Source organism: Desulfosarcina widdelii (assembly GCF_009688965.1).
GTDB lineage: Bacteria > Desulfobacterota > Desulfobacteria > Desulfobacterales > Desulfosarcinaceae > Desulfosarcina > Desulfosarcina widdelii.
Genome location: NZ_AP021875.1, coordinates 6,925,001 through 6,982,671 on the forward strand (window position 1 = coordinate 6,925,001; position 57,671 = coordinate 6,982,671).

Sequence of the window (57,671 nt, forward strand, 5' to 3'; positions counted from 1 at the left end):
GGAACAGAAGCGGATTTTTCTGCAGATCGCCTGTGAAAACTTAATTCATTCCGGGGATTTCGAACAAGCCATTGAGGCGAAGCGGGGCAGCAGCGCGTTTAAAAAGGAAGAGCGTTTTCTTTTTATTCTGGCAGAGGCATCGCGAACAGAGAAAAACGATTTTGTATCCGATGATCAAGAGCTGAGAACTGCGGTCCTTTCAACGCTCAAGTCCGGCCAACCGGTTACGCAAAAGACCGGCAAAACTTTCGGTTTGCTTTTTTTGCGACATGAGTCGGTTATTGCTACCTTTGCCGTCAAAGAAAATGGCCGAATCCTGGCTGCCGGTGGCCTAGAAAGTCCGCTTACGGTCATCTACCAGGATTTCCGAAGGGTCCAGAAGATCGCCTTTGTTTTCGTGGTGATTAGCAGTTGCTTTTTTGCGCTGATCGGAAATCGACAGTTGTCACGCGTTTATTTCAGACCGTTGCAACGCCTGGCTAAGCGTGCAGAAACCTATACCGATGAAGACCCGCTTTTTTTCGCCGTTCGTAAGGAGGATAATGAATTTTCAATCCTCTCCACTTCCTTGAACAAGATGCTGCAACGGATTTCTAAAGACAAGGGCGTTTTGAAAGAAACCATTGGCTCTCTGAAGATGGCCAATCTGGAGCTTCAAAAAGCTCAAAGCGATGTCATCCGTGCAGAGAAACTGGCAACGGTGGGGCGTTTGACGTCAGGCATTGCCCACGAGATTGGAAATCCCATCGGAATTGTCCTGGGGTACCTGGATTTGATGAAACAGACGGATCTGACCCGGGACGAACAAAACGACTTTATTCGCCGATCGGAAGATGAGATTACGCGCATCAACCATATCATCCGGCAGCTATTGGACATGACCCGGACTTCCTCCAACGAATCCAAACAAATTGCGATCCACCCGTTGCTGGAGGAACTCGTTTCGGTGTTTTCCTACCAGCCATCCGCCAACGGGATCGTTTTTGAAACCCGATTCGACGCTGGCGAAGATCGTGTCGTTGCCGATCCGGAACGTTTGCGGCAGGTGTTTTTGAATATTCTGCTCAACGCTGTGGATGCGATCAATTCTAAGCAGCCTTCCGCACCGCGGATCCAACTGGTCACCCATTGTCCCATGGATGAAAACGGATCTTGCGGAAAGGATAGCAAAAAGATGATCGAAATCCAGATTCAGGACAACGGCCCCGGCATCAAACCTTCCGACCTGAACCATATTTTCGATCCTTTTTTTACTACGAAGCAGCCGGGGGATGGCACGGGCTTGGGACTCAGCGTCTCTTTCATGATTATCGAGAAACTGGGTGGAACGATCTCCGCATCCAGTGGCGAAAAAGAGGGGACGCTCTTTCGGGTGAGATTACCCCTTGTCGATCCAAAAGATCGCGCTTGCGGGCCAATCGGCAGGTGAATATGAAAGAAAAGCAAAAAAAAATATTGATCGTCGATGACGAAGAGAACATGCGGCATATGCTGCAAACAATGCTCAAGCGTTATGGATATGCGGTCAGTACCGCCAGCGATGGTGCTCGGGGGCTTGCCGAAATCGATCGCAATTCCTTCGATTTCATCCTTTGTGATGTGAAAATGCCGCAAATGAACGGCATGGAATTTTTGAAGGCCGCCGGTGATCGACTTTTGTCCAGCACGGTCATTATGATGTCCGCATACGGAAGTATCGACATAGCCATCGAAGCCATGAAACTGGGCGCCTATGATTTTATCTCCAAACCGTTCAAAAATGAGGAGATCCGTCTGACGATCAAGAAGGCGGAGGAGCGCGAGCGTCTAAAAAGAGAGAACCTGGAGCTCAAAAAACGAATACGGAGAATCGGCGGCGACCTCACTTTCGGCAATATGGTGGGGAAAAGTACGGCCATGCAGGGTGTTTTTTCCATGGCGTTGAAAGTGGCCCGTTTCGACAGTACCGTGTTGATTACCGGTGAGAGTGGCACAGGCAAGGAACTGGTGGCTCAGGGCATTCATCGCCAAAGCGAGCGGCAATCCAGCCCCATGGTTCCGGTCAACTGCGCATCCATTCCGGAAAGTCTGATTGAGAGCGAGCTGTTCGGTCATGTGAAGGGTGCATTCACCGGTGCCGACAAGGATAAAAAAGGGCTGTTCGAGATTGCCGAAGGCGGAACCCTGTTTCTCGATGAAATTGGCGATATACCCGTCTCCCTTCAGCCCAAGCTGCTTCGGGTGCTTCAGGAAAGCGAAGTCCGCCCGGTCGGAGGCAATAAGTCCACGACCGTAAATGTCCGGGTCATCGCGGCGACATCGAAGGATCTGGAATCGGAGATCGCCAACGGAAATTTCAGGGAAGACCTCTTTTACCGGCTCAATGTCGTCCCCATTGAATTGCCGCCCCTGCGCAATCGTGTAGACGATATTCCACTGCTGTGCCGGTTTTTTATTACCCGGTTGAACGATTCTTTGGGCAGCGGCATTAAAAATATTTCCGCTGCGGCCATGGCCATTTTGATGAAACACAACTGGCCCGGAAATGTGCGCGAACTGGAAAATGCCATCGAACGGGCCATGGTGCTCGCCGACAGCGCGACGCTCGAACCCCATAACTTCTCATTGGGATCTTCCGGATCGGAAGACCCGGATTCTCAAGTAGATTACGATGAGGGATTTTCACTGAAAGTCGCCCGGGCGAAACTGGAAGATCGGTTGATTCGCAAGGCGCTGGCCGCCACGGACGGCAATCGAACCCATGCGGCCAACATGTTGGAGATCAGCCACCCTTCGCTATTGAGCAAGATGAAGCTTTACGGGATCGAGTGACGCTTACAGCTTGGCCTGGGCGAACAGGCGTTCGATATTCAGGCGGTTGATCATTTCGGTGAAGATCTCGCCGATCACCTTTTCCGCACCCCCGCTGCCCATGATTTTCACCCGTTCAGCGCTTCCGGAAACCACCTCGCGGGCGATCAGAAGGGAATCCTTGGTCAAGCTGGCCTCATAACTCACGTCCGCCATCCATTTCTGGCCGACTAATTTGATGTGAAACCGATCGATTTTTATCTGGAATACGGGGACATCGCGGGCTGGCTCGCCAGCCGTTTCCACGCCCAGTTTCTGCAGCCGCTGCTTAAGGGCCGTTTCGAAAAGCAGGGGCAATTCATAGGCCCCCAACATTTTTTGCTGGTCGTCCGGAAGCATTAGCGCCAGGGCAAACAGCCCGGTAAAGTATTTGAATTTTTCCTGGGCCCGCGCATTGAAAATTTGGGTGTCCGTTCTGGTGTCGCGGGTTTCGACGAAAACCGTCCGGCCGGCAAGCGTATCCTCAACTGCAGGCAACTGGTAATCTACATCAATATAGGATTTTTTGGCACATGAGAAAAAACTCAAGGATACCAGGAGCAAAACGGCTATCCTCAAGCCTGGTTTGAAATGCTGTGCGACCATGGTTCCCCCTTGTGGTGTGAAGAGAAAGAGTCCGTTCTTATGTTGCCTACCCGACAGCAACTTCTTTGTCAATGCTGCGAAGGATCAACGTCCATATCCGACGGCGGACCTTTTGAATTTGAGTCCACTCCGTCTGTGAATGCACTTGCCAAAACTAAAGTTTCCGTGGTATCGCTTTACGATTGACGATTCCTGCCTTTGGCAATGAAAAACAGCAGTGTTTCCATGGACCGCTACCGGTCCGCAGTTATACTAACCGATTGATGGAGGAGGATGTGATGAAACGATTTTGTATTGTTTTTGCCATTTTTGCCGTATTCGCACTGATCGGTTCCGCCTCGGCCGGTACCTTGGACGATGTCAAGGCCAAGGGGTTCGTACAGGTTGGGGTCAACGGAGATCTTTTCGGTTTTGGTAAGCCGGACGAAAAGGGCGTCTGGAAGGGCTTGGATGTGGATACCGGCCGGGCCATCGCCGCTGCCGTGTTCGGCGATGCCAACAAAGTCAAATATACGCCCTTGACGGCCGTTACCCGCTTTACGGCTTTGCAGTCCGGCGAAATCGACGTGCTGTGCCGCAACGCCACCCGGACGCTGAGTCGTGAAACGGCGCTGGGACTCAATTTTGCACAGGTCAACTACTACGACGGGCAGGGATTTCTGGTGCCCAAGTCTTTGGGTGTCAAAAGCGCCAAGGAACTGGACGGCGCGGCGGTCTGCGTGCTGCCAGGCACCACCACGGAACTCAACGTGGCCGACTACTTCCGTGCCAACGGGATGAAGATGAAACCCGTGGTGATTGAAAACACGGCCGAACTGGCCAAGACCTTCTTTGCCGGGCGTTGCGACTGCCTAACTTCGGATGCCTCCCAACTGGCCGGCACCCGGGCAGTCGCCCCCAATCCGGACGACTACATCATCCTGCCCGAAATCATCTCCAAAGAGCCCCTTGCCCCGGCGGTGCGCCATGGCGACGACCAGTGGTACGATATCGTCAACTTTTCCGTGTTGGCCATGATCAATGCCGAGGAACTGGGGATCACCTCTAAAAACGTTGACGAGATGCTCAACAGCAAGGACCCCAAGGTTCAGCGCTTCCTGGGGGTCAGCCCCGGAAATGGCAAAGCCCTTGGTCTGGACGAGAAATTTGCCTACAACATCATCAAACAGGTGGGCAACTACGGCGAAGTGTTCGAACGCAACGTGGGTAAAAATACCCCTCTCAAGATCGAACGCGGTCTCAATGCGCTTTGGACCGACGGTGGTCTGATGTATTCTCCCCCGTTTAAGTAATCCGCAAGGTTACCGCGCAGGCCTGCAGCACCGGGGTGCGGTCGATGTTGATACCCACCTTTGGCAAACTGCTGTGCGCCGGCGCGACTTCCTATAATTTGCAGCCGGGTGCGCCTTTGCTTATCGGCGCGCCCGGCGGCACGCAACCTCGAGCCATAACAGGATGCAGACTGTCCCCCCCGGAGATGAAAAAATACCCCTGCTCAACGATCCCGCCAAGCGATCCCTGATCTACCAGGTGGGGGTGGTGCTTATGGTAGCCGCACTGGGCTACTACCTGATGTATAATACCCTGAACAATTTAGAACGCCAATCCATCGCCACCGGTTTCGGCTTTCTCGAAAAAGAGAGTTCGTTTGAAATCGGCGAATCCCTCATTTCCTATTCGGCGGCGGACAATTACGCACGCGCTTTGATTGTCGGCGTGCTCAACACCCTCAAAGTATCCTTTATCGGCATTGTTCTGACAGTACTTTTAGGAACCCTGGTCGGTATTGCCCGGCTTTCATCCAACTGGCTGGTTTCTCGACTGGCGGGCATCTACATAGAGGTTCTTCAGGATATTCCCGTGCTGCTGCAGCTATTTTTCTGGTATGCCTTCTTCTACGAGATGCTGCCGTCGCCGCGCCAGGCCCTTAATCCTTTCAGCGGCCTGTTTTTGTGCAATCGCGGGATGATCTTCGCGGTGCCCGCAGACCACCCAGTCTGGGGGTGGATGGGGTGGGCCTTTATCGTTGCCTGCATCGCGGTTTACCTGATGCGCAGGTGGGCCCTGCAGCGCTTGTATAAAACCGGCAAGCCTTTTCCGATTTTCTGGTGTTCGCTGGGTCTGCTGCTGGGTTTGCCGCTGATCGTCTGGATGCTGGGCGGTGCACCGGTAGCCATGGATGTTCCCCAGCTGCGCGGGTTCAATTTCCAGGGGGGGATGAGTGTCAGCCCGGAGTTTGCCGCTCTGCTTTTTGGACTGGTGCTTTATACGGCGGCCTTTGTGGCCGAGATCGTGCGGGCCGGCATCCAGTCGGTGAACAGAGGCCAGACCGAGGCGGCCAGATCCCTGGGACTCAGGCAAGGACGCGTGCTGAGTCTGGTGATTCTTCCCCAGGCCCTTCGGGTGATCATTCCTCCCCTTACCAGTCAGATGCTCAATCTGACCAAAAACAGTTCGTTGGCGGTCGCCATCGGTTATCCCGACTTCGTTTCGGTGGCCAATACCACCATCAATCAGACGGGCCAGGCCATTGAGGGCGTTGCTCTGATCATGGCGGTTTATCTGTGTTTCAGCCTGCTCACTTCGGCCTTCATGAACTGGTACAACAAGAAAATGGCATTGGTTGAGAGATGACCGTTCATACCTACGACGAAAGTATCGATCAGATCAAACCGCCGGTGTCATCGGTTGGTGTGGTGGGGTGGTGCAAGCGCAACCTTTTCAACGGATGGTTCAATTCGGTCCTCACGATCATCATTCTGGGTTTGATGTTCCAGATCGTTCCTCCCTTTGTCAGATGGGCCTTGGTTAATGCCCATTGGCTGCCTTCGGGTGCCGGCTGCCAGGATGGGCAGGGGGCCTGCTGGTCGGTGATATCCGCCAATTTCAGGTTTATCATTTTCGGTTTTTATCCCCACGATCTGCAATGGCGGCCGCTTCTGGCCATGGTGATTCTGGTTGCGTTGCTCTTTTACAGCCGCGATCGCAACCGCTGGAACAAGGCATTGGGATGGGGGTGGCTGGCCGCCCTGGCGGTGATGGGACTTTTGCTGCGCGGCGGCCTTTTTGGCATGCCAGTGGTGGAAAGCACCCAGTGGGGCGGACTTCCCCTGACGCTGCTGTTGTCGGTTTTCGGCCTGACGGCGGCCTATCCGCTGGGGGTGGTGTTGGCATTGGGTCGGGCTTCAAGAATGAAGGCGGTAAAAAGCCTGTGTATTGTCTATATCGAAATGATCCGCGGCGTTCCCCTGATCAGCCTGCTTTTCATGTCTTCGGTGATTTTCCCCTTGTTTCTTCCCGAGGGGGTCACGGTGAACAAAATTCTGCGGGCTCAAGTCGCCATCATCTTGTTCACGGCGGCTTACATCGCCGAAGTCGTCCGCGGCGGATTGCAGGCCATACCCAAGGGCCAGTACGAAGCGGCCGAGTCTTTGGGGCTGAACTACGTTCAGACCATGCGCCTGATTGTTTTGCCCCAGGCCCTGAAAATCGTCATTCCACCCTCGGTCAGTATTCTCATTTCGGCCTTCAAGGACACTTCCCTGGTGGTGATCATCGCCCTCTACGATTTGCTGAAAACCACCAAATCGGTCCTTTCCGATCCCAAATGGATGGGATTTTCGGCCGAAGCGTATATTTTTCTGGCGATTATCTATTTCTTCTGCTGCTATTTTATGTCCAACTATAGTCGCAGATTGGAAAAAGAGTTGGATACGGGGTTATAAACAACAATCAGGTTTTTGACATGACTGAAACAACCGAAGCCATCGACAACGGTATCAAAGCAAACGACACCATCATCCAAATCGTCAACATGCACAAGTGGTTCGGCGATTTCCATGTCCTTCAGGAAGTGAACCTGGAGGTTGCCCGCGGAGAGCGGATTGTTATCTGCGGTCCTTCCGGATCGGGGAAATCCACGCTGATCCGATGCATCAACCGTCTGGAGGAGCACCAGCGGGGAAAGATCATCGTCGATGGCACCGAACTGACCAACGACCTGAAAAACATCGAAAAGATTCGGGCGGAAGTGGGCATGGTGTTTCAGCATTTCAATCTGTTTCCCCACCTCACCATCCTGGACAACCTTACCCTGGGACCGATCTGGGTGAGAAAAACCCCGAAGAAAGAGGCCGAAGAGACGGCCATGTACTACCTGGAGAAAGTGCACATCGCCGAACAGGCCAAAAAGTTCCCCGGCCAACTCTCGGGCGGACAGCAGCAGCGGGTGGCCATCGCCCGGAGTCTGTGTATGAAGCCCAACGTAATGCTTTTCGACGAGCCCACTTCTGCCCTGGATCCGGAGATGGTCAAGGAGGTCCTCGACGTCATGATCAGCCTGGCCCAGGAGGGGATGACCATGCTGGTGGTCACCCACGAAATGGGGTTTGCCAAAAGCGTCGCCCACCGGGTGCTGTTCATGGACTACGGCCGCATCGTCGAGGAGAACAGCCCCCAGGAGTTTTTCGACAATCCCCAGCATGATCGCACCAAGTTATTTTTGAGTCAGATTCTGCACTGAGGTGTTGCCCTTAAAAGCCCTGGAACCCTTCGATTCGGAAAACGATCATGACTTTTCCCGCCTGCGCCCGTATCCATTTGAATCGACTTCGATGCAACTATCGTGAAATTTGCAAGAAGATTGCCCCGGCCCGCCTGATTCCCGTGGTAAAGGCCGATGCTTACGGACACGGCGCTATCCCGGTTTCCCGGTGCCTGGTCGACGAAGGCGCCGATTTCCTGGCCGTGGCCCAATATCGAGAGGCTATGGAACTTCGGGAAAGCGGCATTGGTATCCCGATCCTCATTTTTGGCCGCATCATGGCCGACGAGTTGTCGGAAGCCATCCGGGCGGGCTTTCGAATCACCCTTTTCGGCGAAGAAGACATCGACTGGATCGAAAAAACTTCCGGAAGCCAACAGGCAGTTGTTCATGTCAACTTCGAGACCGGCATGGGGCGCGTCGGTGTGATGCCGGACCGGGTACCACAATTTCTTGACCGCCTGGCACGCTCTCGGCGCTGCATTTGGGAGGGGATGTACAGCCATTTTGCAACGGCCGACGAGACCGATAAAACCTACGCCAGGCAGCAGTTGTTTCATTTTACCGCCTTGATATCGCAACTGGAAGCCAAGAAAGTGTTGCCGCCTGTTGTGCACATGGCCAACAGCGGGGCCGTTCTGGATATGCCGCAAAGCTATTTCAATGCCTGTCGATGCGGGATCATCCTGTACGGCCACTATCCGTCCAAAGAAACCTCGCGGTCCATCCCTTTAAAGCAAGTCATGAACCTGGAGACCCTGGTCGCCCATACGAGACGTCTGCCCCCCGGACACAATGTGAGCTACGGCTGTCGGTGGAAGACCGACAGGGAAACCACCATCGCCGTGCTTCCCATCGGGTATGCCGACGGCGTGCGGCGCCATTTGACAGAACGCCTTCAGGTCGGCATCGCCGGCCGACGCTACCCGGTGGTGGGAACCATTACCATGGACCAGATCATGGTGGATGTGGGAGACGACCCAATTTCCGTGGGCGACCCGGTTTTGATCTGGGGCGAATCGGAAAACGCCCGAATACAGGCCCTCGATGTTGCCGAAGCCATGGGATCGATTCCCTACGAGCTGACCTGTGGGGTTTCCAGGCGGGTTCCGCGCGTGTTTGTGGACGACTAAAGCCTGGCTGGCGGTAGCCCGATCCCTTCCGAGAAAACGGCTTTCAACCTAACCCGATTGCAGGCGCCCGTTATGAAGTGTCCCGAATGCCTAAATCCTATTGAAACCGGCGCTTTCACCTGCAAGGCTTGCGGCTTTGTGCTGGGCGCTGTGTGCGGGCACTGCAAAACGGTCAATCGTCCTGCCAGCAAATTCTGCTGCGCTTGCGGCCAACCACTGGATTCTTCTCCCGAATCGTCCTCTTTTTCCACCCAAGCCTTCGATAAGGCCCGGCCGCCGATGCCGGTTCCTGCCGACAGCCCGCCTGACCATGCGGGCTTCGGTCAACGCAAATGGGTAACCGTTCTTTTCTCCGATCTTTCCGGGTACTCCAATCTTTGTGAGCGCATGGACCCGGAGGATGTCCGCGAGATGATGAACCTCGTGTTCAAAGAGATCGTGAGCATCATTGTCCGATACGAAGGATACATCGACCGGATTATCGGAGATGAGGTGCTGGCGGTTTTCGGCATCCCGCAGACCCATGAAGACGATCCCGTTCGGGCGATTCGGGCGGCCATGGAGATCCACCACACGGTGCCTAAAATGACCGGCCGCTTCAAAAGAAATCTGGAAAAACCCCTGGCCATGCATTCCGGCATCGCAACAGGCCTGGTGGTCACCGGAAAAGCCGATTTGAAGTCCGGGCGGCACGGCCTGACCGGCGATACGGTGAATCGGGCATCGATGTTGACGGATCTGGCGGCAACCGGTGAGATTCTCGTGGGATCCGGCACCATGTCCGCGACGTCTGGATTTTATGAATTCGAAACACGCGAATGCAGGGCCGGCGGCAAAACCTTCGAGCCCATTAAGGCCCATCGCGTTGTCAAATCTTTGGAACGGCCCGACAAGATCAGGCGCGTGCGGGGGTTGAATGCCCGACTCGTGGGGCGCAGCGGTCCGATGGAAAGCCTTCGCCGGCAACTGGCCATGGTGATGCGAGGCGACGGGGGCTGCGTGCTGCTGGAAGGCGAGGCCGGGACCGGGAAAAGCCGTTTGATCTGGGAATTTAAAAAGACGTTGCACGGAAAATCGATTCGATGGCTCCAGGGCAACGCCTACGCTTTTTCCCGGAACGTGCCCTACCTGCCGATCATCGATTTGCTGAAAAGAGCGATCGATGTCCGTGACGAAGATTCCCAGGATGAAGTACGCAGAAAATTAACCGACGAACTGGCCACTATTGGGGATACGACCGGGGCACGTTTTCAAATTGTCGAGCAGTTGTTCACCCTTTCTGGTGACAATGCTCCCTACATCCCTCCCGAATCCTGGAAAATACAACTGAGACAAACCCTGGTCCGCATGATCGAAAGGCAGGCCGGAATCGGAACGACCATCATTTGTATCGAAGATCTGCATTGGGCCGATCCGTCTACGGTTGAGCTGCTCAAAAACGTGATTAACGAGGCGTATCTGCCCGTATTTTTCCTGATCAGCTATCGCCCCGAAGCTACGGATTTCGGTCCCGGCCAGTTGTCCTGTGAATATTATCACAGACAGCTCATTCGTCTCGAAGACCTGCCGCCCGAAAAGAGCGAAGAGATGGCACGATCTCTTTTGCGATCCGAGCAGGTCCCTTCCCGGTTGCTGGGGTTCATATCCGATCAGCTCAGTGGAAACCCGTTTTTCCTGGAAGAGGCGATCAACTCGCTTGTCGATGCAGGCACGCTGGTTAAAAAGGGGGGTCACTGGGAAATCAGCGGGGAGATCGGCGATACCGCTTTTTCTTCCGGAATTTCCGCTGTAATCGCGGCCAGGCTGGATCGGCTGGGGGAATCCACCCGGCAGATCCTCCAAGAGGCCTCGGTCATTGGCCGAGAGTTCTCATCGGTCATCCTGAAACAGGTTTCCGCCGAACCGACGCATGTTGATCGAAGCCTGGTTCTTCTCAAATCGCTGGGGTTGATTCGAAAGGATGCGGTGGGTGAAAATCGATACCGTTTCAAGCATGCATTGATTCAGGAGGTGGCCTACAAAAGCCTGTTGAAACGGCAGCGAAGAGATTTGCACGAGAAGATTGCCCACGTTTTGGAAATCGTCAGCCCCGATCGGATCGAGGCCCTTTGCGAAACGCTGGCATACCACTTCAGCAACGGCCATTCCATGCACAAGGCCATTGCCTATCTGCAGCAGTCCGGACGAAAGGGATTCAAAAAGTCCGCGGTTATCGAGTCTCACAACTATTACGAAAAAGCCTACCGGATGCTGATGGACAGGGATCGCCTGCTTGAAGACGCATCCCGACGCACTGTGGAACTGCTCCTGGAGTGGTTTTTCGTTTTCAACATGCGCGGGCGCTACACCGATGCGCTGGCTTTGATGAAACGGCACGAATCCGAAGCCATGGAGAATGTCGATCCGCGTCTCAAGGGGATGTATCTTGCGTGCCTGGGATGGGCGCATCAGCGGCGCGAGCAACTCAATCGTTCCCGCCAATGCCTTATGGAAGCTCTGATGATCGGAGAACGGATTCATAATTACGAGGTCATCGCTTATTCCTGCGCTTGTCTCATATGGACCTGTACCGACCTGGGACGGCTTGACGAGGCCCTGGTTTTTGCCGCCAGGGCCGAAAAGGCATCACGCTTTTTTGAAACCGAAGATCCAAAATGGTCGTTCGAATTGGATCAGGATCTGGTGCGATTCGTTCTAACGGGGACGGCCATTGCCCAATGGTTTAAAGGGGATTGCCGGCAATGCCGCCATCTGGCTGAGCGCCTTGTGGCCTATGGAGAAAACGCAGGCGATATGAACAGCATCTCCGAAGGCTATCTGGCCCACGGCATGGGGCGTTTCGCTGCCGGCGATTATCACGGCGCCATCGAATTCTGTCTGAAAGCCATCGACTGTTCGACCGACCCCTTGTACACGTTCAACGCCCGTTTTTTGATGTCTTACGCCTATCTTTCTCTGGACGACGTTTCACGGGCGAAGGAAAATTTAGACGAGATTACACGTTTTTGCGATTCGTCCGGCTATGAATACATCGGTACTTCAGCGACGGCGCTTTCCAGCGTTGTCGAGGTAGCCAGGGGGCATCTCTGGTTCGGCGTCCGCGCCATCCGGAAGCATATCAAACGATCGCTTGCCGAAGGAAAGGTTTACCATGCCCAGACGTTTCATTTCATTCTGGGCAGTATTTACTTGAAGCTGGCCTTGCGCCAGGGGAAAATGGCCGGGTGGGCAATGCTGAGAAATCTGCCTTTTCTCATCTTGCACCTCCCGATGGCATCCGGGAAAGCGGAATACCATTTCAAAACAGCCATCCGGTTGGCTGACCGGATCGAGGCCCTGGGCGTGAAAGCCCAGGCATGTCTGGATTTGGGACGGCTTTACAAATATAGGCGGCAGTACGACCTGGCCGAGCCATTGATCAGACAGAGTGTGGCTTTGTTCGACAAGCTTGGTGCGGATCATCATTTCCAGCAGGCCACGGCGGAATTGAATTCTTTTCGCCAAATTTGACGGTCTCGTAAAAAGTGGCAGGGTCGTCATGCCGGGCTTGATCCGGCATCCAGAAGCCATTGAAATGAATGGATTCCGGCCTGCGCCGGAATGACGAAAAGATGAGGGAAATGACTTTTTACGATCTCATCAACTTTTGTAGAACCAAAATAGCAAACCTTACGCGGGCGTATCCGCAAGCGCCTTTTCCCGTAAAAGAGCATACAGACGGCGGGTGATGGGTCCCACCGCTGCATCTCCGATGGGCTTATCGTCGATGCGGACAATCGGGAGCACCTCGGTAATGGTTCCGGTGAGAAAAACCTCGTCGGCGCCATACAGTTCCTCTATCCCGAAAAACGACTCCTGGACTTCTATACCGGCGGAATGACAGATCCCCAGAATCGCCAGCCGGGTGATTCCCGGAAGAATATTGTGGGTCAGCGGATGGGTGATCAAGCGCCCGTCGGAGACGATGAACAGATTCGAACTGGTGCCTTCCCGGACGACATTCTGGTCCGATACGAAAATGGCGTCATCGCAGCCTGCATCGAGCGCCTTCTGCTTGGCCAGGCAGTTGGGCACCAATTGAACGGATTTGATATCGCAGCGCCCCCAGCGAAGGTCCTTCACGGTTATGGCGCGGGCGCCATTTTCCCGCAAGGATTTCGGCAGTTCTTTGACCGCTCGGATGGTCATGACGAATTGCGGTGACATTCCGCGAGAAAAGGCATGGTTGCGGGGGGCGACTCCTCTAGAGATTTGGATATAGATGCCCGCCCGCGGGTAGCCGGATTGTTCGAACAGTTCCAGTATGGCTTTTTTGATGTCTTCCCGGGCAATGGCATCGAAGGTCAGTTCCCCCATGGAACGTTCCAGGCGGTCCAGATGCTCTTCCAGCATGAACAGGCGGCCCGCGTAGCTGGCGACAAATTCATAAATCCCGTCTCCGAATTGGTAGCCCCGGTCCTCAATGGGCACCGTGGCCTTTCCAATGGGCATGATTTTTCCGTTTAAATAGGCCAGATCCGGCATGGGAACTCCTTTCGAAGCGCTGCTTGTTTTTGCGGTTGATTTTCAACTGCTTCGGGAAAAGGGGCCGGCATACCCGTGCGCCTTAAACCTGAATGCAGAAAAGCTACTTACCACGGTTATCTGGATAGGATCAATAGCTTCATCCAACGGATGTTTGACACCGAATTCCCTCCTGGGATATAGCTTTTGAAGCTCAAAGATGAAAGGTGCAAAGTGAAAGTTCTAAGGATTGATTGCTACCGGTTGTCGAACCGGGAGTGCTAATAATCGGAAACCCATCATGAAACCCATCGTTGCCATTGTCGGCCGCCCCAACGTGGGCAAATCCACCCTGTTCAACCGGATCACCCGATCCCGCGATGCCATCGTGGACGACCTGCCCGGTGTGACCCGGGACCGCATCTTCGGCGATGCCCGCTGGAACGACAAATTGTTCACCCTGGTGGACACCGGCGGTTTTGCCGAGGGGGACGACGATCCGTTTGCCCCGCATATCCGGCGGCAGGTGACCCAGGCCATCGCAGACGCCGATGCCGTCGTTTTGGTGCTCGACGGCAAAGGGGGCGTTTCGCCCTTCGATGCCGACCTGATCCACACGTTGCGCACCGTGGACAAACCGGCCCATTTCGTGGTCAACAAGATCGACGGTGAAGGCCAGGAAAAGAATATGGCCGAATTTTACGGGCTGGGCATCGAAACGCTTTTTCCCGTTTCCGCCGAGCATGGCTACGGAATATCCGATTTCATGGATGCGCTTACCGCAACGTTTCCTGGCGACGAAGAATCGGATGCGCACCCCGATGCCATCCGCATTGCGGTGGTGGGCAAGCCCAATGCCGGCAAGTCTTCCCTGATCAATGCCATCCTCGGGGAGCAGCGGCTGGTGGTCAGCGAAATGGCCGGCACCACACGTGATGCCATCGACTCCGTCTTTATCCGGGAGAACCGGCACTATGTGCTGGTGGACACTGCCGGTATCCGACGCAAGGGCAAGGTTTCCATGCGTTTGGAGAAGTTCTCCATCATCAAAGCCCTGCGCAGCCTGGAGCGCTGTGACGTGGCTCTGATCGTCATCGATGCCGAACAGGGGATTTCAGACCAGGATGTGCGGGTGGCCGGATACGCCCAGGACCGGGGCTGCGGGGCCATCTTTCTGCTCAACAAATGGGACCTGGTGGACAATCGGGACGGCAAAGCTCTAAGGCGCATGACCGACGATCTGCGCATGGCTGCCAAGTTTTTGAGCTTTGCGCCGGTTCTGACTGTATCGGCCCTGACCGGGCAGCGGGTCCCGAAGATTTTTTCCCTGGTGGATGCCGTATACAACCAGTACGATTTTCGTGTTACCACGGGCCAACTCAACAAGGTCATGGAAAAGGCCCTGGAGCGCACGCCACCGCCGCTGCACAAGGGTAAGCGCCTTAAATTCTACTATGCCACCCAAGTCTCCTCAAAGCCGCCTACTTTTGTCAGCTTTGTCAGCTTTCCCGAAGCGGTGCATTTTTCCTATCAACGCTACCTGGTGAACCAGATCCGCGACGCCTTCGGTTTGGACAAGATCCCCCTGCGGATGCTGCTGCGCCAGCGTACCGGGAAAAATCCCGCTTTTTTAAACAAGAAGCGCACACCGATCAAAGGCAAGCGAAAACGGCGGGAAAAAAGATAGATGGAGCTTTTCGATCAACAGGCCCAAGCCGTCACTGACCACCAACGCCCCTTGGCCGATCGCATGCGTCCCCAACGTCTGGACGACCTGCACGGCCAGGAGTCGGTCACCGGCCCGGGCAGCCTGGTCCGGCACGCCATCGAAAACGACCGGATTTTCTCCATGATTCTGTGGGGGCCGCCGGGCTGCGGTAAGACTACCCTGGCCCGGATCGTCGCCCACGAAACCAGTTCCCATTTCATTCATTTCTCAGCGGTGCTTTCCGGTGTCAAACAGATCCGGGAGGTCATCGATGAAGCCCGCAAGCAGCTTCAGTTTAAACGCAGGCGAACCGTCCTGTTCGTGGACGAAATCCATCGCTTTAACAAAGCCCAGCAGGACGCTTTTCTGCACCATGTGGAATCCGGCCTGATCACCCTCATCGGCGCGACCACGGAAAATCCTTCTTTCGAAGTGATCTCGGCCCTGCTTTCCCGCTGCCGGGTGATTACCCTGAATTCCCTTGACGAAAACTCCCTGGGCCGGGTGCTCGACAGGGCTCTGGCGGACAAGGCTGCCGGGCTTGGCGACTGGAATCTGGCGCTGGCCGACGATGCGCGCGAGCATTTGGTCGGCATGGCCTGCGGCGATGCCCGCACGGCCCTCAACAATCTGGAGGTGGCCGTCTCCCTGGCCGTGGCCGAGTCGCCGCCTGCTGCGGATGGCCGGCGGACGATCACACTGGAACATGTCGAAAACGCCATCCAGAAAAAGGCCTTGATGTACGACAAAGGCGGCGAGGAGCATTTCAATCTGATTTCCGCCTTTCATAAAAGCATGCGGGGCAGTGACCCCGATGCGTCATTGTACTGGCTTGCCCGTATGATTGAAGCGGGGGAGGACCCCCTGTATGTGGCTCGGCGCATGGTTCGTTTTGCTTCCGAGGACGTGGGCAATGCCGATCCCTTTGCCCTTCGGATCGCCCTGGGCGCCGTGGAGGCTTTCCGGTTTCTGGGTCACCCTGAAGGAGAACTGGCGCTGGCCCAGGCCGCCGTCTATCTGGCTACGGCGCCCAAAAGCAACAGCGTTTACCAGGCCTGGAAAGCGGCTGGCGCGGCAGCCAGGGACAAAGGCGCTTTGGCGGTTCCCCTGCACATCCGCAATGCCCCCACCCGTTTGATGAAGGACATGGGGTACGGCAAGGGGTATCGCTATGCCCATGACTTCAAGGACGGCTATGCCGTTCAGGAACACCTGCCCGAGGCCATCGCCGGCCAGCGGTTTTACTTCCCCACCGACCGGGGATACGAGAAGATGATTGCCGGGCGCCTTGAAACCTGGCGGGAGTTGAAGGACAAGGTCAAGAAGGGTGAATGAAAAGGATCGTATCTATTAATTGACATAAGGTGACATAAGGGAGAATGAGATGGCCCGATATTTTACCCCAGGTTTCATCCTGGCTTTTTTGGTTGTGTCCTTGGCTATAGTTTTTGGCGGCCCCATCCGCCCGGCCACCGCGAAAATGTCTCTTTTCAAGGGTCAGACCGTTTACGTGCCGGTTTACTCCCATATTTACAGCGGCGACCGGGAACGGCCCTTTTACCTGGCCGCCACTCTAAGTATCCGCAATACAGACCGAAACCACGGGGTTATTATTACTGCGGTGGACTACTACGACTCGGACGGCAAATTCCTGAAACATTACCTCGAGCAACCCATCTCTTTGGGCGCCATGGCCACCTTGCGCTATGTGGTGCCCGAATCGGACAAAAGCGGTGGATCGGGAGCTAAATTTATCATTCAGTGGCGGTCGGAACACCCGGTGGCGGAACCGCTCATCGAGTCGGTGATGATCAGCACCAAGACCCAGCAGGGGATTTCTTTTACCTCGCGGGGGCGGGTGTTGGAGGCTGTTATCCCTTAAGCACCTGGATGTGAGCGCCTGCCAAGAACCGCCAGCAGTGCACCACCGGCCAGGATCATCGCCAGACACAGCATCTGCCCCATGGAAAAGGAGAGAAAAACAAAGCCCAGGTGAGCATCGGGCTGCCGGGCGTATTCGATGAAGAAACGCACCAGGCCATAGCCCATCAGATAGATGGCAAGCATGGCTCCCCGGGTCTTAAATCGCCCTTTGACGGCCCACAGGAAGACGAAAAGAACGATTCCCTCGAAAAAGGCCTCGTACAACTGGGAGGGATGCCGGCGGCCGGGCCCCGGAGCCAGGGGAAAAAACATGCCGATGGGATGTTCGGTCACCCTTCCATAAAGCTCGCCGTTGATGAAGTTGCCCAGCCTACCAAACGTGTAGCCCAAAGGAACGCAGGGGAAGATGAGATCCGCCATCCGGAGAAAATCTAGACGGTTTTTGTGTACGAAAAACCCGCCTCCGATAAGCCCTCCGATAAGCCCTCCATGATAGGACATGCCGGTGATACCGGTAAATCTGAAACCGTTGGAGAACTCAAAAGGCAGGACGATTTCCAGCGGGTGGTGAAGGTAGTAGGAAAAGTTATAGAACAGCACGTACCCCAGGCGGCCGCCGATGACCAGCCCGACGATCATGGCCGTCATGAGCCCCTGAAGCTGATCCGCATCGATTCCGAAACCGCTTTCCCTGCGGATGCGGCGATAGGCCAGCGCATAGGCGATGACAAAGGCCACGATATACATCAGCCCATAATACTGCAACCGGAAGGAGCCGATTTGGAAAATGACCGGATCCATGTGCTCGGGCAGGTGCTGCCACCAGGTTATGAAACCTTGCATAGCGATTCGCTTTCAAGAATTGACGGCCTCGTAAAAAGGCCGATATCGGCGTTACGCTTCATCCTTTGTCACTGCGACGTATCTTTAGTAAGTACGCCTCATTTCTCAGGATTAGCAAGCCTTGATCTCGGCCTTTTTACGAGGTGGTCGGAAATGCGACTTTTTACGATTCCATCAAAAAATGGTTAATGGTTTTACGTGGCCGAGCTTACACGCCCCTCGCCTGAGCGTCAACTCCACAAAATAAAATTCAAATTTGAGATTTAAAATTCATGGTTCGCTGCTGCCCATCGCCCATTCCAACCGCGCCAACGCCGAACCGTAACCGTACTGCGCTTCATGATACGCGCTTTGGGCGCGGTCGAGGTAGCTGCGTGCATCGAGCACTTCCGTGGTGGTGGTCAACTGCTGCCGGTAGAGGCGGTCGGTGATCCGCCAGTGCTCTTTAGCCTGATTCAGGGCTGTCCTGGCCGTGTCGATGTTGCCTTGTGCCACGTCCAGATCGAGACGTGCCTGCACGACCTGCAGCCGGATGTCGTCGCGGATTTTTTCCAGTGTCTGTTCCAGGGCCCGCTGTTCGGCCGCCGCCTCGGCGCTGCGGGACCGCGTTTTACCGAAGGTGAAAATGTCCCAGCTTGCCTGGACGCCCACGCTGGCATTGTGCTGGTTGGCGTACTCATTGGTGCGCGCCCCCACATCTTCGCCATCTTGCTGGTACCGGCCGAACAGCTCAACATGGGGATAGTAGTCGCTCTTTACGACCCGCTGCTCGCTGCTTTTAGACTCGATGGCCTGTTCTATCAGAGCGATTTCGCATCGGTTCGCCATGGCCCCTTCGACCTGGTCGTCGAGTTTCGGCAAGGGGATGATGGCCGGGATAGCCTCGGCGATCTCGAGGTCGGCATCGAACTCCCGACCCAGTTGCAGGCACAAGGCCGAACGTGCCTGCCGCACGGCGGCCTGGGTCCGATGCTGCTGCAAAACGGCGTCGCCCCGGGCAACTTGGGCCTTGAGCAGATCGTTCAAAGGCACCAGCCCGTTGGCGTAAAACTTTTCTACGTCGGTCTCATGGGCCGTCAGCGCGGCTACGCTGCCGGCTGACACCTCCAGCTTTTTTTCGGCGACGAGAAGATCGAAGCATCCCTGTTTGACCTGCACGATGACCTTCTGTCTGGCCTGCTGCAAGTCAAGTGTCCGGTTTGAGAGCCCTAGTTGGGCCAGACGGTGGCGCGCACTGATGGCGAACCCCGAGAAAATCGGCTGCCGCAGGGCGATTTCCCAGTGGTGCTGGTCGCGGGTGTTGGTGACCACCGGTGTGCCGGTGATATTGATATAGGGCGACTCGGCCAGGTTCTGATAGCTGTAGGCTGCCGAAATGCGCGGGAGGAAGTCGGCCCGGGTCGCGTGCGTGGCGAATTCGGCCGCTTGGCGGTAAGCCTCGCCTTCATGAATCTCCGGGCTGCTGGCAAGGGCTTCGCGGACGGCGTCATCGATGGTCAGCGGTGCGGCGGCCCAACCGTCGATGGCGACCAGCAAGATAAGGATGGTGAGCCAGTAGTATTTCATGGTGTTTTCCTCTAGTTCAACGTTTTCTTGAAACGTGTCACCGCCAGCGTGAGAAACGCGGCGGCCAGCATGGCCTGGATCCCCATGCTCGGCCACAAGGTGCGGATGCCGACGCCTTTGACGACGATGCCGTGAAGGACCTGCAAAAACCAGCGCATGGGGTTGAGCACGGTCAGCCACTGGATGACTTCCGGCATGTTGCGGATGGGAAAGATAAAACCGCTGAGCAGAATTGCCGGCACCAGGATGAAAAAGGCGGTTAACAGGGCCTGTTGCTGGGTGTGGGCCGTAACGCTCACCAAAAGGGCCAGCCCGAGATTTCCGAGGATGTAAATGGTGGCCGACAGGTACAAGAGAAACAGGCTGCCCTCGATGGAAATGCCGAATATCAGGCGGGCGATGATGAACATCATCGTCATCGTGACCATGCCGGTAATCAGAAAAGGCAGGGTTTTGCCTAAAATGAACTCCAGTCGTCGGATCGGGGTGACCATCACCTGCTCGATGGTACCGATCTCCTTTTCGCGCACGATGGCCATGGATGTGAGCACCAGGCCGATCAGAATCAGCATGACGGCGATCAGGCCGGGAACATAATAGTATTTGCTCTCCAGGTTGGGGTTGTACCAAGCCCTGACGCGTAGATCCAACGGTGATTCGGAACCGGCCGCCGGGACGGCAAATTCGGCGGACATGCGCCGGTTGAAGCTGGCCACGGCCCGGTTGGCATAGTTAAGGGTGATGGCCGCATCGTTGCTCAGGGTGCCGTCCACCAGAAGCTGGACGGTTACCGATCTGCCCGCTCGCAGATCCGCGGCAAAGTGCTGGGGAATGCGCAGGACCGCCCGCGCTTGTCCGGCGTCCAGAAACCTGCGAACTCCTTTGTCGGTGGCCAGCCTGTGCGTGACGGTAAAGTAGGTGCCGCCGGTGAATTCGGCCACCAGCAGGCGGCTTTGGGGCGTATTGTCCGGATCGACCACCACTGTGGCGATGTTTTTCACATCGGTGGTCAGAGCAAAGGCCAGCACCGTCATCTGCACCAGGGGCATGGCCAGTACCACCAGACGCATGCGCACGTCCCGGAACATCTGCAAAAATTCCTTGAAAAGGATTTGGCGGATACGAAGAATCATTTCCGTCCGTTCTCCAAAGTTGAATAGTTCGACGGCCCCGTCACAGTTTCAGTTTCATTTTACGGTGGCATAGTAGAACCATGACGGCGGCGTAGACCGTCAACAGAATCATGTTGAGCCCCAACACCTCCAATCCGATGCCCTTGAGGAAAATCCCCTTGAGCAGCGCAATGAAGTAGCGGGCCGGTACGATGAAGGTGATCGCCTGGATCGCCGTCGGCATGTTGTAAATGCCGAAAACGAAGCCCGAGAGCAAAAGGGTGGGCAGGTATCCGGTGAACAGGGCGAGCTGGTTGGCCAGCACCTGGCTCTTGAGGTTGATGCTGAGCAGAAGCCCCAGAAACAGGGCACCTGTGAGAAAAACCGACGCCGAAAGAAACAGCAGCGCCGGGCTGCCGCGCAGCGGAACATCGAAAATCCAGCGTCCCATGGCTACGGCGATGGCCACGTCGATCAGGCCGATGACGAAATAGGGCACGACCTTTCCGATAACCAATTCGGGAACCCGGATGGGGGTGCTGATGAGTTGTTCCATGGTGCCGGTCTCCCATTCCCGGGCGATGGTGACACTGGTGAGCATGGCGGCGATGACCACCATCACCAAGGCGATGATCCCGGGAATGATCACGTTACGGCTTTCCATTTCCGGGTTGTACCAGGCCCGCGGTTCCAGGTTGACCGTTCCCGATATCCCGGATCGGTAACTTCCGGCAACAGTAAGACCGCGATTGTAGATCAGGCCGATGGCTTCCAGGTAGCCGGCGGCCAGCGACGCGTTGTTGGCGTCGGCCCCGTCGATGAGGGCCTGGACCGACACCGGCCGCCCGGCGCGGATACGGTCGGCGAAATCGGCCGGGAGGGTCAGGGCCACCATGATCTTGCCGGCGTCAAGCCAGTTGGCGAGTGTAGCCGGGTCGTCAGTATACCGGTCGATGGAAAAATAGGCCGACCCTTCCAAAAGACTGATCAGTTGACGGCTTTCGGCGGTGCGCGACTGATCCCGGATCGCCGTGGGTACATGCTTGAGGTCCATGGTCAGGGCGTAGCCGAACAGGGCGATCAGGAGCATGGGAATGGCGATGGCCAGCACCAGGCTGCGCCAGTCCCGCAGAATGTGAATGAACTCCTTGCGGACCACGGCTATAAGACGCTGCTTATTCACAGTGCGCCCCTTTGATTGAGATGAGATTACCGGTGGTTACCATTTTGACGGTCCTCTTTTTCGATCAGTGAGACGAAGACGTCCTCCATGGAAGGGGGGACAGGGGCGATGGTCATATCGACGATTCCCAGGCGCTCGGCAATCTCCCGAATACGAATGGTCACCGTTTCGGCGTCGTCCACCTTGAGGTGCAGGCCGGCGCCGAACAGGGCCACATCCCGGACTCCTTCGACGGCGGCCAGATCGTCCATGAGATCCTGGGGGTTGGCACAGCGCAGATCGAGAATGGTTTCTTCCACCAGTTTCTCCTTAAGCTGCCGCGGCGAGCCTAATGCAATCATACGGCCCCGGTAGATCAGGGCCACACGGTCGCAGTACTCGGCTTCTTCCATGTAGTGGGTGGTGACGAAAACCGTCCGGCCTCGTCCGGCCATATCGTAGATCAAATCCCAGAAGCGCCTGCGGCTCAACGGATCGACCCCGCTGGTGGGTTCGTCCAGAAAGATGATCGGCGGGCGGTGCAGGATGGCGCAGGCCAGGGACAGGCGCTGTTTCCAGCCCCCGGCCAGAAGCCGTGTAGGCTGGCTTTCGCGGCCTTCGAGCCCGGCCATGTGGATAGCCCAGGCCCGGCGCTCGGCCAGTCGCTCACCGTCCAGCCCGTAAATGCCTCCGTAAAAGGCGATGTTTTCCGAGACGGTCAGATCCTCGTAGAGGGAGAATTTCTGGCTCATGTAGCCGATTTTCTGCTTGATGACCTCGGCCTGGGTGGCAATATCGAAACCGGCCACATGACCGCTGCCGGCAGACGGGCTGAGCAGACCGCAGAGCATGCGAATGGTGGTGCTTTTGCCGGCGCCGTTGGGCCCCAAAAACCCAAAAATCTCGCCGGTCGATACGGTCAGGTCCAGGCGGTCCACGGCAACGAAATCGCCGAACTTCCGCGTCAGACCGTCGATCCGGACGGCAATATCGTCGGCAGTACCGGCAGCGTCGTCCCCGGGGGAAAGCGGCGAGCCGGGGCTGCCGGGGGACGAGGTCTTCTCGTCGGGTTTTACCATAGCCACGAAAACGTCTTCCAGGCTGGGGTCAACCGGTTTGAGGTCCTTGATGGGGATATGGGCTGTTTCCAGTATCCGTCGGGTTGTCCCAATGATCGTCTCCGGGTCGCGGCAGACGATGTGCACACTGTCTCCGAAAAGATCCACGCTGGTCGCCCCGGCCAATTGCTCCTGCAGGATGCGGGCCGCCTTGCGGCTGCTTGCACTGTGCAGCGCCACAAGGCGTTGGGGCATTGAGCGGCGTACATCCTCGGGCTTGCCCTGGGCCAATAGACGCCCCTGATCCATCAGGGCGATCCGGTTGCAGCGCTCGGCCTCGTCCAGGTAGGCAGTGCTGACCAGAATGGCCACTCCGGAGGCCAGCATGCGGTAGAGAATGCGCCAGAAGTCGCGGCGGCTGACCGGGTCCACACCGTTGGTGGGCTCGTCCAGAAGAAGGACTTCCGGGGTGTGAATCAGGGCGCAGATCAACTGGAGCTTTTGTTTCATGCCGCCTGAGAGGTTACCCGCCAGGCGTTTGCGGAAAGGCCGCATGTAGGAGAAATCGAGCAGCTCGTCCAGGCGGTCTTCACGCTCCCGCCGGTTTACGCCATAGAGGTCGGCATAAAAATTGATGTTTTCGTTCACCGTCAGGTCCGGATATAAACCGAAGCGTTGACTCATATAAGCCAGATGGGTTTTGACCGCGCCGCTTTCCTCCGGCAGACGGCAGCCGGCCACCTCGATTTCTCCATCGGAAGGGTCCAAAAGACCGGCCAGCATGCGCAGGGTGGTGGTTTTTCCGGCGCCGTCCGGCCCCACCAGTCCGACGATTTCGCCTTGCGCCACTGAAAGGGAAATTCCATCCACCGCCTTCAGTTCGCCAAACATACGGCGGACGCCGGTGGCCTGGACGACCGCAGCAGCATGGCTCATTGCGCTGCCTCGATGACCGCATCGGCCGGCATGCCCGGTTTGAGGGCGCTGTCCGGGTTGCTGAGCTGAATTTTGATCCGGTAGACCAGGTTGGTGCGCTCTTCGGTGGTCTGGACCGAGCGGGGTGTGAATTCGGCCGCGCTGCTGATATAGCTGATCCGGCCTTTCCAGGATCGGTCCGGATAGGCATCGACAGTTACCTCGGCCTCCTGGTTCAGGCGGATGCGGCCCAGTTCGGTTTCGGAAGCAAAGGCCCGCAACCAGACGTTGGCGATGTCGCCAACGGTAAGCACCGGACTGCCTGGATTCAGGTAGCTGCCCGGTTCGGCCGATGTGCTCAGCACTACACCGTCGAAGGAAGCGAAAAGCTCCGTCTCGGCCAACTGCTGCCGGGCCACAGCCAAGGCAGCGCCGGCGGCCTGTTTTTTGGCCCGGGCCTGGTCGACGGCTTCCTGGCGGGGGCCGGCTTTCACCAGGGCGTAGGCCGCCTCGGCCTGAACTAGCGCAGAACGGGCCTGCCGGATGCGTTCTTTTCGGCTGCCTTCACGGCGCAGGCTCAATCGCTGCTCGGCTGCCTGTCGCCGCGAGGCCGCTGCCGCGGCAGCGTTGGTGGCAGAATCCAGGTTGGTTCGGTAAGTTTCGAAGGCCTGACGGCTGATACCGCCATCGGCGAAAACGGCCTCGTAGCGGGAAAAATCGTTTTTGGCCAGGTTCAACAGGCTCTTGGCCGTTCGTTCGTCTGCCATGGCTCGCGCCAGGTCCGCTTCGGCTTCGGCGATCTCCTGGTCGCGGCTGCCGTTTTGCAGTTCGCTCAGGTTGAAGCGGGCCTGCTGAACGGCCGCCTTGGCCTGCCGGATCTCATCGGGGCGGCTGCCGGCTTCGAGTTCGGCCAGTACGGCCGAGGCAAAGTCCATGTCGGCGAGGGCTTTTTGAAGCTGCAGCCGCTGGTCCGTATCGTCCAGCATAGCCATCCGCTGACCGCTTGCCACATTGTCCCCTTCCTCCACCAGACGGCGGCTTAGGCGGCCGGGAATTTTAAAAGCCAGGTCGACCTGGGTCACGTCGATGTTGCCGGACAGCGCAATGGATTCGGTCCCATTTTTCGACGCGAGAAAAAGATGCCAGAAAACGATGGTCAGCAGAATCGCTGCCAAGGGAACGATGATGAGCAGCTTTTTTTTCATACTTTGCCTCCATTATCCGGGCTGGATGGAACGTCCATGGCAACCGGATCGGAAATCGAACGGCGTGCTGCCTCGATGCCGGCCAGAGAGAAGCGGGTGATATGATCGGCAAGACCGTCGATGAGGCCGGCGTCCGAAAAATCCATGGCGGTCAGCCGTGAGACGATAGGCCGGGCCATGGCGTAGTGAAAACACTGCCCGATGACACTGATCTGGCAGCGCATGATGTCCTGGACGGTTGCGTCAGGGCCGAGAATTTCGGCAACGATACCGCTTAGTACGGCAGCGGCCGGCCGGATGAATTCGTCCACCATGTCGTTTAAAAATATGGATGGATCGGCCAGTTCGCGGGCCACCAACTGCCCTTTGCCCGGATAGCCGGAAAGACCACCGGGGGCTATCAGGCGCATGAGCGTGCCGCGGACAAAGGCCCGCAGGCGTGTCTCGGGATCGGACCGACTGTCAACGCCCTCGTCGAGGGGGTAAAGGTTGAAGGTTCGGGAAATGAGTTCGGTGACCACCGTGCGGTAGAGTTCCTTCTTGCCGCCGAAATGGTAGTTGATGGCTGCCACGTTGACGCCGGCCGTACGGCAGATTTCGCGGATCGTGGCCGCCTTGTAGCCCATGCAGCCGAACACGTCACCGGCGGCATCCAGGATTTTCGCTTTTACGGACGTGTCCTCGGTATGAATGGCCATAACAATCTCCGCTTCTGGAAAAATTAAAACAAATGTTTAAAACAATTGATCTAAACAAACGTTTAAATCAAGATCGGTGTCTTGTCAACCAAAAAATCAAGATTGGCAGTCTCGAAAAAAGTCACCAGACATGTCATTCCCGCGCAGGTGGGAATCCACTATTTTCAAATTTTTATAGATAGCGATAGGGGTTCACTGCGTGCGCCCGCCTGTGCAGGAATGACATCAATGGGTCAACTTTGACTTTTTGCGAAACCATCGAAAAAAAATGGAAATAATTGGATGCCTGAATTCAGGAGGGGTTCCCGCCGCGATATCGTTTGCCCTGCCAGGTGTTCTTTTCCCTGAACAGGGTATGAATCAGATCGACGGTTTCTTTTTTTTGCAGGGACCAGTCCGGGGCAACCAACTCCCGGGGGTGGGGGTCGCCGGTAAGACGCTGAATGATCGTCGTATCAGGGAGGCGTTCGATAAAATCGCAGACGAGTTCGGCGTATTCGCGCTGCTCCAGGCAGCGGTAGGCACCTTTGCTGTGCAAGGTTTCCATGGCGGTTCCCCGCACCACATACAGCAGGTGAAGCTTGATGCCGTCCAACGCCATGGCGGCAATGAAATCCGCGGTGGCCAGCATATCCTTTCGGGATTCCCCGGGAAGCCCCAGAATCACGTGGGCACAAATCCGGATATTCCTCCCGCGGGTAGCCGCCACCGCCTTTTCGAAACAGGCGACGTCGTGGCCGCGATTGATTCGGACAAGGGTTCGGTTGTGAGCGCTCTGCAAGCCGTATTCCACCCAGACCAGATGGTCGCGGGCGTAGCTTTCAAGCAGGTCCAGTTTGGTGTCATCCACGCAGTCCGGACGGGTGCCCACGGCCATTCCAACGACATTTTCCACGGCCAGGGCTTCGTCGTACATGGCCTGCAGCCGTTCAACCTGCGCGTAGGTGTTGGTAAAGGATTGAAAGTAGGCCAGCAACTTGTTGGTCTTGAACCGGCGGGCAATCCTGTCCTTGGCGCGCTCGATCTGCTGCGTGATGGAAAGCCCTTTTTGGCGGGCGCCGGTACCGGAGCCCCGGGCATTGCAGTAAATGCAGCCCCCTGTGGAAAGGGTCCCGTCGCGATTGGGGCAAGAAAGACCGGCATCGACGGTGACTTTGTGGACCCGGCATCCGAAAAGGGATTTGAAATAGGTGTTCAGATCCCGGTAGGGCCTTTTTTCCATGGTTATCCGGTTCTTGACCTTGCTGTATAGACAGTACTATTGTGCACTCTACAAAGTTCCAATTAAAAAAATATTATAGCGCGATATTGGCATTCGGCTCAATACGTAATCTCCGGAACCCAAAATCTTTGAAGAGAATAATTCTATTGGTACAGTACAACAGATGGCAAATTATCCGAAAAAATACGATGTAATCGTCGTGGGCGGCGGGCATGCCGGCTGCGAGGCAGCCCTGGCGGCGGCACGCATGGGTTGCAGCACGCTGATGCTGGCCATCGACCTGGACAAGATCGCGGCCATGCCCTGCAGCCCTTCCATTGGCGGCATGGCCAAAGGGCATCTGGTCAAAGAGATCGACGCCCTGGGCGGGGAGATGGCCAAAATCGCCGATCAAACGGCCATCCAGTACAAGACCCTCAATACCAAAAAGGGGCCCGCGGTCCAGGCCACGCGGACCCAGAACGACAAGGGGCGCTATCACACGGCCATGAAGGCGGTGGTGGAATGCCAGGCCAACCTGGATCTCAAGCAGGCCCTGGTCGAGCGACTGGTCGTCGAGGGCGGCCGGATTCTCGGGATTGAGGATGCCACCGGGTTCGGCTACCAGGCCCCTTGCGTGGTGCTGGCCACGGGCACCTTTCTTTCCGGGCTGGTCCATATCGGCTTTGCAACCATGCAGGCCGGCCGGGCGGGCGAGTTCGCCGCCTACGGCCTGCCGGCCCACTTAAAGGAACTGGGGTTCATGTTGGGGCGCATGAAAACCGGCACCCCACCGCGGTTGGATCGGGACAGCATCGATTTCTCCCGGTTCGAAAAACAGCCCCTGGAAGACGGCACACCGACATTTTCTTTTTCCAACCCCTCGGCCAGGCTGCCCCGGAGGCACAGCTATATCGGGCATACCAGCGAGGCCGTGCATCAACTGGTGCGCGACAACCTGCACCTGTCGGCCCTGCACAGTGGGATCATCAAAGGGGTTCCGGCTCGCTACTGTCCTTCCTTCGAAGACAAGATCGTTCGATTTCCCGAGCGGGAGAGTCACCAGATCATTCTGGAGCCCGAGGGGCTGGATACCCGCGAGGTCTATGCTTCAGGGTTGGGCAACAGCCTGCCAATGGAGGTCCAGATCCGGATGGTCAGAAGCGTGTGCGGTCTTGAAGAGGCGGAGATCATGCGCCCGGCCTACGCCATCGAGTACGATTTCGTCAATCCGCTGCAGCTCAAGCCCACCCTGGAAACCAAACGGATCGAAGGCCTTTTCATGGCCGGCCAGATCAATGGTACCTCGGGATACGAAGAGGCGGCGGCCCAGGGGATGTGGGCCGGCATCAACGCCGCCTGTGTTGTGCAGCAGCGGCCGGCATTTGTCCTGGACCGCAGCCAGGCTTACATGGCCGTGATGGTGGATGACCTGGTGACCAAAGGGACGCGGGAGCCCTACCGCATGTTCACTTCCCGTGCCGAATACCGGCTGATGCTCAGAGAAGACAATGCCGACCTGCGTTTGGCCGAGATCGGTTATGAACTCGGACTGCTCGATGCCGGTACGCTCAAGGACAATCGAGAGCGCAAGGCGATGATCGAGACCGAAATCCAGCGGATCAAAAAGACGGTGATCAAGCCCCGCCCCGAGGTCAACGCCTATCTCGAAGAGCGGCAAACCCCAGCCCTCAACAACGGTGTCCACCTCGACCAACTGCTCAAACGGGCCGAACTGGGTTACGAGGCCGTCAATCGGCTGGCGCCGGCCGAGCCTGCCCCGGAAGGACGGGTGACGCGCCAGGTCGAGATCGAAATCAAATACGAAGGGTACATTCAACGCCAGCTTCAGGAGATCGAAAAGTTCAGGCATCTGGAGCGAATCAAATTGTCCGACCAATTGGATTATGCATTGATTCACGGACTTTCCAGCGAACTCAGGGAAAAGCTGGCCGCCGTCCGGCCTACATCTTTGGGGCAGGCATCCCGCATCGAGGGTATGACGCCGGCGGCCATTTCCGTGCTCATGGTCCATCTGCGCACATGGAAAAACAGGTGATCCAACGCTTTTCCAAAAAAGAGCCCGATGGCATTTAACAAAGACGCAACCACTTGACATCAAAAGATAACCACCTTATTTTCTCTGCGACAAATGCCTTGCCGCAAAAGGTGGGCGGGAATCGGTTTTTCACGAGATCATCAACGTGCATGGAGCGATACGATTATGTCCCAACAGGATTACTACAAGATCTTGGGGGTGGCTAAAAACGCCACCGACAGCGAAATTAAAAAGGCCTATCGCAAGCTGGCCATGAAATACCATCCGGACCACTCCAAGGGCGAAAAAAACGCCGAAGACATGTTCAAGAAGGTCAGCGAAGCTTACGCGGTGCTCAGCGACAAGGAAAAACGCAAACAGTACGATACCTTCGGTTCTGCCGATTTTCATCAGCGATACTCCCAGGAGGATATCTTCCGGAATGCCGACCTGGGAGATATTCTCAAGGAGTTCGGTTTCGGGGGCAAGGGGATGCGCTTTTCATTTGGTGGTGGTTCTCCTTTTGGCGGTGGCGGCGGGCCCTTCGGCGGTTACCAGCGGCGGCAGGCGCCGGTTAAGGGGTCCGATCTGGTGTACGAACTGCCCCTGACCTTGCAGGAGGTGGCCAGTGGAACCAGCAAAACCGTGTCGTTTCAGCATCAGGGACGAAGCGAAAACATAACGGTTAAGATTCCACCCGGAATGATTACCGGAAAGAAGCTTCGGCTGGCCGGCAAGGGCGAGCCCAGCGGATACGGTGGGCCGGCCGGGGATCTCTTTATTCAGTCACAGGTCAGTGCCGATCCGACTTTCACCAGCGAGGAATACGACCTTCACACCACCATTACCATCCGGCTCAGCGAGTCTCTTCTGGGGACCCACGTGGGGATACCGACCCTTGAAGGCAAGGAACTGAGCCTCAAAATCCCTCCGGGAACCCGCCATAAGACAAGGATGCGCCTGGCCGGGCACGGGCTTCCGAAGATGAAGAGCCATTCAAAGGGCGATCTGTACGTCACCGTTTCCGTGGATATCCCCAAAAAGCTGACTTCCGAACAGAAAAAGATCGTGCAAAAACTAGCCGCCACCGGTATGTAACGAATTAAATTCATTGACAACTAACCCACGGTAGGGTACTTTTTTGCCAAATTGGCACCCTGAAATCGGTGTTCTTCGGGTGGCCGTAAAACGATTGTTTTTTTACTCGAACTTGATTGGCGATACCCACATAATACGATAGAATCCCGTTGCTTATGCTTCTCCCGGTTTCGATATCTTGAATGCCTGCCGGTTGCATAGCGGGCAGTAAAGACCATATATGCCTGATTTTACGTGTGTTTTAGATAAAGATAAAATTAAAAAACAAATCTCCAGGACTGCGGAAATCATTTCGACGGATTATCGGGGCAGAGAACTGGTACTGGTCGGGGTTCTTAAAGGAGCGTTTCTTTTTCTTGCCGACCTGGCCAGGGAACTGACCTTAGAGCGCGTTAAAATAGATTTTCTTCAAGCTTCCAGCTATGGAGCCGATACGGTATCTTCAGAGAACATCGTTCTGAAAAAAGACATTGATATCGATATTCGTGGAAAGGATGTCATCGTTGTCGAAGATATTGTCGATACTGGTTTGACGCTTTCCTATTTAATCGCGCATTTAAAAACCTTTGGTCCCAGCAGCATCAAGGTTTGCGCAATGATCGACAAAAAAGAGCGGCGCAAGGCTGCGATCCATGTCGATTATGTTTGCTGCTCTGTGGAAAAAGGCTTTCTCGTCGGTTACGGCCTGGATTATGCAGAGGACTTTAGGAATTTACCACAAATTTACCATATGAAACTCTAGTCTGCGAGGGGTGCCATGATTATCACCTGTGAGGCATGCAACACCAGTTTCAATCTTGATGACAAGATGATCAAACCCACTGGTTCGAAGGTCAGGTGTTCGGTCTGCGCCAATGTATTCACCGCTTTTCCTGCCCAGGCACCCGCCGTTGAGCCGGAGCCCCAACCCGTTGAACCTGAACCGGTGCCGCAGGAAACTCAGGCAGTGCCCGAGCCGCCGGCACCCGCCGTTCCAGAGGAACCCTTGCCGAAAGAAGATGTTGCTGTCCAAGCGACACCAGAAGAGGATGTTCTCGAAGAAAACGACGGATATCTTTTCGCCGACGGCACCGATCTTGACTTTGCGCTGGATGAGGAGCCGGAGGAAACGGTCCCGGCCGAGGAAATCGAAGATGCCGTCAGCGATGCCCTGGAGGAAGATCTGGAGGATTTTTCCCTGGAAGCCGAACCCGAAGCCCCAGAAGAAGGCGATGCCACGGTTATCGCCAGTCTGGACGATGACGACTTCAACCTTGATCTTTCTCCCGAATCCGATGACGAACCCGAAGACGAAACCGCAACGATGATCGCCAGTCTGGACGACGATGATCTGGACCTTTCCAACATCGATATGGAAACCGATGGGGACGAAACGGTGATCGCCGATCTGGATCAGGAAGATTTTGATTTGGAAATGTCCTCCGAAACCGAAGGCGATGACGAAGGAACCGCCACCGTGATCGCCAATCTGGATGACGATACCTTCGACCTCGACGAGGATTTCTCCCTGGAGACTGAGGATGCCGGCACATCGGAAACGGCTGCAAAGGATGCCGGTCCGCAGACCATGGACGATCTGGATGACCTGAGCCTGACGCTGGATATCGAGCCGGATATTGAAGAAGAAGCAACGCCCTCGGCGCCAAACGTCGAAGACACGGCAGAGCCATCCGCGGAAGATCTTTCGTTGGATTTGGACGCCGAGGAAAAAGGTGAAGCGGTCGAAGAGCCGGCTGCAACGGATGCGGAAAAGGCCCTTGACGACGAACTGGACCTGCAGCTTGACATGGAAGAGGAAATTGCTCCTGTAAAGCAGCCGGATACCGAATCTTCTCTGCTTGAAGACGACCTGGACCTGAGCGGCCTGGAAAGCCTCCTGGAGGAGGATGAGGCCGGCGAGGAAGACCGTGCTACCGTTGCCGCAGAGGAAATGGAAGACCTTGAATTGTCCCTTGATGAGGGTGATTTCACCCCTGAAGCGGATGCTACGGCCGCCGATGAGGCGGATGAAGCCTTAGAGGATTTGTCATTCGACCTGGATAAAGAGGAGCCGGCCGAAAAGGCCGACCTTGAGGAATCAGCTGATGCCGATCAGGAGATTGACCTGTCCGAAATCGAGAAGATGCTCGAAGAGCCGGAAGATGCCGGTCCAAAATTCACCGCCGCACCGGATCAGGACCTTGACCTGGACATCGAGGCAAGTCTCGAAACCGAAAAATGGATGTCCGAATCCGGCGAAGAGGACCAGTTGGTGGCGGACGAAGAACTGGATCTGTCCGACCTCGAACAGGCCCTGGAAGATGTGGACGAGGAAGCGCCTGACGAGGGCCCGGAGGATGCGGAGCTGGAACTGGATCTGGACGACGGCCAGGCGGCCGCCGCTACTCCGAAACCCGCGGCGGTCGACAGCGACCTGGAGTTTGACCTGTCTGATTTCGAAGAGACACCGCAATCCGAATCCGGTGGCCGGGGTGTCGAGCAGGCAGCGGCTGACATGGAGCTGGAGTTCGAGGTGGAGGAGGAGGCCAAGGCCGATCAGGCAACAGAAGATGAGGGGCTGGAAGAAACCGTTGCCATTCCCGAGCCAGCAACCGAAGAAGCGAAACCCGCAGCGCCGGAGCCCGTTGCTCCACCGGTTGCACCGTCCAAACCCAAAAAAGTCAAGCCAGCTAAGAAGGGTATGAGCAAGTCGCTGGTGTTTCTGCTGATCGTCGTTATCCTCGGTGGCGTCGCTTACGGGACGTACTACCTGCTGGACAAAAATGGCATCGAAATCCCCTTTCTCAGCGACTATCTCAAACCCAAAGTAAACGATCCGGGCAGCCTGAAGTTGACGACCTACGATATCAACAGCAAGTTCGTCGATAATGCCAGTGTGGGCAAGCTTTTTGTGGTGTCCGGGAAGGTGAAAAACGGCTATTCCGAAAATCGTGGTATGATCACCCTGTCCGGAAAAATATTTTCCACCGGAAAAGTCGCGGTCAACCAGGAAAAGGTCTATGGCGGAAATATCATGTCCGATCTCGAGCTGGCCAATCTGGAGTGGGACAAGATCAAAAGCCGACTGTCCAATCGACTGGGCGACAACCGCAGCAACGTCAAGGTAGCGCCGGGTCAATCCATCCCCTTTATGGTGGTGTTCTCCAATCTTCCCAAAGATTTGGAGGAATTCACCATTGAGGTGACGGGATCGACTTCACTGAAATAAAAGGTTCGGTTTTCGGCTTGACTAACGGGGAATGAGCTGTTAATAGTCCGCTGTTCTTTTCGGCAACGAAAAAACAATGGCGATGTAGCTCAGCTGGTTAGAGCATGCGGCTCATATCCGCAGCGTCCGGGGTTCAAGTCCCTGCATCGCCACCAGATAACACTTAACCCATTGATGTCACAGTCAATGGGTTTCTTATTTGGTCTGAAAATGGCGTTTATCGCTTGTCTTACACAAACCCCTTACACAAAGGGGAGAAAGGTAAGACAGCATGAACTCGACCCGCAGGACATCCCCCGCCCTTTCCCATCAACCTGCTGGTCCGCCGCAATGGGCCGGATGAAGTGATCGATACGGGCGGTATCGTCAGTTTAAGCGGCCGGATCGTTCGTGAGGGTGAAGCCGGCCTGGGCTTAGCTTTCAGCGAGGATTATGCCGATGAAGAACTCAATCCCCTGGGCCAGAAGGATCATTTTCTGGCATTCGCCATCAACGACCAGACGTTGCTGGACACTTTTTACAGCCTGTATGGTATTGAATATAATGTCGGCTTGGACGATGTCTGGCTGATCGCCTTCGAAGATCTCAATCTTGGGGATGCGGATTACACGGATTTGGTGGCCGTTGTTTCGTGCCCGTCACAATTGAATTCGGCACCTATTCCGACACCTATGCCGGGAGCTGTGTGGTTCCTTGGCTCTGGTATTCTTGGGATTGCGGGGCTGAGAAAACGCAAGGGATAATGGACAGTATTGTTGGGCTGGGCTAACTGGTTCCTACGCTCCTGCGCGGAAGCCTCCATACCCTGTCGGATGAAGTCAAAAAAATACTCCCATGCCGAGCATGGGCGCAAGGCCGCTGCACGATTCCTGTTGTCCTGGAACCGGCAGCCATTCCTCATTCTTCCTTCTTTTCCGCCTCCCGTTCGATATTTTCGGCAATATACTCTTCAAGCAGCTTACCCCCATCGAGATCGTGTTGGGTAGTAAATTCCGTTCCACAGACCCATCCCGGTGTGAAATGCAGTTCCTTTTTGGAGGATATGACCTGAGAGATGTGTCGCGGGATGCCGACTACCCGTGCCGATACACGACCGTTGACGATCATCGGTCCGATTTCGGTGCCGATTTCGACCTCATCCGGCGAGTCGATCAAAAAGCCCACACCGTGTGCGTTGATATTGAAAATTCTATAGGTTTTCCCGTTGATGGTTAAGGTCATGTCCCTGACCGCAAAACGGGGTCTTCTTCGGTTGCCCAAGATCTGATCCACGTAACCCTCCTGCCGGTCCTCTCTGCGAGTTTGTATTCACAGCACAGCCATGGTTGAATATGAAGGATGATTGTTATAGGTGACATACTTCTTATATCGGATCAAGTCGCCTTTCTCTTTAACCGAATCCGTCGACCGCCCATAACCGTGATCAACATTTTCGCACAGATTTACCCAATGGACTCATGAAATCCATTAACTGGCCGATATATCGATAATAAGGTCAAGAACACGAAGCTATTTTCAGGAGGAATGAATGTGACGCCGGCCGCACCGCAAAAATTCATCCTCGACGAATGCAGATCCGACGCGCATGGTGACCAGGTAAAGACACGCATGACCGTTAATCCTATAGATGTCGCTGCAATTATACATCGGCTCGCTTTTTTCGACACGTTCACTGCGGACGAAAAGTGCCAGATTACATCCGAAGATGCCCACTTCAGGATGTATAATCCAGGAGAACTGCTGATTCGTCAGGGCAGCAGCGACCGGAGTCTGTTCATTATACTTTCCGGGAATGTGGCGGTTACCGAATCCGCCGGTGGCACCTTGCTGGCCGTTTTGCGGGCCGGCGATATTTTCGGCGAAATGGCCTTTCTAACCGATACCCGAAGAACCGCCAATGTCGTTGCCAGGGATGCGGTGATTGCATTGAAGCTGGACCACCTGCTTTTTGAGCAGCTCTCCGCCGAAGTTCGTGAAAAATTCAAGGACAAGATCATCAAAAAGCTGGTGACGCGTCTGGAAACGGCCAACAAGGAATTGACCCGCCTCAGCGTCATGGCGGGCAATGGAACTTTCCAAATGCCGGAAACCGTTGCCGCGCCTGCCGCCTCGTTTTCAGGAAAGCCCGAGGTTCCGGTGTTCGAATCCGGCAGGGAACTGATCCGCAAGATCGTTTCGCATACCGCCTCACTGCCGGCCATGCCGGAGGTGATGATCAAGGTTCAGAAGCTGATCCAACTGCCGGCTACCACCCCGGCCCAACTGGCCAAAATCATCGAGACCGACCCCTCTATGGTTGCCGGTATTCTGAAAGTCGCCAATTCCGCCTATTACGGATTTCGGGGTAAGGTATCAACCATACAGCATGCATCGTCCCTGTTCGGGACCCGGCGGCTGGCGGAGCTGATCACGGCCATGAGCGCCGGCGGGGTCCTGGGGAGAGCCATGGACGGCTATGGACATAAAGCCGGTGACATGTGGCGCCATTCGATTCTTGTGGCCTGTACGGCCAGTGAAATCGCCGCCATCGTGGCCGATGACATCCTGGACAGCGCCTATATGGCCGGTCTGCTGCACGATATCGGTAAAATCATCCTGGATCCATACGTACGTGAACGTAAAGTGTTGTTCGACCATTATTTTTCGACCTATCCGGAAAAAACGATCCAGGAGGCGGAAGGCCATATCCTGGGATTCAATCATGCCGTCATTGCGGCGATTCTATGTGAAAAATGGAGCTTGCCGAAATCCATTGCCTTCGGCATCCGCAACCACCACCAACCATCGTCCGCCGGCGACCATCTCCTGTCCCATATTGTTCATTTTGCGGACTATCTCAGTGGTCAAACCGACAAGGAGAGAAACGGCAAAGTTCCTGCCAAATCACTGGACGACGCCACACGGTCCATCATCCCCCTGGATCCGGATATGATAGAAACGATTGTAAAAAAGGCTCGCCAGTATACACGAAGCCTGACCGGACGCCTGGCCAAACGGTAAGGCCTGCCCGCCTTTCCACCAAAAGCCCCATTGCCGTGGAGAATAGTCCTTGAAATCGGTCGATGCGGTATAATATAATCCGTCCGTTGCACCCGCGGCCCGCTCGACAACCATTGTACATCCCGGCGTATCAACCGGCAGTCTTTTTTCTGCCGCGCCCGGTGAGAAGGATCGCATGTTTCCCGGTTTCGAAAAGATCATCGAAGCAAGAATAAAAAAGGCCCAGGACGAGGGGTCCTTTGAAAATCTTCCCGGCAGTGGTCAGCCGCTGCAACTGGAAGATGACCGGCATATCCCGGAGGACTTGCGAATGGCGCACAAGGTCCTGAAAAATGCCGATTGTCTGCCGCCGGAGGTCCACCTTCGAAAAGAGATTCGGGCGACCGAGGATTTGCTGGCCGGAATGACCGACACGACGCAAAAGTATCGTACCATCAAAAAGCTCAATTTTTTGATTTTAAAGCTCAATTCCACTCGAGACACTCATGCCTCGTTCGATGTCCCCCAAAGGTATTACGGCGATCTGGTCGAACGTCTCGAGAGTAAGTAAGCTTTCACCCGGTGGTTTCCATGTTAGGCAAAAACAAAGAGAACGACGGTTTGGTCAAAAGCGTACTGCTTGCATATTTTATCCTGGCACTGCATGTCCTGCTGATTGCCGGTATGGCAATTCTGGTGCTTTTTTTCCGCGGTGTCGTCAACTATATGCTGTGGATTGTCCTCGGAGGCATTGCCGTTGTCGGCCTTTCCGCTTTTCTTTTTTTAAGGCGCATGCGGGCGGAAGGAAAATCCCTTCGTGAAATGTTGAGAAATCCCGTGTTCAACGGAAGGTCCGTGGAGGTAAGCCTTCTCGGCGGCATGGCCACCGTTAAGCTTGGAGAACCCGCAAAGCCTTTGGCGATCGGACACGATGCACCGATTGATGTCCCCCGTCTTGAAGACCCGGATGTCCCGCGCAATCCGGAAGTTTCGGAACTGGCAGAACTGGCTCGTCTGCTGGAAAAAGATCTGATTACCGTCGATGAGTTCAACAGGGCCAAACGCCATCTGCTGAAGGGTTGACAATTTCGCGCCGGCCCATAATCCACGGCAGGCGAGTGTGCCCCCTCAACCAATAATCGGTTCCGGAGCGGGACCGCCGCTTAGGGAACGGAACCACGGCTGCACCCCTGGCGCGGCCGTCGCCGCCATCTATTCGGGAAGGAAACGCCAATGATCACCAAAAAAAACATCGCTTTGATTTTCGGCGGTATTTCGTCCGAAAGAGATGTGTCTCTCAACAGCGGCAAGCAGGTCTTCGATGCCCTGGACAAAAACAAATACGAGGTCGAGACCTACGACCCCAAGGCGGATATTCCCCGGCTGGTAAGCGATGCCAAAAAAATCGACTGTGCGCTGATTATTCTGCACGGTCCTTACGGGGAAGACGGCACCGTGCAAGGTTTGCTGGACTTGCTGGATATTCCTTATCAGGGAGCCGGTGTGCTGGGCAGCGCAGTGGCCATGAATAAGTTGTTGTCCAAGCATCTTTACGAAAGGGCCGGTCTGACTGTTCCGCCTTACCGACTGGTCCAACGGGGCGAGGCCGTCAATGCGGATCGCATCGTCGAACAGCTTGGCCTGCCTGTGGTGGTGAAACCCGTGGAAACCGGATCCAGTGTGGGGATGTCCATCGTCCGACAGACCGATGGCCTGACCGCTGCGATCCAAAAGGCACTGGGCTACGGTGCCACGGCCATGATCGAGGCGTTTATCGAAGGCACGGAAATCACCTGCGGTGTGCTGGGCAATGAAACAGTTGAGGCGCTCCCGTTGATCGAGATCATTCCGGGAGAAAGCCATGAGTTCTTCGATTACGAAGCCAAATACCAGGCCGGCGCCACCGAGGAGATTTGCCCGGCGCGACTCGACGAGCCGTTGACCCGCAAGGCGCAGGCATGCGCCATTGCTGCCCACAAGGCCCTTTACTGCCAGGGCTACAGCCGAACGGATATGATTCTCAAGGACGGGGATTTCTACGTTCTGGAGACCAACACCATTCCCGGTATGACGGCCACCAGCCTCTATCCGCAGTCGGCTAAGGCGGCCGGTCTATCCTTTAGCCAATTGCTGGACCGACTGATCGAGTTGGGAATGGCGGCGCGGCGGCGTCAAACGACCAGAGGATGACAAGGGCTGAAAGCTCATCGCTCAAAGCTGAAAGGGAAGATCGAAGAATAAGAGCTGAAGGCTGAAAGCTTGAAGCTTAAAGAAAATCTGGAAAAGTTCGGGGATGACGATATCAACGGCTAACGGAGGAGGACGCTATGAAAGTGTTGGTTGTCGGTGGTGGGGGCAGGGAGCATGCTCTGGTCTGGAAAATCGCTCAAAGCAAACAGGTGAAGAAAATCTTCTGTGCACCCGGCAATGCGGGGATTGCCCGCCTGGCCAAGTGCGTCCCCATCGGTGCCGCCGATATCGATAAACTGTTGGCCTTTGCCCAGAAAGAGGAGATCGATCTCACCGTGGTGGGCCCGGAAGATCCCTTGTCCCAAGGAATTGTCGATCAATTCGAGGCTGCCGGCCTGCGTATATTCGGTGCCAGCCGGAAAGCGGCCCGGGTCGAATCCAGCAAGTCCTTCGCCAAAGCGATCATGGAAAAATACGGCATTCCCACCGCCAAGGGGCAGACGTTCACCCGCTTGGCACCGGCCCAGGCCTATGTGAAGCAAATGGGCGCGCCTCTGGTGGTCAAGGCAGATGGGCTGGCGGCTGGAAAAGGGGTGATTGTCTGCAGTACTGAGAAGATGGCCATGGATGCCCTCAAGCAGATCATGGTGGACAGGGAATTCGGCGAAGCCGGGGACCAGGTCGTCGTGGAAGAGTGCCTGGTCGGGGAAGAAGCCTCCTTTCTGGCGTTCACCGACGGCAAAACCGTCCTGCCGCTGCCCTCCTCACAGGACCACAAGCCCGTCTTCGATGACGACAAGGGGCTCAACACCGGCGGAATGGGGGCCTACTCACCCGCGCCCGTGGTGGACCAGTACCTGCACGAGCGCATCATGAACGAAATCATGATTCCCATGGTCAAGGGCATGGCCACCGAGGGCTGCCCTTACAAAGGCGTGTTGTACGCCGGACTGATGATCGACCGGGACAAGATCAAGGTCCTTGAGTTCAACGGTCGTTTCGGTGATCCGGAGGCGCAGCCGCTGCTGGTGCGCTTGCAGGACGATATCGTTCCGATCATGGAAGCGGTGATCGACGAGCGCCTGGACGCCTGCCGCCTGACTATTGATCCGCGGGCCTCGGTGTGCGTGGTGATGGCTTCGGGTGGCTATCCTGGAAAGTACAAAAAAGGATTGGAAATCAAGGGAATCGATGCGGCCAACCGCATGCGGGACGTGGTCGTGTTTCATGCCGGTACCAGCGCTAAGGGGAAGAAGATTCTCTCCCAGGGCGGACGGGTTTTAGGGGTTACGGCTTTAGGACCTACGGTGGATGCCGCCATCAAAAAGGCGTACCAGGCGGTGGCCAAGATCGATTGGCAGGGCGTTCACTACCGCAAAGACATCGGCAAGAAAGCCCTGGTTCGTATGCAGGCGGTACCTCGGGTCGGGATTGTCATGGGCAGCGACTCGGATCTGAAAGTCATGGAAGCAGCCCTGGGGGTGTTCAAGAAATTTACGATCCCCATCGAAATGACCGTGGCTTCCGCCCACCGCAGTCCGGAGAGAGCCGCCACCTATGCCGCCACAGCCAAAGAGCGTGGGCTTCAGGTGATTATCGCCGGGGCAGGTCACGCAGCACATCTGGCCGGCGTCCTGGCGGCCCATACCACGCTTCCGGTAATCGGCGTTCCCATCGATTCTTCCTGCCTTCAGGGAATGGACGCCCTGCTATCAACCGTTCAAATGCCGCCGGGCATTCCTGTGGCCACCGTTTCCATCGGAAAGCCGGGGGCCAAAAATGCGGCGATTCTGGCCGTGCAGATGATGGCATTGAATGACGAATCACTGGCCGACCAGTTGGCGGCTTTTAAACGGGAGATGGCTGCCGAGGTTGAAAAGAAAGCCGAAAAACTCGCCCTGTATCGATAGGATCGTTAACATCGACCCGTCCGATCCGGACAAAAACAATATTCGCAGGGCAGTTGGCGTATTGAACCAGCAGGGTGTGCTGGTATTCCCCACGACAGGCCTCTACGGTCTGGGTGCCGCCGCGTTTTCTCCCGAGGCGATACACCGCGTGTTCGCTGTCAAACGCCGGCCGCACCACATGCCGTTGCTGGTGATGGTGCCCGATTTGGACGAAATGGGCAAGGTGGTGCGTTTCGTCCCCGATTTTGCCCGGCCGCTGATGGATTTGTGGCCCGGAGGAATTACGCTCGTCTTTGAAGCCGGGGAAGGGGTGCCTTCCCTCCTTACCGGCGGAACGGGAAAAATCGGTATCCGCATGCCGGCCCACCCGGTGGCCAAGGCCCTGGTCACAAATTTCGGTGGCCCCATTACCGCTACCAGCGCCAACCTGTCCGGCTGCCCGGCCGTATTCGACCTGGCGAACCTTGATCCACGCATAGGTGCCGAGGTGGATTTGATTGTGGATGCCGGCGTTCTTGCCGGCGGAGCGGGGTCCACCATACTGGATGCCACATGCTGGCCACCGCGAATCATACGGGAGGGCGCCGTTTCCAGAAAGAGGATTGAGGCGGCACTGGGAACGAAGCCGTCAAATTGATTGACAATCGCTTAGTTTTTCCCTATATAAGCCAACCCATGCCGGAGTGGTGAAATTGGTAGACGCAGTGGACTCAAAATCCACCGGGGGCGACCCCGTCTCGGTTCGATTCCGAGCTCCGGCACCATAAAGAAATCAGGGGGTCAGCGCATATCGCCGACCCCTTTTTTTTATGAAAATCGGCGATTGGCCGTCAGGTTTTTAGGGTATGCCGTTTATCGTTTGCAGACGATTTTAAGTCTTCGCTTCCGGGGATTTCACGGCGACCATGAACGAAATGCGTCTTTTGTCTAAAAAATCTTCTTGATTCTAATATAAATTCAATATATTAGGATAAAGGGAGGCTCGACAATGTGGAAACAGATTAAAAAATACATCACCATCGGTATCGTCATCGCCATCGGGTATTATATTCTGGGGCATCACTTCATCTACTACCACAAGTCCTTTTCCGTAATGCCCAAGGAGGAATTGACGATGAAGTACACGTTCTACAGCCTGGACAGCAAGCGTCCGGAAACCATTTTGCGGGTGGATGAACTACGTTGGGCCGGAATCGGCGATATCATGGTCGAAAAGGGAATGATCTCTGAGAGCGAAATGTACCGTCTGGAGGAGAAAGCGGAGATGGCCTCCCAAGAATGATGAACGCCTAAAAAGTCACATTTCCGACGGATTCGTATATATAAATTTCCCGCGCAGGCGGGATTTTTACCCCATGGGCAGCATGTTGTCCGCCAGCCGGCTGGATGCTTTTTTCAGATTTACGCTCAGCAGGTTGGCCAAACCCTTAAGAATATTTACCCCGATATCCACCTGTTTCTCCATAATTTCCTCGAAAGCGGCACGCTCGAAAACAGCCAACCTGACCTTCGACCGTGCGATCACCGTTGAAGATCGCGGAAAATTATTGATGATGGACATCTCTCCGATGGACCGCCCTCGGCGCAACGTTGCTCTGACGTCAAAGCTGTCGGGGCCGGTTTTCTTGGTCACATCCAATTCACCGCTTTCAATAAAACAGACAAAATCGGCTTTGTCCCATTCTTTGAACAGGGTGTCTCCGGGGTCGAGTTCCACGAAATCCATGCGGGCGGCAACCTGAGAAAGATCGTCTCTTTCAAGAAATACAAAAAGGGGAAGGTTGATGATGAAATCAATCAGATTCTTTTCCTTATCCATTCCGTTTGGGATCCTTTTTTCCATTTTCACATTTAATATATCGACACTTACAAGGGTTTAGGGACTGATACCTCTACAAATAAAAACTCTGGAGATTTAAGATAAAAACGGCTACAAACGATCCTCTCGGTACCTTTTTTATCGGCACCAGAGATGGGTACTTTAGCCTGTTGCCAATGAGGAGCGAACAACTCCTTTTTCCCGGGCATACAATAGGTGTTGAAGGCAGTTCGTTAGCCAGTCAGACGGTTTTGTAAACTATCGGAGACAGGCGTTTTGACGATCACTTACTTAAAATTATTGATGACCGCCATTTTTTGGGGAGGCACCTTTGTATCCGGCCGGATGCTGGCCGAATCCATCCCTCCTTTTTCAGCCGCTTTTATTCGATTTTTCATTGCCGCGGTGTGTCTGTATGCCATCATCGCCGGACGGGAAGGATCTATTCCAAGACTGGAGAGGCGGCATTTCTTACCGGTGACATTGTTGGGGCTTACTGGCGTTTTTGCCTATAATACCTTTTTCTTCAGCGGATTGAAGCTTGTTGCGGCAAGCCGGGCATCCATTATCATCGCCAATAATCCCATTATTATTTCCATTCTTTCGTCACTGTTTTTCAAGGAGAAACTGTCTCCGACCAAGGTCGCCGGAATTTGTATTTCCGTTTCCGGCGCCGTTATCGCCATCTCCCGGGGAAATCCCCTGGCTCTTTTTGCCGGCGGTATCGGGAGGGGTGATTTTTTTATTTTCGGTTGTGTGCTGAGCTGGGCTGCATACTCGTTGCTGGGAAAACGCGTGATGCAGGACCTGGCGCCGCTAAGCGCAGTGGCCCATTCGGCGGCCATTGGCATGCTGGCGCTGCTGATTCCCGCATGCTTTGAGGGAATGCCCGCCGCGTTGCCGACCTATTCGTGGGCCGATTGGTGCAATCTGGCTTACCTGGGTTGGTTTGGGACCGTACTGGGGTTTGTCTGGTATTACGAAGGTATTCAGGCCATCGGCCCATCACGGGCCAGCCTGTTCATCAATTTCGTACCCATCAGCGCCATTTGCCTGGCCCATGTCATTTTAAATGAACCGTTGACGCTGTCGCTGATGATTGGAGGCGCTATGGTGGTCGCGGGTGTCAGTTTGAACCATATGACCACAACCGTCTCTTGGCGATCTCGGCTAACAACAACAGATCGAATACCCATGAAAAGGAGAACATGATGATTTCAATTCAGATTCCGGACTTCGGGGCGTTGGCTCTGGACCATCTGGTTTTGGATTACAATGGCACCCTGGCAGTGGATGGTGTGTTGTTGCCTGGGGTCAAAGAAGCGCTCAACTCCCTTTCCCGGGACCTTACTGTTCACGTTGTGACCGCCGATACCTTCGGTAAGGCCGGCGACGGGCTGAAAGGAATCGACTGCCGCTTGACGGTTCTGGAACCGGGCCGCCAGGATCAAGCCAAGCTGAACTTCGTCAACGGGCTGGGAGCTGCACAGACGGCCAGCATCGGCAATGGACGCAACGATGCCCTGATGCTCGAGGCCTCCGCTTTGGGAATTGCCGTCATTTTAGGAGAGGGGGCCAGCAGTGCCAGCCTGAAAGCTGCCGATGTCGTCTGTCTTAATATTGTCGATGCGCTGGAATTGTTGACGCATCCCTTGCGACTCACGGCAACGCTGAGATGCTGAAAAAGCTGTACCTCACCGCCGACTGTTGATAGTAAAATGGCGCTTCATCGGACTTGGCAACATGGTTTTGCGAAAAATAGGTCGGAACGTTGGTTGCGCTGCCCCTTTTAAATGGAGATATCGATCCATTGAACTACTTGATGGAAAATAACAATGAGGCTCATCGTCTGGAAATGAAAACGGATACGAACCGGATTGCGGCTCAAGTCCGCTGGGCCGGCCTGAAGCCGGGAATGCGAGTGGCGGATGTAGGCTGTGGACCCGGCAAGATCACTGCCTTACTGCATCGTATGGTTAGTCCCGGTGGAACGATAGTCGGGATTGACCAATCCCACGATCGAATCCAGCACGCAATAACGCACTATGGTACTCCGGGGATATCCTTTCAACGCAAAGACATTACCGAGCCTTTGGACGATTTGGGGACGTTCGATTTTGTTTTTATCCGTTTTGTTCTCGAATACTATCGTTCTCGGGCGTTCGAGATCGTTAGCAATCTCACCCGTATCGTCAAACCAGGTGGGATCTTATGTTTGGTTGATTTGGACCATAATTGTCTGAATCAATATGGAATTCCATCAAGACTGAAAAATGCCATTGACGCAATAATGGCCAAGCTCGAGTGCGATGCGGACTTTGATCCTCGTATGGGCATCAAGTTGTATGCGATGCTGTACGATCTGGCTTTTCAATCTATCGATGTGCGTATTGAGGCCCATCACCTGATTTTCGGAGAATTGGACTTCGTTCAGGACTACGATTGGACCCGGAAAGTAGAAGTAGCCGCCCAAAATTGTGGGTACGATTTTGAGGAATACGAGAACGGATACGAAGGATTTTATAGCGAATTCAAATCATCGTTTGCCGATCCGCGGCGATTCATCTACACGCCGGTCGTCTGCTGCCGGGGAGTTCGGTCCGTTTAAAAGTAGGCGGAATGAGGGCAATGGTATTCTATTCAGGATACTCTTTTCATGGGGACGATCTTGGCCGTATCCACCGATTCGGATTGGAGTGCCTCTTTTTCATAGTAGCGGATGAAGGCATCGACAACCTTTTCATCAAAGTGGACGCTGCGCCCTTTTTCCAATAGTCGAAAGGCATAGCTGATGGGCAGGGGGTCCCGATAGTGGCGTTTGGCCGTAACTGCTTCGAAAAAATCGGCCACGGCGATAATTCTGGCACCCAGTGGAATCTCCTCGCCTTTCAAGCCGTTGGGATAGCCGCTGCCGTCCATTTTTTCATGGTGGGACCCGGCAACCTCCGGGACTTGGCTGAATATGCCTTCAAAATTGATTTGCTCAAGGATACTTTGTGTTCTCTGGGCATGCGTTTTTACCGTTTCGTATTCTTCTTTGGTCAAGCGGCCAGGCTTTTTCAGGATGCTGTCCGGAACACCGATCTTGCCATAGTCGTGCAGCAAAGATGCCACTCGTATCATCTCACGATAATTGGTGGACAGATTCAACTCTTCGCAAATCCCCAGTGCATATTCGGTGACCTTCTCGGAGTGGCCCGCGGTTAAGGGGTCTCTTGCATCAATGCTGGCGGCCAGCACCTGGAGGATGGAACTGAACTGCCGTTGACGGGCTTCCATTAGGTCCGCGTTGCGGACGCTGATGCCAATCACCGATGCGACACCCATGAGAAGGCTAAGATCGCTTTTCACCAGGGGCCGTTTGGAACGCAGGTTGTCGACAGCTAAAATGCCGATGGATTGTCCGTCGCAGATGATGGGGCAGCAGATAAAGGATTGGCTGCCCATCTGGTGTGCAAATGCCAGGCTTCTCTTGGAGAGGTTGGGGCTTATTTCTTCGATATCGTTGATCAGGAACGGCTTTTGCTCGCGAAAGGAGACCACAAATACTCCTTTCGAATCCGGTTTGTTCAAGTGGAATGCCGATTTTTTAATGATATCAAGCTTGTTAAGGTCATAACCAAATCCGGCGTGGAACTCCAGTAGCGAACGGTCCGCATTGGCCAGAAGAATGAATCCACGATCATAATCCAGGCGTTTCTCAAACAGTCCCACCACCGTTTCGATTACATCCTTAATGTTGGTGTATTTGCTGATGATCTGTCCGATTTCGTTGGTCAGCAGGGTGTTGTTATAGTTAATCTGGGTTTCTTTGAGCAGGCGATCAGAAGAATCGCTCAAAATATTCAAACTTGTCTTCAATTCTTTTTGTTCGACCAATTGACCGGTGCTGAATAGAAGAAAGACAGTGATCAAGGCTATGGGAAGATAAATTGTAGCTGTTATCTGAGGCTGGAAACAAGCAATTACGAGACAAACGGAAAGTAAAAAAAAGGTAATATAATTTCGAATGTTACGGAAAATATCAGAGGCTGACATTTCCCATGAAATAATATATTTGCACGATTCCGCACCGTGAAAGATACATTCTGTGTGCTCAACACGTGGAAGTTTATTCAGGAAACCAACCGTAATGGCCTCAAGCAAACCGATTCTATTCTCGCATTGATACGGCTTTTCGTTTACACCGGGTTTCGGCGTTACAGTGATTTCTACCTTGTTCGGTGAAAGCTTCTTGGTGAAATAATTGGAAGATCTTGCGCAGCTTTCGGAAACATGACCGATAATTTGATATACTTTTCCCGGGCCTAATTGACCAAAAATAAATTGGCCCAATGCACCGATTAGCGAAGGTGATGCAGCAAAGCGCCCGGCTTCCCTGGCGATGTTGTTATTACCGGTGAGTTGTACGACTTTATCATAAAACCGGTCAATTTGGGTCTGCGTGAACCAATGCCCTTGATCGGCGATTTCGTATGGTTTCATCCCGGCATAGTCAAGAATTTCTTCTATGGCTATATAGCTATATTTTTCTTTTAACAGCTTTATCCAGACATTTAGTCCCCGACTGTTGTAGAGGGCGCTGTTTTCAGTGAATATTTTTTTATCAGCTACCGGAGATGATTTCATATCCACCTGCTAGTGCTTAATGAATTTTAACAATCGTTTTAGATATCTGAAATAATCGTCTGTATGGTTCATATTCAAAATCCACAAATTGTATTTTTTCTCAAAAGGAATGGCCAACGCTTCAGCGCTTGTTGCCGGGTATGTAAGCACAGGTATCTCGTTGAGTTGGAATTGATCAATCAGGGTTCTCAGGCATGCTCGGATGATCTGGTAGTTAAGGCCTCCATGTCTGACGATAAACATTTTTATTGAATTGGTAAGGTCCGACATGTTCAGACCGATATCGGCCATGTTTACCACGAACACGACCTTGAGGTCTCCCGACATTTTAAGCGCATAGAGATGACGGGAACGAAGAAGACCGATCTGTGCAAAGGCCGCTTCGGTCTCAGAAATATCATGGCTGTCGTATCCCAAATCTAAAGCTTGAATCATCAAACCGCTGGATTTTTCCTCATAATTGCATTCAAGATCACGAAGGTCACTGTCGGTCACAGGCATAATCGCCCATCCCGGAGGCAACAGATTTTCCCCGTGCTTCTTTTTCCTGAAATGAAAGTAAGCAAACTGATCTATTGAACACCCTTTCTGATTTTGGATGTTTTTTGCGGCACCTCCAAATACATGGCTGGGAAATTTGTTTTCAGGTCGAAAGAAACAGAAAACATAATTCATTCGTATGCTGTTGATCCGGTGTGAATCGTTGATGAAACTGCCGATCTGGTTCAATACTGCCAACCCCCCCCTATTGCTAGAGGTCCGAAGGGCAGCGTGGTGATGGATAAGCCATGATTTTTCATAAAAACGAACCATGGCCATATGCGCCAGAATTAACCCATTTTTTTGGTAGATAAAATGCCTAGCAATTTGGGGGGGGGCCGTGTACAGCTTTTTATAAGTTTGTTTAATAAGAAATTTATTTCTCTCTATATATTCATACTTCTCAGGATAAATGAAACCCGTTTCAAAAAAGAAATTCCATAAATCGTCGGAGTTCACTTGATTGCAGAGATAGGTATTCTTATTGCCAGTTTGTTGAATGAGAGACAGTATCTTAACATGCTCATCCGCATCCATATCAAGAATGGCAACGCCACATCTGAGCATGCCCGGTTCTTCTTCGTTTTCGACCGGTTTGCTGTAAACCACTTGAGCAGAACAAGTTACGTTAGCACCGTCGCTAAAGCATATCCGAAGATCCGGGATAATCAGTCCTGGCAAAAGAACGGCATGCTTGCTTTCTTCCTTAACGGCCAGGCCGGTCCCTGAAAGATCCATTACCTCGAGTTGAATGTAATTTTTAGATAATGGATGACGGAAACTGATGGTAGGCAACGGAACCATTTTCTGACGGGTACTTCTGAATTCCTTGGGCCGAAAGCGCCTAATTTCACGGTTTGTGACCGTTAAAACCCATTCCTGGCTGCTATGACCATGGGTTTGTTTGAAGATTCGACAATCTCCCGAATAGAGCGTCTTGTCGCCGTCGAAAAGGATCACGTTTACCGGAAGGTCGGCATTGATCCAAGCAAATGTTTGCGGGGGCGCCGTTTTCACTTGCACGCGAAAGGAAAATGCGGAGAAATCAACCATCGATCCGTAAAACAGCGCTCCGTTTTGGGTTACATAAACATGGACACCCCGGCACCCATGCCGCCTGGCGCTTCTAACGTCTTCGGCGTTACATGTTTCCGGCAACAGCAATTGAATACCTTGGCTGTCGATTTCCAGAACTTCCGGGATAGCAGTGATAAACCGTTTCCCATCTGGAATGAGTATATTTCCAAACTCATAGCAGTTAGGTTGATCGACAAGATTGACGACATCCTGTTGCCACAGGCAAGTTAAATGATCGTTATGGCAAGGGTTGGGCTTGGCCTTAAAGGTCAGAAATCGTCGATACCGTTTGTGGCGGAAGTTTATGTAAAGGTATTTATCGAGGAAATTAATTGCGTTTAGCTTATTGATCAGTTGAGCGAGATTGATTTGCTTGGATGTGCGGTTGGGTTCCTCAACGGGGGTTGGTAGAGGGCGAGCAGTTAGGCTTTGTTTTTCGTTTGAACTGACACATGTTTCTGCTTGGATTTCGTCCGGATACAAATTTGCCCGTTCCATGGTTGAACCTCAGTGCTGACGTACCAGATCAGTGCAGAAAAAACAGATGAATCGTTGCTCAAAACCAAGGTGCCAAGGTGGGCAATTGTGCCCTTGCCTGCCTTCATCCAGAAAAACAACTAACATAGATTCCCTTTCGATGCAAGGGGTTATATCCGGAGGGCACTTGGTCTGGTGAGGCTAACGGGAAGGATGGAAAAGCACCAAGGGGTTGTGGTCGGCTACCCACCGATACCCTGCATCTGGTCGTTGACGGTTGGGGAACCATTTAAGGCAAGGTGGTGCCTGGCCGCTTTCTGGCGTACGGCGATTCGAAAAATTTCGGCCAACGCTTCATCCGATGCTCCCCCCCTGAGCAGCTCCTTGAGCGGCTCGTGGCGGTCGGAGAGCAGGCAGGCGCGCAGCTTGCCATCGGCAGTCAGACGCAGTCGATTGCAGCGGCTGCAGAAATGCTGGCTCAGGGCGCTGATGAATCCGATCTCCCCAAGGGCGCCGGCAAGACGATAGCGTCTGGCCGGGCCGTCATGGCAATGATTTTCCACCGGAATCAAATCCCCCAACATGGAAATTTTATTCTGGATTTCCGGTGTCAGGATCTGGTCCCGGGAATTCGTGCGGCTGTTGCCGATGGGCATGTATTCGATGAATCGAATGTGAAAGGGGCGGTTTATGGAGAGACGGCCGAAGTCGAGGATCTCGTCGTCGTTGATGCCACGCATGGCCACCACATTGATTTTAATGGGCGAGAAGCCGATTTCGCGGGCCCGCTCGATCCCGGCCCACACCTGCTCGAATCTGTCGTAGCCGGTAATCTGGGCGAATTTTTCGGGGACGAGCGAATCCAGGCTGATGTTGATGCGGCGAACGCCGGCATCGTAAATTTCCTGCGCTTTGGACGCCAGCAATACACCGTTGGTGGTTAGGGAGACATCTTCAAGTTCGCGCAGGGCAACCAATCGACGCAGCAGATCCACGGCCCCTTTCCTGACCAGGGGTTCGCCGCCCGTTATGCGGATTTTGCGAATGCCGAGCCGAATGCCGATGCGGACCAGCCTCAGAATTTCTTCGTAGCTGAGGATATCGTCGTGGTTAAGTTTGGGGATGCGGCCCTCAGGCGCGCAGTACAAACATCTGAGATTGCAGCGGTCGGTGATGGAGACGCGAAGATAGTTCAGGTGCCGTTTTTCCCGGTCCACTAGTTCTCCGACGAAAGGGGCATCTTTATCGGATTCGTTGGCCATAAATATTCCTGGATGCTGAAGGCTTACAGGTTGTTAGACATCAGAAAGGGTGCGTTTCACCGGCGCTGCCAGGAATGGTTCAAAATCGCCTGGACCAGACCGGGAACCGTGTAGGATTCGGCCTCGATGGTTACGGCCAGGCCCAAATCCCTTGCCGTCCGGGAGGTGATGGGACCGATGCTGGCCACGGTGATCCCTTTCATCAGGCGCTGTGCATCATCCGGTGGCAGCAGTTTCCGGAAATTTTTCACCGTGGAGGAACTTGTGAAAGTGACCATGTCGATGGTGCCTGCCTCCAGGCGTTTGACCAGCTCGTCGCCGCTGTTTTCCGCCTGCCAAGTTTCGTAAACCGTGACTTCGTCCACCGTCGCACCCATGCCGGTCAGCTCCACGGGAAGAACGCTGCGGGCTTCCTTGGCCCTGGGCAGCAGGATGCGGGTTCCCCGAACGATGGTTTCGGAAAAGGCTTTCACAACGGATTCGGCGCGGTAGTTGTCGGGAACGATGTCGCTTTTCAGCCCACGGGTTTCAAGGCGCTTGGCCGTGGCCGGTCCGATAGCCGCGGTTTTGATGTGCCCTAAAGCGCGGGCATCGTGACCTTTTTCAAACAGACGGTCAAAGAAATAATCCACACCGTTAACGCTGGTGAAGACGAGCCAGTCATATTGGTCAATGGCTTCAATGGCCGCGTCCACCGGCGTCCAGTCCCTGGTTGGTTTGACCTGGATTGTGGGGCACTGGATCGCTTCGGCACCCAATTCCGTTAACTGACGGATCAGGTCGCTTGCCTGCTCCCGGGCCCGGGTGACCACGATGCGGCGGCCGAACAGCGGCCGATTTTCGAACCAGCGCATGGTTTTCCGCAAGTTGACCACGGTGCCGATGATGATGATGGCCGGGGCTTTGATGCAGGCCTTCCTTACATCGTCTTCGATGCTGGCCAGGGTGCCGGTCACGGTTTTTTGCTTCGGTGTGGTTCCCCAGCGGACCACTGCCACCGGTGTGTCGGCCGGTCTTCCATTGGCCATCAGGTTGGCCGCGATGGAGGGTAAATTTTTTACACCCATGAAAAAAACCAGAGTGCCAATGCCGGTGGCCAGGGCTTGCCAGTCGATGCTGGATTCGCTTTTGGTGGGGTCTTCGTGGCCGGTAACGAAGGCTACGTCGGAGGTGTGGTCGCGGTGGGTCAGCGGAATGCCCGCATACGCGGACGCACCGATGGCGGCAGTGACTCCCGGAACCACCTCGAATGGCACGTCGGCGGCGATGAGCACTTCGGCTTCCTCGCCCCCGCGGCCGAAAATAAACGGGTCGCCCCCCTTGAGCCGGGCCACGGTCAAGCCCTGGCGGGCCTTTTCCACGATCAGCGCGTTGATGCCTTCTTGGGCAAGGGTGTGGTCGCCGCCCTTTTTGCCCACGTAAATCATCTCTGCGTCCGGATTGGCGTGGGCCAGCAGTGTCGGCGAGGCCAGGTAATCGTAGATCACCACATCGGCCCGGGCGATGCAATCGACCCCTTTGACCGTAATCAGGCCGGGATCTCCGGGGCCGGCCCCCACCAGATAGACGCGTCCTGTCGAATTAGTTGTGTGCATCCGTATTGAGTCTTTCCAGAATATCTCCGGCGCCCTCGGCCAGGAGCGCTTCGGCCAGTTCTACGCCGATCCGTTCACTCCGGGATTCAGGGCCGGTTCGTACCTGTTCGAGTCGATGGGTCCCGTCCACATCGCAAACCAGGCCGGCGAGCGTGTATCCATGGTCGTCGATATGCCCATGGGCGGCGATGGGAACCTGACAGCCCCCCTCCAACCGGTTCAGAAAGGCCCGTTCTCCCAGGACCACCGTCCGGGTGGTCGGGTCGTCCAGGGAGCCGATCACTGCGGCGATACGCGGGTCCTGATCCCGAATTTCGATACAAAGGGCGCCCTGGCCTACGGCCGGCAGCATGACCGTTTCATCCAGAACCTGGGTAATACGCTCGGACAGGCCCATGCGCAGAACGCCTGCAGCCGCCAGCACGATGGCGTCCAAAGATTCGGTGTGCAGCTTTTTCAAGCGGGTCTCCAGGTTGCCGCGCAGCGGTACAATGACGAAATCGGGGCGGACATGGAGCAGTTGTGCGCCCCGGCGAAGACTGCTGGTGCCGATGCGGGCGCCGTGTTTAAGCTGATCGAGAGGCAGATTTTCCCTTGAAATAAGCACGTCCCGGGGTTCTCCCCGTTTCGGGATGGCACCGATGCACAAACCTGCGGGAATCTCGGCTGGCATGTCCTTCATGCTATGCACGGCCAGATCGATCCGCCGGTCCAGCAGTGCTTCTTCAATCTCTTTGACGAACAATCCCTTGCCGCCCACTTTGGCCAAAGGGACATCCAGAATTTTGTCCCCCTTGGTTTTGATAATGGACAGTTCGACGGTCAAATCCCGATGGCTGCGTTCGATGGCCCCTTTGACCCAATTGGCCTGCCACAGGGCCAGTTGGCTGCCGCGGGTGCCTACGACAATGGTTTGCGCTGCCATCAGTGACCACAACTGGCGCAACTGGATGCCGTACAGCCCGTGCAGGACGAGGACGACGCCGATTTGCCTACCGTTTCGCCGCCGCTGCCCTTGCTGACAAATCCGCAGGCGGACATCATTCGGCACACCTGGGTGTCGTCGCAGTGAGGACAATGGGACGGTTCACTGCCGCCGAGCACCAGGTGCTCGAAGTTCTGGCCACACGCTTTGCAATGATATTCATAGATGGGCATTGGATCTCGGTCTCCTTCATATAACGTTCGGGTCTGAACAAGAGGTCAAAAATAAGCACGTCAGGCTGCTGGGCAACCCCTTTCGATGGTTTTTGTACGGTTTTTTACGATGCTTTGAAAGCCATCATGCGATCCTGGGCTTCTTCGATCATAGCCCGGCTGTCATGGCCCAGCGCGGCAGCCAGTTCGAATTCGGCCAGGGCGACGTCCAGTCGTCCAAGATCCAGATATACCCGTCCCAGGCGATGGCGGAAAAGGCCGTTTTCAGGTGCGATGCGAACACTTTGCTCACACAGAACCGAGGCTACATCCAGACTTTCGCCCCGCTTGGCGTACAACCGTCCCAGCATGGAGAGCGACGCGGCATCCTCCGGATTGATCTTGACGACCGCCTTGTATGCCTGGACCGCTTCTTTGGTCAAGCCCAGCATATCCAGACAGGCGCCCAGTTGCCGGTACGCGGCAGCGGAACGGTTGTTGGCCTGGACGGCAGCTTCCAGATACGGTCTGGCCTGGTCATGCCTCCTGCTGTCCATATGGATCTGGCCGATGTGAAAAACCACTTCGAAAACGCCCGGTTCAATCGCCTCGGCGGCCAGAAACGCATCCAGGGCCTGCCGGGTGCGGCCCTGGCGCAGAAACACGAAACCCCGATTGTAGACCGGCATGATTTCCTCCGGCGCCAGCCAGATTGCCGTTTCGAAAGCCGTCAGCGCCTGTGAGTACTCTTCAAGCACCCCGTGGCACACCCCCAGGCTGTTGAGCAGGTTGGTGTCACATGGGTCCAGGCGCAGCCCTTTTTCGAATTCGTTAATGGCGCCCCGGATGTCTCCGGCCTGGTAGAGTCGGTCACCGCTGATGTTTAAACTTACCGCATCGAAATCGGTGATGCTCCCCGGCCCGAAGAAACCGGCATGCTCGAGCGCTTTTTCGGCATTTTCGACAGTTTGAGAACGGGTTGCGTTGGCGGTCGGATAGACGGCAACACCGGCGGTGAGGGCAACCGAATTGTCCGAGGGAAGCGTTGCCTGCATCCGTTGTGCGATTTCCCGGCCCGCTTTGCCGTCCAGACGGGGAAGGGTAAAAGCGAACCGGCGGTTGCCGATTCGTGCCCAGATGCCGCCGCAATGGCGGCAGACATCCGCCACCGACTCCAAAGCGACCGTCAGGCTTTCCGATGGGCTGCCGGCTTCCCTTGATGCATCCATGCGGTGATTTTGGGACGCCAACCGAACTGCGAGAATGCAGATCGGAGCAACGGCTCCAAAGTCGGTTTCAACGGCCTGTTTCAGACCCTGCCGATCCAGCATATCTGGAAATCCGGCCGCAAGACCGCTATCTTCGACCGGACCGCTGTCCGGACGGACCGATCCCCCATCGTCTTCCGCGGCGGTCTCGTCGGAACTGGAAACCAGAAATTCGTTGGTCGCGCTTCTCTTTTTGAATAGATCCGAAGGGGTCCTTGTCATGGTGCTACCTTCCACGGCGATTTTCTGCCAGCATGCGCTCAAAGGCCTTTTCGATAATGTCCAGTTCTTCTTCCTGGAGGGTCCGTGGATCCATGACGAAGCGATCGTTCTCGATTCTGCCAATCACCGGTGGCGTGCTATTGCGCAGCCATCGTTCGATGCCATTGGCGGATATGCCTCCGATTTGAACGCCCACACAACAACTGGGCAAATTCAAAAGGGGCAGCGATCCACCGCCGGCACGGGATGCCGAATCCATCAATTCCACCGTAAGGCCTGCCTGGGAAAGGGCGTCCAGTCGTGATTTCAATTCGGCGGCCCGCGCCTCGATGGCTTTCAACGGCATGGTAAGCATGGCCAGGGTTGGTATCTGCTCCACCGCTTGGCGCTCGTCCCTGTAAAGCTGAAGCGTGCCTTCCAGTGCCGCCAGGGTCATTTTGTCGATGCGCAGCGCCCGGGTCAAAGGATTGGCCTTGATGCGGTCGATGTGCTGCTTGCTTCCTAAAATAATGCCTGCCTGGGGACCACCCAGCAGCTTGTCTCCACTGAACGTGACCACGTCCACGCCAGATTCCAGGGCTTCCTGGACGGTGGGTTCCTTGAGCAGTCCATATTTCGAAAAATCCACGAAGGTTCCACTGCCCAAATCTTCCATCACGGGAAGGTTGTGCTTGCGGCCGATGGAAACCAGGTCGGCCAGGGAGACGGCCTTCGTGAACCCGACGATGCTGTAGTTGCTGGTGTGGGCCTTGAGCAGTAGGCCGGTCTGTTCGCCGATGGCATTTTCGTAGTCGCGGGGATGGGTCCGGTTGGTGGCGCCCACCTCTTTCAGGAAGGCGCCGCTTTTGGCCATAACATCGGGAATGCGGAAGGCACCGCCGATTTCCACCAGTTCGCCGCGGGAGACTATTACCTCCCGACCCTTGGCCAGGGTATCCAAACAGAGCAGGACCGCCGCGGCATTGTTGTTCACGACCATGGCGGCCGGGGCGCCGCTCAGTTCGCACAGAATGCCTTCCACCGCGCTGTAGCGGGAACCGCGCCGGCCTTTTTCGAGGTCGAATTCAAGATTGGAGTAGCGGCTGGATATGGTTTTCAGATTCTCAAGCACCCTGGAGGAGAGAAGAGAGCGGCCCAGGTTGGTGTGCACCACCACGCCGGTGGCGTTGACGGTCCGTTTAAGATTCAGTTCCATGGCCCTTCGGGCGCTGTCGAGGGCCGCCTCGACCAGCGCCGCCATTGAGAAACGGTCAGCGTCCAGGGGCGTGGGCGCATTCAATACCGCTGTCCGCAGGGCGTCGATGGCCTGGCGAATGGCGGGCAGTAGAACCGATTTGGGAACACCTTCGAATTGCTTTCCCTGGTTGCCATACTCAAGGATGCGGTCGACGCCGGGAATCTGCTTCAGTTGGGCTTGCTTGTTCTTGTCCATGGGCGTTGTTTCTCAGTTTGTTTTTAGCCGCCGTTACCGTTTTACGCTGCTTCTGCGGCTGGTTGAAAGACGTTCAGCGGGATCAGATCCACCAGATCGCCAAACTGCGTTGCCGGCAGATCGAGCCGTGCCAGATGATCGGCCAGGTTGCTCGTTCCCATGCGCTCCAGCTCGAGACCGATGTGAAATCTGGACATGAGCAGATCCGCCAGGTAGACGATGGTGGTCAGGTTTCGATTACCGTTGCTCTTTTCTGGATCGTGATGAAAACGGATGACCTCGGTGAGCCCGTCCGGCAGGGACCACTGTCTGGCCAGCATTTCGCCGGTGCGGGGGTGGTCCATGGAAAGAACTCGGTTTTCCACTTCGACGAGTTCCGCCTGACGATCCTGAAACTCCCGATAGAGCATGGGATAGGTGCCGACGATGTAGTGGTCCAGAACGACCTTGCCGATATCATGCAAAAGACCCGCCGTATAAGCGATGGCCGGCTCCTGTTTTCCCGTCGCGGACGCGATTTTTTCGGCGATTAAGGCCGTACCGACGGCGTGGTGATACAATCCGCCCTTGCACAAACTGTAACCACCGTTTCCACACTGGCTGTAGTAACTTTTCACCGCGGCGGATATCACCAGTTTGAGGAACAGCTCCTGGCCCAAAAACACCAGGGCATGGTCCAGCGAGGTCACATCCCGGCTTTTGGAAAACAGGGCCGAGTTGCAAAGCTGGATGGTCCTGGCACTGATCACCTGATCCGTCCTTACCTCTTCGGCGATTTTTCCAATGTCATAATCCCCTTCCTGCATGATTCGCAGGACCTTCAGGGCCACCTGGGGGATGGGGCGAACGGATTCGATGGCCGTCTCGATATCCGAAGCCGTAGGAGACGGCTTGCCGGGTTGAGTATCCGGCACATCGAAGCCGGCCGGCCGGATATCCCATCGCCAGCGCTGCATGTCCAGTTCAAGGGTGCACGTAAAAAAACCGCCTGTCTCCGACGCCACTACAGCAATTTTTTTCCGACGGAGGACGTCCATTACCATATCGACGGTTCTGCCGCCGATATCCAGGTTCATGTCACAGGATGTCAGCGGTCCGACTAGCGCACCTCCGGCGATTACGGCGCGCATATTCTCCGGGCGGGCTCCCGATTCGACGAGTTGTTCGACGAACATCGGCATGCCGGTAGCGGCATATTTTTCAGGGCAATCCACGTTTTGCCTATTGACCGGTTCCGGAAGCAGCAGGTGAATCAGCCCGCCGATTCCAGCAGTTTCATCGACGATGGCCACGCCCACGCAGGTGCCCAAAAATGCCTGGAGCAATCGCGGCTGCGTGCCGCCGGTCATAAAAGAGCCGGAAGCGACATGGTCTTTTCTCAGGACTCCCATCCAGGGGCACCTTTCATGGGTTTGTGTTACTAACCGGAAACACATATCATTAATAAACCATGGTTTTCAAGAACGCGTTCCGAAATGGCCAGGGTCAGCGTATTTGGATCGGACACCAGTTCCTTGAGGGATAACGGCCGGGGGCTACTGAAAAAGCACCTTTTCAAATACAATCCCCATCGGTTGCAATTTGTTTCCCTGTTGCCTTTTTCGGATAAAACATGTCTATTGCCGGTATTCGGCAGGTCAAGGAATGATGAATTCGTAGAAAGGGAAGGGCGCTGCCATGGATTCGATTTCCGCTGAAACCATTGCCGGTCAACGGCTGATGGTCGGCTTCGACGGAACCGCCTTTAACGACGACCTGAAATTGCTCATCGGCACCCTGCGGGTCGGCGGATTGATTCTCTTCTCGCGCAATATAGAAGAACCG

Annotated in this window: 48 protein-coding genes and 2 tRNA genes (2 of these 50 running past the window's edge); 29 read left to right on the forward strand and 21 right to left on the reverse strand. The window is 55.1% G+C overall.

Annotated elements, in window-relative coordinates; genetic code table 11:
• Nucleotides 1-1,429, forward strand: the 3' portion of a protein-coding gene (locus tag GN111_RS31620) for a sensor histidine kinase (protein ID WP_170302552.1). It extends 38 nt beyond the left edge of the window; only the last 1,429 of its 1,467 coding nucleotides appear in the window; the start codon falls outside the window, past its left edge; it ends in the stop codon at nucleotides 1,427-1,429.
• 2 nt (nucleotides 1,430-1,431) lie between these two features.
• On the forward strand, nucleotides 1,432-2,811 hold the full coding sequence (locus GN111_RS31625) for a sigma-54-dependent transcriptional regulator (RefSeq protein WP_155307565.1): 1,380 nt from the start codon (nucleotides 1,432-1,434) through the stop codon (nucleotides 2,809-2,811).
• Between the two features lie 3 nt (nucleotides 2,812-2,814).
• Here GN111_RS31625 and GN111_RS31630 read toward each other — a convergent pair whose 3' ends face one another.
• Entirely contained in the window at nucleotides 2,815-3,435 is a 621-nt protein-coding gene (locus GN111_RS31630) for a hypothetical protein (RefSeq protein ID WP_155307566.1), read from the reverse strand.
• A 278-nt stretch (nucleotides 3,436-3,713) separates the two neighbouring features.
• Between GN111_RS31630 and GN111_RS31635 the strand changes: the two genes are divergently transcribed.
• The 6 genes from GN111_RS31635 (at nucleotide 3,714) to GN111_RS31660 (ending at nucleotide 12,621) form a co-directional block, all read left to right on the forward strand.
• Nucleotides 3,714-4,727 carry an amino acid ABC transporter substrate-binding protein gene (locus tag GN111_RS31635; RefSeq protein WP_155307567.1) on the forward strand — a complete coding sequence of 338 codons (1,014 nt, stop codon included), beginning with the start codon at nucleotides 3,714-3,716 and terminating at the stop codon, nucleotides 4,725-4,727.
• Nucleotides 4,728-4,890: 163 nt separating this feature from the next.
• The gene (locus GN111_RS31640; protein ID WP_155307568.1) at nucleotides 4,891-6,069 is read left to right on the forward strand and encodes an amino acid ABC transporter permease; all 1,179 of its coding nucleotides are present in this window, start codon (nucleotides 4,891-4,893) and stop codon (nucleotides 6,067-6,069) included.
• Entirely contained in the window at nucleotides 6,066-7,160 is a 1,095-nt protein-coding gene (locus tag GN111_RS31645; RefSeq protein ID WP_155307569.1) for an amino acid ABC transporter permease, read from the forward strand. Before GN111_RS31640 ends, GN111_RS31645 begins: the two co-directional genes overlap by 4 nt.
• Nucleotides 7,161-7,180: 20 nt before the next feature.
• Complete coding sequence (locus tag GN111_RS31650) at nucleotides 7,181-7,957, forward strand: amino acid ABC transporter ATP-binding protein (RefSeq protein WP_155307570.1); 777 nt, start codon at nucleotides 7,181-7,183, stop codon at nucleotides 7,955-7,957.
• Nucleotides 7,958-8,004: 47 nt separating this feature from the next.
• A complete protein-coding gene (gene alr / locus GN111_RS31655) occupies nucleotides 8,005-9,111 on the forward strand; it encodes an alanine racemase (RefSeq protein ID WP_155307571.1) in 1,107 nt (368 codons plus the stop codon).
• Nucleotides 9,112-9,183: 72 nt separating this feature from the next.
• Nucleotides 9,184-12,621: an AAA family ATPase gene (locus tag GN111_RS31660; RefSeq protein WP_155307572.1), complete on the forward strand. Its 3,438-nt coding sequence runs from the start codon at nucleotides 9,184-9,186 to the stop codon at nucleotides 12,619-12,621.
• Nucleotides 12,622-12,780: 159 nt separating this feature from the next.
• Here GN111_RS31660 and GN111_RS31665 read toward each other — a convergent pair whose 3' ends face one another.
• A complete protein-coding gene (locus tag GN111_RS31665; protein WP_155307573.1) occupies nucleotides 12,781-13,635 on the reverse strand; it encodes a D-amino acid aminotransferase in 855 nt (284 codons plus the stop codon).
• Nucleotides 13,636-13,915: 280 nt separating this feature from the next.
• Between GN111_RS31665 and der the strand changes: the two genes are divergently transcribed.
• From der to GN111_RS31680, 3 genes are all read left to right on the forward strand, one after another.
• A complete protein-coding gene (der, locus tag GN111_RS31670; RefSeq protein WP_155307574.1) occupies nucleotides 13,916-15,301 on the forward strand; it encodes a ribosome biogenesis GTPase Der in 1,386 nt (461 codons plus the stop codon).
• Nucleotides 15,302-16,657, forward strand: coding sequence for a replication-associated recombination protein A (locus tag GN111_RS31675; protein WP_155307575.1), 1,356 nt, complete (start codon nucleotides 15,302-15,304; stop codon nucleotides 16,655-16,657).
• 94 nt (nucleotides 16,658-16,751) lie between these two features.
• Nucleotides 16,752-17,204 carry a DUF3124 domain-containing protein gene (locus GN111_RS31680; protein ID WP_435050937.1) on the forward strand — a complete coding sequence of 151 codons (453 nt, stop codon included), beginning with the start codon at nucleotides 16,752-16,754 and terminating at the stop codon, nucleotides 17,202-17,204.
• On the opposite strand, the gene lgt is transcribed toward GN111_RS31680, so the two are convergent.
• The 8 genes from lgt to mnmL all read right to left on the reverse strand — a co-directional run bounded on the left by lgt (nucleotide 17,201) and on the right by mnmL (nucleotide 26,987).
• Nucleotides 17,201-18,049: a prolipoprotein diacylglyceryl transferase gene (gene lgt / locus GN111_RS31685; protein WP_155307577.1), complete on the reverse strand. Its 849-nt coding sequence runs from the start codon at nucleotides 18,047-18,049 to the stop codon at nucleotides 17,201-17,203. The genes GN111_RS31680 and lgt overlap by 4 nt on opposite strands.
• 270 nt (nucleotides 18,050-18,319) lie before the next feature.
• Complete coding sequence (locus tag GN111_RS31690; RefSeq protein ID WP_155307578.1) at nucleotides 18,320-19,615, reverse strand: TolC family protein; 1,296 nt, start codon at nucleotides 19,613-19,615, stop codon at nucleotides 18,320-18,322.
• Nucleotides 19,616-19,626: 11 nt separating this feature from the next.
• On the reverse strand, nucleotides 19,627-20,748 hold the full coding sequence (locus GN111_RS31695; RefSeq protein ID WP_155307579.1) for an ABC transporter permease: 1,122 nt from the start codon (nucleotides 20,746-20,748) through the stop codon (nucleotides 19,627-19,629).
• Nucleotides 20,749-20,788: 40 nt separating this feature from the next.
• Nucleotides 20,789-21,910 carry an ABC transporter permease gene (locus tag GN111_RS31700; protein ID WP_155307580.1) on the reverse strand — a complete coding sequence of 374 codons (1,122 nt, stop codon included), beginning with the start codon at nucleotides 21,908-21,910 and terminating at the stop codon, nucleotides 20,789-20,791.
• Nucleotides 21,911-21,936: 26 nt separating this feature from the next.
• Nucleotides 21,937-23,883, reverse strand: coding sequence for an ATP-binding cassette domain-containing protein (locus GN111_RS31705; protein WP_155307581.1), 1,947 nt, complete (start codon nucleotides 23,881-23,883; stop codon nucleotides 21,937-21,939).
• On the reverse strand, nucleotides 23,880-25,067 hold the full coding sequence (locus GN111_RS31710) for an HlyD family secretion protein (RefSeq protein ID WP_155307582.1): 1,188 nt from the start codon (nucleotides 25,065-25,067) through the stop codon (nucleotides 23,880-23,882). The genes GN111_RS31705 and GN111_RS31710 overlap by 4 nt, the downstream gene beginning before the upstream one ends.
• Nucleotides 25,064-25,765 (reverse strand): CerR family C-terminal domain-containing protein, encoded by a 702-nt coding sequence (locus GN111_RS31715; protein WP_155307583.1) that lies wholly within the window; start codon nucleotides 25,763-25,765, stop codon nucleotides 25,064-25,066. The genes GN111_RS31710 and GN111_RS31715 overlap by 4 nt, the downstream gene beginning before the upstream one ends.
• Nucleotides 25,766-26,057: 292 nt before the next feature.
• A complete protein-coding gene (mnmL, locus tag GN111_RS31720; protein ID WP_155307584.1) occupies nucleotides 26,058-26,987 on the reverse strand; it encodes a tRNA modification radical SAM protein MnmL/YtqA in 930 nt (309 codons plus the stop codon).
• A 163-nt stretch (nucleotides 26,988-27,150) separates the two neighbouring features.
• Between mnmL and mnmG the strand changes: the two genes are divergently transcribed.
• From mnmG to GN111_RS31750, 6 genes are all read left to right on the forward strand, one after another.
• Nucleotides 27,151-29,025, forward strand: a complete 1,875-nt coding sequence (gene mnmG, locus GN111_RS31725) for a tRNA uridine-5-carboxymethylaminomethyl(34) synthesis enzyme MnmG (RefSeq protein ID WP_155307585.1) — start codon at nucleotides 27,151-27,153, stop codon at nucleotides 29,023-29,025.
• Nucleotides 29,026-29,190: 165 nt separating this feature from the next.
• On the forward strand, nucleotides 29,191-30,102 hold the full coding sequence (locus tag GN111_RS31730) for a DnaJ C-terminal domain-containing protein (RefSeq protein ID WP_155307586.1): 912 nt from the start codon (nucleotides 29,191-29,193) through the stop codon (nucleotides 30,100-30,102).
• 220 nt (nucleotides 30,103-30,322) lie between these two features.
• A complete protein-coding gene (gene hpt, locus GN111_RS31735; protein WP_155307587.1) occupies nucleotides 30,323-30,844 on the forward strand; it encodes a hypoxanthine phosphoribosyltransferase in 522 nt (173 codons plus the stop codon).
• Nucleotides 30,845-30,859: 15 nt separating this feature from the next.
• Entirely contained in the window at nucleotides 30,860-33,310 is a 2,451-nt protein-coding gene (locus GN111_RS31740) for a zinc-ribbon domain-containing protein (RefSeq protein ID WP_155308223.1), read from the forward strand.
• 78 nt (nucleotides 33,311-33,388) lie between these two features.
• Nucleotides 33,389-33,465, forward strand: a tRNA-Met gene (locus GN111_RS31745).
• A gap of 189 nt (nucleotides 33,466-33,654) precedes the next feature.
• Nucleotides 33,655-34,053: a hypothetical protein gene (locus GN111_RS31750; protein WP_155307588.1), complete on the forward strand. Its 399-nt coding sequence runs from the start codon at nucleotides 33,655-33,657 to the stop codon at nucleotides 34,051-34,053.
• 154 nt (nucleotides 34,054-34,207) lie between these two features.
• Here GN111_RS31750 and GN111_RS31755 read toward each other — a convergent pair whose 3' ends face one another.
• The gene (locus GN111_RS31755) at nucleotides 34,208-34,582 is read right to left on the reverse strand and encodes a hypothetical protein (RefSeq protein ID WP_155307589.1); all 375 of its coding nucleotides are present in this window, start codon (nucleotides 34,580-34,582) and stop codon (nucleotides 34,208-34,210) included.
• Nucleotides 34,583-34,840: 258 nt separating this feature from the next.
• Here GN111_RS31755 and GN111_RS31760 point away from each other — a divergent pair, with 258 nt between their 5' ends.
• The 8 genes from GN111_RS31760 to GN111_RS31795 all read left to right on the forward strand — a co-directional run bounded on the left by GN111_RS31760 (nucleotide 34,841) and on the right by GN111_RS31795 (nucleotide 41,671).
• Nucleotides 34,841-36,310, forward strand: a complete 1,470-nt coding sequence (locus GN111_RS31760) for an HDOD domain-containing protein (protein ID WP_170302553.1) — start codon at nucleotides 34,841-34,843, stop codon at nucleotides 36,308-36,310.
• Between the two features lie 175 nt (nucleotides 36,311-36,485).
• Nucleotides 36,486-36,860, forward strand: a complete 375-nt coding sequence (locus GN111_RS31765) for a DnaJ family domain-containing protein (RefSeq protein ID WP_155307591.1) — start codon at nucleotides 36,486-36,488, stop codon at nucleotides 36,858-36,860.
• Nucleotides 36,861-36,880: 20 nt separating this feature from the next.
• Nucleotides 36,881-37,372 carry an SHOCT domain-containing protein gene (locus tag GN111_RS31770; protein WP_155307592.1) on the forward strand — a complete coding sequence of 164 codons (492 nt, stop codon included), beginning with the start codon at nucleotides 36,881-36,883 and terminating at the stop codon, nucleotides 37,370-37,372.
• Between the two features lie 150 nt (nucleotides 37,373-37,522).
• Nucleotides 37,523-38,479, forward strand: coding sequence for a D-alanine--D-alanine ligase family protein (locus GN111_RS31775; RefSeq protein WP_331457697.1), 957 nt, complete (start codon nucleotides 37,523-37,525; stop codon nucleotides 38,477-38,479).
• A 137-nt stretch (nucleotides 38,480-38,616) separates the two neighbouring features.
• Nucleotides 38,617-40,389, forward strand: a complete 1,773-nt coding sequence (gene purD, locus GN111_RS31780) for a phosphoribosylamine--glycine ligase (RefSeq protein WP_155307593.1) — start codon at nucleotides 38,617-38,619, stop codon at nucleotides 40,387-40,389.
• Nucleotides 40,352-41,026 carry an L-threonylcarbamoyladenylate synthase gene (locus GN111_RS31785; protein WP_231715615.1) on the forward strand — a complete coding sequence of 225 codons (675 nt, stop codon included), beginning with the start codon at nucleotides 40,352-40,354 and terminating at the stop codon, nucleotides 41,024-41,026. Before purD ends, GN111_RS31785 begins: the two co-directional genes overlap by 38 nt.
• A gap of 40 nt (nucleotides 41,027-41,066) precedes the next feature.
• Nucleotides 41,067-41,153 (forward strand) — tRNA-Leu (locus GN111_RS31790).
• Between the two features lie 224 nt (nucleotides 41,154-41,377).
• Nucleotides 41,378-41,671 carry a hypothetical protein gene (locus GN111_RS31795; RefSeq protein WP_155307595.1) on the forward strand — a complete coding sequence of 98 codons (294 nt, stop codon included), beginning with the start codon at nucleotides 41,378-41,380 and terminating at the stop codon, nucleotides 41,669-41,671.
• A gap of 66 nt (nucleotides 41,672-41,737) precedes the next feature.
• Here the strand turns inward: GN111_RS31795 and GN111_RS31800 are convergent, their stop codons facing one another.
• Nucleotides 41,738-42,208 (reverse strand): cyclic nucleotide-binding domain-containing protein, encoded by a 471-nt coding sequence (locus GN111_RS31800; protein WP_170302554.1) that lies wholly within the window; start codon nucleotides 42,206-42,208, stop codon nucleotides 41,738-41,740.
• Between the two features lie 276 nt (nucleotides 42,209-42,484).
• Between GN111_RS31800 and GN111_RS31805 the strand changes: the two genes are divergently transcribed.
• The 3 genes from GN111_RS31805 (at nucleotide 42,485) to GN111_RS31815 (ending at nucleotide 44,816) form a co-directional block, all read left to right on the forward strand.
• Complete coding sequence (locus GN111_RS31805) at nucleotides 42,485-43,420, forward strand: DMT family transporter (RefSeq protein ID WP_197740465.1); 936 nt, start codon at nucleotides 42,485-42,487, stop codon at nucleotides 43,418-43,420.
• Complete coding sequence (locus GN111_RS31810) at nucleotides 43,417-43,890, forward strand: HAD family hydrolase (protein WP_231715616.1); 474 nt, start codon at nucleotides 43,417-43,419, stop codon at nucleotides 43,888-43,890. The genes GN111_RS31805 and GN111_RS31810 overlap by 4 nt, the downstream gene beginning before the upstream one ends.
• Nucleotides 43,891-43,979: 89 nt before the next feature.
• Nucleotides 43,980-44,816: a methyltransferase domain-containing protein gene (locus GN111_RS31815; RefSeq protein WP_231715617.1), complete on the forward strand. Its 837-nt coding sequence runs from the start codon at nucleotides 43,980-43,982 to the stop codon at nucleotides 44,814-44,816.
• A gap of 32 nt (nucleotides 44,817-44,848) precedes the next feature.
• Here GN111_RS31815 and GN111_RS31820 read toward each other — a convergent pair whose 3' ends face one another.
• From GN111_RS31820 to GN111_RS31860, 9 genes are all read right to left on the reverse strand, one after another.
• On the reverse strand, nucleotides 44,849-46,837 hold the full coding sequence (locus GN111_RS31820) for an HD domain-containing phosphohydrolase (RefSeq protein WP_155307597.1): 1,989 nt from the start codon (nucleotides 46,835-46,837) through the stop codon (nucleotides 44,849-44,851).
• A gap of 9 nt (nucleotides 46,838-46,846) precedes the next feature.
• Entirely contained in the window at nucleotides 46,847-48,952 is a 2,106-nt protein-coding gene (locus GN111_RS31825) for a PilZ domain-containing protein (protein ID WP_155307598.1), read from the reverse strand.
• 221 nt (nucleotides 48,953-49,173) lie between these two features.
• The gene (gene moaA, locus GN111_RS31830; protein ID WP_155307599.1) at nucleotides 49,174-50,193 is read right to left on the reverse strand and encodes a GTP 3',8-cyclase MoaA; all 1,020 of its coding nucleotides are present in this window, start codon (nucleotides 50,191-50,193) and stop codon (nucleotides 49,174-49,176) included.
• Between the two features lie 56 nt (nucleotides 50,194-50,249).
• Complete coding sequence (gene cobA, locus GN111_RS31835) at nucleotides 50,250-51,788, reverse strand: uroporphyrinogen-III C-methyltransferase (RefSeq protein WP_155307600.1); 1,539 nt, start codon at nucleotides 51,786-51,788, stop codon at nucleotides 50,250-50,252.
• On the reverse strand, nucleotides 51,775-52,713 hold the full coding sequence (gene hemC / locus GN111_RS31840; protein ID WP_155307601.1) for a hydroxymethylbilane synthase: 939 nt from the start codon (nucleotides 52,711-52,713) through the stop codon (nucleotides 51,775-51,777). The genes cobA and hemC overlap by 14 nt, the downstream gene beginning before the upstream one ends.
• Nucleotides 52,713-52,946 carry an FmdB family zinc ribbon protein gene (locus GN111_RS31845; RefSeq protein WP_155307602.1) on the reverse strand — a complete coding sequence of 78 codons (234 nt, stop codon included), beginning with the start codon at nucleotides 52,944-52,946 and terminating at the stop codon, nucleotides 52,713-52,715. The genes hemC and GN111_RS31845 overlap by 1 nt, the downstream gene beginning before the upstream one ends.
• A 104-nt stretch (nucleotides 52,947-53,050) precedes the next feature.
• Nucleotides 53,051-54,415 carry a tetratricopeptide repeat protein gene (locus tag GN111_RS31850; RefSeq protein ID WP_155307603.1) on the reverse strand — a complete coding sequence of 455 codons (1,365 nt, stop codon included), beginning with the start codon at nucleotides 54,413-54,415 and terminating at the stop codon, nucleotides 53,051-53,053.
• Nucleotides 54,416-54,419: 4 nt separating this feature from the next.
• Nucleotides 54,420-55,847 (reverse strand): L-seryl-tRNA(Sec) selenium transferase, encoded by a 1,428-nt coding sequence (selA, locus tag GN111_RS31855; protein ID WP_155307604.1) that lies wholly within the window; start codon nucleotides 55,845-55,847, stop codon nucleotides 54,420-54,422.
• A gap of 41 nt (nucleotides 55,848-55,888) precedes the next feature.
• Nucleotides 55,889-57,238: an HDOD domain-containing protein gene (locus GN111_RS31860; protein WP_170302555.1), complete on the reverse strand. Its 1,350-nt coding sequence runs from the start codon at nucleotides 57,236-57,238 to the stop codon at nucleotides 55,889-55,891.
• A 286-nt stretch (nucleotides 57,239-57,524) separates the two neighbouring features.
• Between GN111_RS31860 and GN111_RS31865 the strand changes: the two genes are divergently transcribed.
• On the forward strand, nucleotides 57,525-57,671 hold the 5' end (the start) of the coding sequence (locus tag GN111_RS31865; protein WP_155307606.1) for a glycoside hydrolase family 3 N-terminal domain-containing protein. It continues 885 nt past the right edge of the window; the window shows 147 of its 1,032 coding nt (coding positions 1-147); the start codon lies at nucleotides 57,525-57,527; its stop codon lies beyond the right edge, outside the window.

What these genes read in the sequence shown, in the direction of transcription:
- GN111_RS31800 (WP_170302554.1), bottom strand. Translation starts at nt 42,208, where the DNA reads ATGGATAAGGAAAAGAATCTGATTGATTTCATCATCAACCTTCCCCTT.
- hemC (WP_155307601.1), bottom strand. Translation starts at nt 52,713, where the DNA reads ATGGCAGCGCAAACCATTGTCGTAGGCACCCGCGGCAGCCAACTGGCC.
- alr (WP_155307571.1), top strand. Translation starts at nt 8,005, where the DNA reads ATGACTTTTCCCGCCTGCGCCCGTATCCATTTGAATCGACTTCGATGC.
- GN111_RS31690 (WP_155307578.1), bottom strand. Translation starts at nt 19,615, where the DNA reads ATGAAATACTACTGGCTCACCATCCTTATCTTGCTGGTCGCCATCGAC.
- GN111_RS31645 (WP_155307569.1), top strand. Translation starts at nt 6,066, where the DNA reads ATGACCGTTCATACCTACGACGAAAGTATCGATCAGATCAAACCGCCG.
- cobA (WP_155307600.1), bottom strand. Translation starts at nt 51,788, where the DNA reads ATGCACACAACTAATTCGACAGGACGCGTCTATCTGGTGGGGGCCGGC.
- GN111_RS31825 (WP_155307598.1), bottom strand. Translation starts at nt 48,952, where the DNA reads ATGGAACGGGCAAATTTGTATCCGGACGAAATCCAAGCAGAAACATGT.
- hpt (WP_155307587.1), top strand. Translation starts at nt 30,323, where the DNA reads ATGCCTGATTTTACGTGTGTTTTAGATAAAGATAAAATTAAAAAACAA.
- der (WP_155307574.1), top strand. Translation starts at nt 13,916, where the DNA reads ATGAAACCCATCGTTGCCATTGTCGGCCGCCCCAACGTGGGCAAATCC.
- moaA (WP_155307599.1), bottom strand. Translation starts at nt 50,193, where the DNA reads ATGGCCAACGAATCCGATAAAGATGCCCCTTTCGTCGGAGAACTAGTG.
- GN111_RS31740 (WP_155308223.1), top strand. Translation starts at nt 30,860, where the DNA reads ATGATTATCACCTGTGAGGCATGCAACACCAGTTTCAATCTTGATGAC.
- GN111_RS31775 (WP_331457697.1), top strand. Translation starts at nt 37,523, where the DNA reads ATGATCACCAAAAAAAACATCGCTTTGATTTTCGGCGGTATTTCGTCC.
- mnmL (WP_155307584.1), bottom strand. Translation starts at nt 26,987, where the DNA reads ATGGAAAAAAGGCCCTACCGGGATCTGAACACCTATTTCAAATCCCTT.
- GN111_RS31650 (WP_155307570.1), top strand. Translation starts at nt 7,181, where the DNA reads ATGACTGAAACAACCGAAGCCATCGACAACGGTATCAAAGCAAACGAC.
- GN111_RS31795 (WP_155307595.1), top strand. Translation starts at nt 41,378, where the DNA reads ATGTGGAAACAGATTAAAAAATACATCACCATCGGTATCGTCATCGCC.
- mnmG (WP_155307585.1), top strand. Translation starts at nt 27,151, where the DNA reads ATGGCAAATTATCCGAAAAAATACGATGTAATCGTCGTGGGCGGCGGG.
- GN111_RS31630 (WP_155307566.1), bottom strand. Translation starts at nt 3,435, where the DNA reads ATGGTCGCACAGCATTTCAAACCAGGCTTGAGGATAGCCGTTTTGCTC.
- GN111_RS31665 (WP_155307573.1), bottom strand. Translation starts at nt 13,635, where the DNA reads ATGCCGGATCTGGCCTATTTAAACGGAAAAATCATGCCCATTGGAAAG.
- GN111_RS31860 (WP_170302555.1), bottom strand. Translation starts at nt 57,238, where the DNA reads ATGGGAGTCCTGAGAAAAGACCATGTCGCTTCCGGCTCTTTTATGACC.
- GN111_RS31660 (WP_155307572.1), top strand. Translation starts at nt 9,184, where the DNA reads ATGAAGTGTCCCGAATGCCTAAATCCTATTGAAACCGGCGCTTTCACC.
- GN111_RS31625 (WP_155307565.1), top strand. Translation starts at nt 1,432, where the DNA reads ATGAAAGAAAAGCAAAAAAAAATATTGATCGTCGATGACGAAGAGAAC.
- purD (WP_155307593.1), top strand. Translation starts at nt 38,617, where the DNA reads ATGAAAGTGTTGGTTGTCGGTGGTGGGGGCAGGGAGCATGCTCTGGTC.
- GN111_RS31770 (WP_155307592.1), top strand. Translation starts at nt 36,881, where the DNA reads ATGTTAGGCAAAAACAAAGAGAACGACGGTTTGGTCAAAAGCGTACTG.
- GN111_RS31710 (WP_155307582.1), bottom strand. Translation starts at nt 25,067, where the DNA reads ATGAAAAAAAAGCTGCTCATCATCGTTCCCTTGGCAGCGATTCTGCTG.
- GN111_RS31695 (WP_155307579.1), bottom strand. Translation starts at nt 20,748, where the DNA reads ATGATTCTTCGTATCCGCCAAATCCTTTTCAAGGAATTTTTGCAGATG.
- GN111_RS31820 (WP_155307597.1), bottom strand. Translation starts at nt 46,837, where the DNA reads ATGAAATCATCTCCGGTAGCTGATAAAAAAATATTCACTGAAAACAGC.
- GN111_RS31635 (WP_155307567.1), top strand. Translation starts at nt 3,714, where the DNA reads ATGAAACGATTTTGTATTGTTTTTGCCATTTTTGCCGTATTCGCACTG.
- GN111_RS31675 (WP_155307575.1), top strand. Translation starts at nt 15,302, where the DNA reads ATGGAGCTTTTCGATCAACAGGCCCAAGCCGTCACTGACCACCAACGC.
- GN111_RS31730 (WP_155307586.1), top strand. Translation starts at nt 29,191, where the DNA reads ATGTCCCAACAGGATTACTACAAGATCTTGGGGGTGGCTAAAAACGCC.
- selA (WP_155307604.1), bottom strand. Translation starts at nt 55,847, where the DNA reads ATGGACAAGAACAAGCAAGCCCAACTGAAGCAGATTCCCGGCGTCGAC.
- GN111_RS31810 (WP_231715616.1), top strand. Translation starts at nt 43,417, where the DNA reads ATGATGATTTCAATTCAGATTCCGGACTTCGGGGCGTTGGCTCTGGAC.
- GN111_RS31715 (WP_155307583.1), bottom strand. Translation starts at nt 25,765, where the DNA reads ATGGCCATTCATACCGAGGACACGTCCGTAAAAGCGAAAATCCTGGAT.
- lgt (WP_155307577.1), bottom strand. Translation starts at nt 18,049, where the DNA reads ATGCAAGGTTTCATAACCTGGTGGCAGCACCTGCCCGAGCACATGGAT.
- GN111_RS31845 (WP_155307602.1), bottom strand. Translation starts at nt 52,946, where the DNA reads ATGCCCATCTATGAATATCATTGCAAAGCGTGTGGCCAGAACTTCGAG.
- GN111_RS31850 (WP_155307603.1), bottom strand. Translation starts at nt 54,415, where the DNA reads ATGACAAGGACCCCTTCGGATCTATTCAAAAAGAGAAGCGCGACCAAC.
- GN111_RS31705 (WP_155307581.1), bottom strand. Translation starts at nt 23,883, where the DNA reads ATGAGCCATGCTGCTGCGGTCGTCCAGGCCACCGGCGTCCGCCGTATG.
- GN111_RS31640 (WP_155307568.1), top strand. Translation starts at nt 4,891, where the DNA reads ATGCAGACTGTCCCCCCCGGAGATGAAAAAATACCCCTGCTCAACGAT.
- GN111_RS31765 (WP_155307591.1), top strand. Translation starts at nt 36,486, where the DNA reads ATGTTTCCCGGTTTCGAAAAGATCATCGAAGCAAGAATAAAAAAGGCC.